Origin of the sequence: Lacrimispora sp., from assembly GCF_046972725.1 — a bacterium.
In the GTDB taxonomy this organism is placed as follows: Bacteria; Bacillota; Clostridia; order Lachnospirales; family Lachnospiraceae; genus Lacrimispora.
The window spans coordinates 979535-1037205 of sequence record NZ_JBKVXF010000001.1 but is presented as its reverse complement, the minus strand read 5'-3'; the positions used below and the strand labels follow the sequence as shown (position 1 = coordinate 1037205).

Genomic DNA, 57671 nt, shown 5'->3' with positions numbered 1-57671 from the left:
GCACATCCGGTCACTGCACCAAAAAGAAGGCCAAACAGCACCTCTTTGCTAAAAATAATGCCTATGGAAGCCGCTGAAGCCTTTCCGCTCATAATTCCGAGAACAATGATGGTGAGCATATAAGAGACAGGATCATTGCTTCCGCTTTCCACTTCAAGAACAGAAGCCATACCATTCACCAGATTTAATTTTTTGACTCTCAATATGGAAAAAACGCTTGCGGCATCCGTGGAACTTAGAATGGAGCCGATGAGAAAGCCTTCAAGCAAAGATGTTTTTAAAACGTAATAACAAAATAAACCGGTGATAACTGCAGTAAGAATAACGCCTGCGCTGGATAAGATAATAGACTTGGCTGCCACTGGCCTGGCTTCGTGCCAATTGGTGCAGAATCCGCCGTAGAACATGATAAAAACCAAAGCAATGGAGCAGATGGTCTCAGAAAGAGCGTAATCAGAAAAATTAATCCGGAAAATACCATCCGTTCCAAACATCATGCCTAAAAGAATGAAAAGTAGCAGTGACGGAACGCCGATTCGGTAAGATAGGTTACTGGCTAAGATGCAAAGGATGCAGATAATAGCCGCTACAATTAGATATAGTTCCATAAATTTCCTCCTTGCTAACGATGTCAAAATAAGTATATCATAAAAATTAAAAAGTGGAAAAGAAGAAATTAAATTGAACAAAATATTAACCCGTGATATAGTAGTTATGTTTGTTTACTGGAGGAAAGGAAGTTTAAAATCATGAATATGAAAAAGATTACAACGGTACTGGCAGGCAATACGATCTATGCGCTGGCAGTTTCTCTCTTTATATTGCCGGGAGGCCTGATTACCGGAGGGACAACGGGGCTTGCGCTGGTGTTCCATCACCAGCTGGGCATTCCCATAGCGGCTTTTGTGGCAGTTTTCAATATTCTTATGTTTGCTGCAGGAGTCATGGTATTAGGAAAAGCATTTGCCTTTACCACACTGATCAGTACGTTTTATTATCCCGTTATTTTGGGAATATTTGAAAGGCTGTTTGGAAATGAGGGAATTACCGGCGACCGGATGCTGGCTACGGTATTTGCGGGACTTTTTATCGGAGTGGGAATCGGATTGGTGATCCGGGCCGGAGCGTCTACGGGTGGCATGGATATTCCGCCTCTGATTCTCAATAAGAAGAAAAATTTATCTGTATCAATAACCATGTCCGTATTTGACAGCATGATTCTGCTTTCCCAGATGATTTTTTCCAACAAAGAGCAGATTCTTTATGGAATCTTGCTGGTGCTTATCTATACGGTGGTACTTGATAAGGTACTTTTAATCGGAAGAAATCAGATGCAGGTAAAAGTCATCAGTGAAAAATATGAAGAAATCAATCAGTGCATCCAGGAAAAAATGGACCGGGGGACCACGCTGTTAGCCAGTGAAGGCGGCCATTTGAGACAGGCATCGTTTGCCGTCCTTACAGTAATATCGGGCAGGCAGCTATCTAAGCTCAACGAGCTGGTCATGGGGATCGATCCTCATGCATTTATGATCATCAATCAGGTAAATGAAGTCAGGGGAAGAGGGTTTACTCTCCATAAAGAATACAAATAACAAAAGAAAAAATAACAGATTCTTACAGAAAACAGTCTAAGGTTTACAGTTTTAGAAAGTCTATTGACTTACGATCTTTTCAGGTGCTATACTGTGGCCGAAGCAAAGAATGGACGCAGGGAGGAACCGGAAATGATGAGAAAAAAGTTCAGTTGCATATGTTTTGTCATGGTAATGGCGGCGCTTTTTTTGGCTGGATGTGGCAGAAAGGAAGCTTCGGATACCAGTGGAGCTCCTATAGAGACAACGGAATCGGAGACTGCGGCCAGCCGTATGGAAAAAGCTATGATACAGGAAGAAGCTTCTGAGACATCGGAAGAAGAGGAAGCAGAAGAAGTGGGCGAGGCAGGACCGGGAGCGATGGAAAGCAGCCAGAACCAGGACCCTGATACTAAAGTGGAAGCATTTGCAGAAAAAGTTCAGGAAGCAGTTTCAGACCGGAATCTGGAGGCATTGGCAGATTTGATTTTTTATCCGTGTGTTTTCATAACCGGGGATCAGGAAAAGATCATCCTTCAAAACAGGGAGGACTTGACAAAGCAGAATCCGGATATGGTGTTTGGCGATGATTTGATGGTAGCAGTAGCCAATGTTGATACCGGTACCCTTCAGGTAGCTCAAAAACGTGTTGTTCTTGGAGAAGGAGAATCCTATATCACGTTCCAAGTGAAGAACGATGGCACCATTGGTATCATTGAAATAAAGGAATAACGAATAAAAAAGAATTGCTATGTGAAAAGATAACAAAATTTAAAGACAAAAATATACATATCGACGGATATCTCGACACATTACGTCAGAATGCTTATTTTTGATGAGAGCGTAAACTTGTTAATTGTTGAAAATTAATAATTTTATGCTCTTTTTTTGCTAAAAACAGCTTGTAATTCGTCAAATTTAATTATACAATTATAATCGGCAGAAATTAGTGTTATTCTATGATTCTTCCGCCTTTTGAGGACAGAATTATATATTTATTACAAAATGGAGGATTGCAAAATGAGTAATTCAACACAAACATCAGCAAGTAATCGGATTCATACTTTGCTTGATGAGAACAGTTTTGTTGAAGTTGGCAGCTATGTAACTGCAAGGAGCACAGACTTTAACATATCAGCAAAGGAGACTCCGGCTGACGGTGTTGTTACTGGCTATGGTACGATTGAAGGCTGTCTTGTCTATGTGTACAGCCAGGATGCATCCGTTCTTGGCGGTTCTGTAGGGGAGATGCATGCAAAAAAGATCACAAAACTTTACAATATGGCTATGAAAACAGGAGCACCTGTCATCGGCTTAGTTGATTGTGCAGGATTAAGACTTCAAGAAGCAACCGATGCTTTGAATGGTTTTGGCGAAGTTTATTTAAGCCAGACTCTGGCTTCCGGTGTGATTCCCCAGATAACCGCAGTATTCGGGGCATGCGGCGGAGGTATGGCTGTTTCCGCAGCTATGGCAGATTTTACGTTTATGGAGAGCAAAAGCGGAAAGCTGTTTGTCAATGCTCCCAATGCCATTGCGGAAAATTATGTGGAAAAATGCAACACAGCTTCCGCTGATTTCCAGAGCAAAGAGGCTGGTATGGTAGATTTTACAGGAGAAGAAGAGGAGCTTTTATCAAAGATCCGGACTCTTATATCCATTCTTCCTGCAAACAACCAGGATGACCTGTCTTACAGCGAATGCAAAGATGATTTGAACCGTGTATGTTCTGACCTGGCTAATTATGTTGGGGATACGGCAATCGCCCTCACTCAGATTTCCGATGACCAGTTCTTTATGGAGACAAAGAAGGACTATGCTTCTTCCATGGTGACTGGATTTATCCGGTTAAACGGCGCAACCGTAGGCTGTGTTGCCAACAGAACGGAAGCGTATGATGAGAGCGGTGTTAAAACCGCCGGTTATGAGGCACTCTTAACCGCAGATGGATGTGAAAAAGCGGCAGAATTCGTGAATTTCTGTAATGCATTTGATATCCCTCTTTTGACACTTGTGAATGTCAGAGGCTATGAAGCGACAAAATCTGCTGAAAAGCGTATTGCAAAAGCATCTGCAAAATTAACTTATGCCTTTGCCAATGCAACGGTGCCGAAAGTAACCGTTGTGGTCGGAGAAGCATTTGGAACTGCGTACTTAACGATGAACAGCAAATCCATTGGTTCCGATGTGGTCTATGCCTGGGAAAACGCCTCCATCGGTATGATGGATGCTGCGGAGGCAGCAAAGATCATGTATGCAGATGAGATTGCAAAGGCAGAGGATGGAAAATCTCTTATAAATGAAAAAGCGGAAAGCTATAAGCTTCTTCAGTCCAGTGCTGTTGCTGCAGCAAAAAGAGGGTACGTTGATGATATCATTGATGCGAGTGAGACAAGAGCCAGAGTGGCAGCTGCATTTGAGATGTTATTTACAAAAAATGAGGATCGTCCCGCAAAGAAACATGGCACGATTTAGAATGAGGTGACAGGGATATGAAACTGAATTTGAAACGAGTAGCAATGGGACTTACTATGGCAGTCTGCCTCTTTTCATTCACTGTAAACAGTAAGGCTGAAACCGCACCCGCAGAGATCGATGCCAATGTTCAGACGCAGCTTGAGCAGCTGCCGGGTCCTTATCTGCAGATGTTTGTGAATTTAAAGGATGAGGACGTAGCTGCATTCAAAGCCGAATGGGAAAGTCAGGACCGGTTTGCGGCACTTTCAGAAGCTGCAGATTCCTGGCAGGACATAAAAGCAGATCTTGGAACTCTGGTATCCATTGGAGAAGATGTTACAGTAAAAGCTGCAGAGCAGGGATACAGTGCAACCGTAAATGCTGTATTTGAAAAACAAAGCCTGGATTTTACTGTCACAGTTGATCCCCAGATGACAAAAATCATAAGTGCAACGTTTGAGCCTGAAAAGGCTGCAAACAGCCGGGAAGACTTCTATGGCTGGCTGGCAGTGGGTGCTATCGTACTTGTAGTGGTGATCATTGCATGGCGAAAACACAACGGAGCTCCGGAAAGCAGTTCTGAAGAAGAAAATTCCGGTGCAGCTGCCTTTGTTCCGGCTGATACCGGAGGGAATGCCGTCAGCGAAGAAACGGTAAATCTTACAGACGATCTGGAGCTGGTGGCGGTCATTACTGCTGCAATTGCTGCAAGTACAGGAAGTTCACCAAGTGGCCTGGTAGTCCGCTCGATCAGACGTGCACCAGCCAGTAAATGGAAAAACGCTTAAATAATCAGGAGGATTTTCATCATGAAAAATTATACAATTACAGTTAATGGTAATGTTTATGACGTAACCGTAGAAGAGGGTACTTCTAAAGCAGGAGCGCCAAGAGCAGCAGCACCGGCTCCTAAAGCAGCAGCGCCTGCACCTGCAGCAGCACCGGCTCCGGCAGCAGCATCTGCACCAGCGCCCGCAGGCACACAGGGTTCTGTGAAGGTTTCTGCGCCAATGCCAGGAAAGATCCTGGGTGTCAAGGTCAGTGCAGGCCAGGCGGTGAAAAAAGGAGACGTATTGGTGATTCTTGAGGCCATGAAGATGGAAAATGAAATTGTATCACCTTCTGACGGAACTGTTGCAAGTATCAATGTAACCTCCGGTGAATCTGTAGATTCCGGTGCAACATTAGCAACTTTAAATTAAGGAAAAATGACCAGGAGGTAAGACAATGGCAGATATAGAGAAAAAGCCGGTCAAGATTGTAGAGACAGCCCTTCGTGATGCTCATCAGTCTTTGATTGCTACAAGAATGACGACCGAACAGATGCTTCCGATTGTGGAGAAGATGGATCAGGTCGGCTATCATGCAGTAGAATGCTGGGGCGGTGCTACCTTTGATGCATGCCTTCGCTTTTTAAAGGAAGATCCCTGGATGAGACTTAGAAAATTAAGGGATGGCTTTAAGAATACAAAGCTGCAGATGTTGTTCCGCGGACAGAACATCTTAGGCTACAATCACTATGCTGATGACGTGGTAGAGTACTTTGTTCAGAAGTCTCTGGCAAACGGAATTGACATCATCCGTATCTTTGACTGCTTGAATGATATGCGTAACTTACAGACTGCTGTAAGTGCATGTAATAAAGAAAAAGGCCATGCTCAGGTGGCTTTAAGCTATACACTGGGTGATGCATATACTCTGGATTACTGGAAGGATATTGCAAAAAGAATTGAAGATATGGGTGCTTCTTCTATCTGCATCAAGGATATGGCAGGTCTTTTGATTCCTTACAAAGCAGAAGAACTGGTAAGTGCGCTGAAAGAATCTACAAATCTTCCAATCGATGTTCATACGCACTATACTTCCGGTGTTGCTTCCATGACTTATTTAAAGGCAGTGGAAGCTGGTGCTGACATCATTGATACAGCAATGTCTCCACTGGCCCTTGGAACCAGCCAGCCGGCAACTGAGGTCATGGTTGAGACCTTCCGCGGAACTCCGTATGATACAGGCTTTGATCAGAACCTTTTAGCGGAAATCTGTGCTTATTTACAGCCAATCCGTGAAGAAGCATTAAAGAGCGGGCTTTTAAATCCAAAAGTACTTGGTGTTGATATTAAGACTCTGCAGTATCAGGTACCAGGCGGCATGCTTTCCAATCTGGTGAACCAGTTAAAGGAAGCCGGACAGGAAGACAAATATATGGAAGTTCTTCAGGAAATCCCAAGAGTCAGAAAAGATCTGGGGGAAGCACCTCTTGTTACCCCGTCATCCCAGATCGTTGGTACACAGGCAGTTTTAAATGTGATCAGCGGGGAACGTTATAAAATGGTTACGAAAGAAACGAAAAAGATGTTCTTAGGCGAATTCGGACAGACGGTAAAACCGTTCAATGCAGAAGTGCAGAAAAAGATTATTGGAGATGAAACTCCCATCACCTGCCGTCCGGCAGATAAAATCGAGCCTCAGCTTCCTAAATTCGAGAAGGAATGTGCACAGTGGAAGCAGCAGGATGAAGATGTATTATCCTATGCACTGTTCCCTGCTGTTGCAAAAGAATTCTTTGAATACCGTGCTGCACAGCAGACCGGTGTGGACCAGACGGTTGCAGACAAAGAAAGCAAAGCATACCCGGTATAACCGGACTTAAGCCTCCCTTATGGGGAGGCTTTTTTTAAACTTTAAAGATTTTCTTACAAATAATTCCAATTATCTGAACTTTAGCTGATTCAGTTGACACATGGTATGATTTGTCATTATAATAAAGAAATGGATAATTTACATATAATTGTTAGTTTTTAAAATACATAAGGGCATATTGGGAGAAACAGATGAAAAAGTATAAAAAAGCTCGTAAGATGGCCGCGATTCTGGCCAGTGTCCTGGTGCTGGACTCCAGTTTGGGAGTGGTTTCACCATACATAAATGCGTATGCGTACACAGAGAGGTCGGCCACGGTAAATGCTACTTCATTAAATGTGAGGAGCGGGCCGGGTACGACCTATTCTATCGTAACAAAATTGACCAACGGTGCTGCTGTTACAGTAACAGATGAACAGAACGCCTCAGACGGGGCTTTGTGGTATAAGATCCGTGTTTCCGGTTCCGGCGGACAGTCCGTCACCGGATACGTTTCCAAAAGTTTTCTTAAGTTTCCTGTAGCTTACACCCAGGATGGCAATTTTGAATCCATGCTTTCTGCAGAAGGATTTCCGGAAAGCTATAAGGTGCGTCTTCGTCAGCTGCACGCACAGCATCCCCAGTGGGTATTCCGTGCCCAAAAGACCAATCTGGATTGGAATACAGCTGTGAAAGAAGAGAGCCAGGTAGGAAAAACACTGGTACATACCAGCAGCATAAGCTCCTGGAAGTCTATGCTTAACGGTGCATATAACTGGGATACCAGTACCTGGGTCGGATTCGACGGGAGCAGCTGGGTGACTGCTTCCGAAGATATTGTTAAGTATTATATGGATCCGAGGAACTTTCTTGATGAGACGAATGTTTTTCAGTTTTTAAGCCATTCTTATGACAGTAACAGGCAAACCATGGATGGGCTTCAGACAATGATAAAGGGAACCTTTTTATCCGGTGGTTCCACAAGCGGAGGCAATACAACAGAAACTACAGATTCCTCTGGCAATGCAGGTGGACCCGGTCCGGGGGCTGCCATCTCTCCTTCCACAAAAGGAAGCACAGAAAGCTCCGGGAATGTAAGCCTTGAGGCACCGCATGCATCTGTCACACCAAAGAACCCTCAGGTTCTTATAAAATATGGCCCCGGTGCCAGTCTTACCGGGCCGTCATCTTCCAATACAGCCGGAACGGTGTCAGGAAGCGGTTCTTATGCCAATATGATCATGAATGCGGCTACCCAGTCGGGAGTAAATCCTTATGTTTTGGCAGCAATGATCATTCAGGAACAGGGATCTGCCGGAAACGGTAAAAGTGTTTCCGGTAACGAACCGGGGTACGAAGGATATTATAACTTTTTTAATATAGAGGCTTACCAGTCCGGCAATATGTCAGCCGTTCAGAGAGGCTTATGGTGGGCTTCTCAGGCAGGCAATTATGGAAGACCCTGGAATTCTCCTGAAAAATCTATTTTAGGGGGAGCACTATATTATGGTAATAACTATGTAAAAGTTGGGCAGGATACATTTTATCTGAAGAAATTCAATGTACAGGGGGCCAATCTGTATAAGCATCAGTATATGACCAATGTACAGGGAGCGGCATCTGAGGGAGCAGTTTTCTCAAAGGCTTATAATGCAGATATGAAGAAAACAGCCCTAGAGTTTAAGATACCTGTATACAATAATATGCCCGAGACTCCATGCAGTCAGCCAACCGGCAATGGCAATCCAAACAATATGCTTTCAGATTTAAGTGTGGAAGGCTTTGTCATGACACCTACGTTCCGCAGAGATACTCTGGAATACAATCTGATTGTTGATCCTGCCGTATCGAGCATCAAGGTGTCCGCATCGGCATTGAATTCAGCATCCTCTGTCAGCGGAACCGGTACGATCGCTCTGCAAAGCGGCAATAATGATATCAAGGTATCTGTGACAGCACAGAACGGGAATGTCAGGGAATATATTCTCCATGTAGTCCGCCAGAACAATGGACCTACTTATACTTCCGGTGCAGGAACAGGTAACAGCAGCGGTGGAAACAGCAGTTCAGGCTCTGGTTCTGGAAGCAGTTATGGTCCTGGAGTGAGCCGTCCGAAGGAGGAAGAGAATAAAGGAACGCCGGGCGGAAGCAATGTTACCATTGCTCCGGTTGGCGCTGGTAATATTTCCGTACAGACTTCTACCGGAGTCATTTCACAGGGACCGGGAGCGGGGGCGCAGGTGACGGAGCATGTGGCAGAGACTGTGAAACAGACGCAGGAAAGTACTGCCGTTCAGCAAAAATCCCTTTCCAGCGGAGATATTGATGGAGACGGAAAAGTCACCAGCCGGGATGTGTTGAAACTTCAGCGTTATATCCTTGGGCTGGAAAACTTATCGGATCATGAGAAAAAAGCAGCTGATTTAAATGGAGACGGCAAAGCTGATTCCAGGGACCTTCTGCTTTTAAAAAAGAAAATCCTGGGACTCTAAAGATTTGCAGAAATAGGAGATAATATGAATAAAAAACTAAAAAAACTGATAGTCAGTGTGATGGCTGTCTGTATGATAGCCGTGGTGGTGCCCTTTGGACAGATGGTGTCCTGGGCATCCAACACAAAAATCGCTTTTTCTGACCCTTCAGTCATGGTGGGGAATGAAGTGACCGTAACCATGAAAGTGACCAGTGACACGCCACTGGGAACAGCGGAAATCATGCTGGCTTATGACCCCGGAATCCTGGAGTTTGTTAGCGGCAGTAATGCCAACGGCGGTGCAGGAGCCATAAAGGTCTTAGGAACCATGGAGTCAGCGGATCAGAAGTCATTTAATTTTACGCTAAAATTTAAGACCCTGCAGGCTGGAAACGCTCAGATCAATGTGACCTCACAGGAGATCTATGATGTGAATTCCCAGCTGCTCCCTGTAAGCAGGCAGGGAAGCTCTACGGTAAAGGTGACTTCACCCGCCACCTATTCCAAGGATGCAACCTTAAAATCATTGAAAATATCTCCTGGAACACTGACCCCCGCATTTTCTGCCTCCGTGGATCAGTATACGGCTGAAGTAGATGCCAATACAACGGATCTGGTGGTCAATGCAGTGGCAGCCAATGCAGGTGCCCATGTAACGCTTCAGGGAGAAAAGGGATTAAAGGCCGGGGAGAACCAGGTGGTTGTAAAGGTTACTGCAGAGGATGGCCAGACGGTTAAAAATTACACCATAAAGGTGACAAAGCCGGAAGGCGGAGACACGGTTGCGCCTACCAATGAGAACGGGGAAACAAAGGAAGCAGAATTTGGAAGCACCAAGGTAACCGTCAACGGAACGGAATACAGCATTGCCACCTCTTTTGATGAATCCACGCTTCCGGAAGGCTTTGAGTCTTCCACGTATTCCTATAAGGGAACAGAGGTAATGGCAGGCAAGGGTCTGGAAAAAGACCTTCTGCTGCTTTATTTAAAAGATGCAGGAGGAAATGGAGGATTCTTCATTTACAATGAAGGGGCTGACTCCTGGTCCCAGTTCGTTCAGGTAGAGACAAGCTCCAAGGCAATCGTAGTAATTCCCATTGATTCCGATGCACAGATTCCACAAGGCTTTAAGGAACGCCAGGTGGATATTGACGGAGTGCGGGTGACCGGCTGGGTTGCAGAAACAGAAGCCGAACCGGAATACTGTGTATTTTATGCCATGAACTGGGATGGAGAGAAGGGCTTCTACCGCTACGATCTGAAAGAAAAAACGATTCAGAGATATTTTGCAACAGGAGTTTCCGGTGATGAGTATACAAAGCTTACCCAAACCTACAATTCACTGACAAAAGATTACCGCATACAGTTCTATCTTCTGATTGCAGTAAGTGTGGTGGCTTTGTTACTTCTTGTGGTCGTGATTCTTCTTTTGAGAAAAGGAAAAGGTTCCGGAAGAAATGGACTTCAGGCGGAAGATACTGGAGGTGAAGGAACGCCTGCATCAGAAGATCTTAAATACTACAGTGAGCCGGAAGAAGAACTGCCTTCCAGCAGAATAAAGAGGTACAGCCGGGAAGAGTTTGATAAGGTCTCTCCTGAGATCATGCCGGAATATAAGGAATCGGAACGAACCATGGACAGGCCGGAACCCTTATCGGCAGAAGAACCGGAAGATGATGATTTTATTGTGGAATCCAGTTTAGAAGACATAGAACGAAATCTGGCCTCTCATGTGGCAGAACGTCCGGCAGAGCCTTCCGGGGAAGAGGATGATTTTGAATTCATGGATCTGGATGACTGATTGAAAAAATTTGCAGCAGTCAGAACCTGTATATAAAAGTTTTTGAGCGAATAGAGTTGCTGTATGGGGACTGGAAAAAGGTTTTCATGCAGCAGCTCTTTTTCTGTAAAAAGAAGGAGAATGATTTTATGGACGGATCAAGGGATGTTTTTGATAAGATACAAAATCACTGGTAAAATATGGGAATGCACCTGAATAAAATGTAAAAAGGAATAAGGATAAATTTTATAATTAAAAAAGTTTGAAATCTGGCAAGGATATGAGTATTGAAAAAAAAAGTAATTTGTGCTAATATTCATATAACAGATATAACGAAAGATGGTGAAAGTATGTTTTTGCAAATTGATTTTAACAGTGACGAAGCGATTTACATTCAGCTCCGGAACCAGATAATCATAGGAATCGCCACAGAAAGTATAAGAGAAGGGGATCCCCTGCCTTCCGTACGTCAGATGGCCGACAACATAGGAATTAATATGCATACGGTAAATAAGGCGTACTCAGTGCTGAAACAGGAAGGATTTGTGAAGCTTGACCGCCGCAAAGGTGCCGTTGTATCTCTGGATGTGGATAAAATCCAGGTTCTTGACGAGATGCGCAAGGATCTAAGTGTTGTGTTGGCCAGAGGTGTCTGTAAAAATGTAACATGTGAAGAAGTACACCAGCTGGTCGATGAGATATTCCAGTCATTTATAAAAAGCCAGAGGGAAGAATAATTCACTGGATTGGAGGTTCATTATGTTATGCGAGAGATGTAAAATTCGCGAGGCAAATATTCAATATACAGAAGTGGTGAACGGAGTGAAGAAGGAGCACCACTTTTGCGCACAGTGTGCAAAAGAAATGGATTACGGAGTGTATGCAGCAATTTTTGACGGAGAGTTTCCTTTGGGGAAACTTCTTTCGGGGCTGCTGGGAATTGAAGAAACTGAAGAAGGTCCGGATAAACTTCACCAGATCGTTTGTCCTGCCTGCGGGACCAGTTATGATGCCTTTGTAAGGGACAGCAGATTCGGCTGTGCGGACTGTTACAGTGTATTCGGTCCTTTAATGGAAGATAGTTTAAAGCAGCTGCAAGGGAATCTGGTTCATACAGGAAAGGTTCCGGTCTATCAGAATTCAGATGCCGGTGCTTCCGATGGAGTACAGAAAAAAGAAAAATCTGTTACGGATGAAGCTTCTGTTCAGGAAAAGGAATTATATGAGCTGGACTCAAAATTAAAAGAAGCCCTCCGCTTTGAAGATTATGAAACTGCGGCTGTCTGCCGTGACAGGATCAGGGAGCTTAAGAAAGGAAATGAGACGAATGCATAGGTGGTTTGAGGAGACTGATGCTGGCCGTCCGGGCATAATCAGCAGCCGAATACGCCTGGCCAGAAATCTGCAGGAATATCTGTTTCCTGTAAAGCTTGATGAGAAAGAAAGCGGGGAGCTGGTTCACCGGCTGGAATTCGGTTTAAAAGACCTGGGGGAATCAGAAGGAAAGACATTTGAATTCTCCATGTTGGGAGACCTGGAAGAGCTTGATAAAGTGGCATTAAAAGAGCGGCGTGTTTTAAATTCGGCTGCTGTTGCAAAGAAAAAACCAGCCGGTATTCTCCTTTCCGAAGAAGAGGATACGGGAATTGTGCTAAACTGCGAGGATCATATCCGGATTCAGGTTTTAGGAACAGGATTGGCACTTGAAGAACTTTGGGAGAGAGCGGACCGGATCGATAATTACGTCAATGAACGTTTTCCGTATGCCTTTGATGACCGATACGGATACTTGACCACCTTTCCGACTAATGTTGGAACCGGTCTCAGAGCTTCCGTAGTGGTACATCTGCCCATGCTGTCCCAGGGAAGAAGATTTTCAAGCCTGATTGGAGATATGAGCCGCTTTGGAGCAGCCATCCGGGGGGCTTATGGAGAAGGAGAAGAAAATTTCGGCTCCCTTTTTGAAATCTCCAACCAGAAGACACTTGGACAGACGGAGAGAGAAATTATAGATACGGTTACAAAGGCTGCCATTCAGCTGACCAATCAGGAGATGCAGGTAAGAAAGTTATCGCTCCAGAGGAGGAAGATCGAGCGGGAGGATGAGGTTTACAAGTCTTACGGAGTCTTAAAATATGCCAGGAGACTTACTTCCAGAGACGCCATGATTTTTCTTTCCCAGTTATTAGCTGCACGGACGGACAATCTGATCCAGACCAAAGAAGATGTTTCGATCTACCGTCTGATGCTTGGAATACAGCCGGCAAACTTGCAGAAGATTTCTGACCGCCCTCTGAATAAAGAAGAACTGGATGTGGCCAGAGCAGAGTTTATACGCAGAGAGCTGCCGGAAATAAATTGACAGGAGGATTGGATTTATGATAGACAGATTTACGACAAAAGCCAGGACGGCAATTAATCTGGCTGTACAGGCGGCAGAACGTCTGGGTCACGGTTATGTAGGAACGGAACATTTGCTGATTGGACTTCTGGAAGAAGGAACCGGAGTTGCTGCCAAGGTTTTGGAGGAAAACGGAGTAAAGGAAGATAAGGTCTTAAACCTGATCAGCCAGTTGATTGCTCCTGATCAGGCAGTCCGCCTTCAGGAAGACGGCGGATATACGCCGGGTGCCAGAAGAGTGCTGGAGAACAGTTACCGGGAAGCTGTCCGTTTCAAAGCGAATTTGATCGGAACGGAGCATTTACTGATTTCTATTATCCGTGACAATGACTGTGTTGCTTCCAGGCTGTTGAATACCATTGGAATCAGCATTCAGAAGTTATACATTGATGTGCTTGCTGCTATGGGAGAAGATGCTCCTGCCAATAAAGAAGAACTGATGAAATCCCAGAAGGCCAAGGGAAACACACCGACCCTTGACAGTTACAGCAGAGATTTAACCGAGCTTGCGTCAAAGGGGAAGCTGGATCCGGTGATTGGAAGAGAATCCGAGATCAAGCGCCTTATACAGATATTAAGCCGGAGAACCAAGAACAATCCTTGTCTGATCGGAGAACCGGGAGTGGGAAAGACTGCCGTGGTGGAAGGTCTGGCACAGATGATTACAAGCGGAGACGTACCGGAAACCATTGCCGGAAAGCGGCTTTTAACTCTTGATCTGTCCGGTATGGTGGCTGGTTCCAAATACCGGGGAGAATTTGAGGAACGGATCAAAAAGGTGATTGCTGAGGTTATCGAGGATGGGGAAGTGCTTTTATTCATTGATGAGATTCATACCATTATCGGAGCCGGAGGTGCGGAAGGTGCTATTGATGCCTCCAATATTTTAAAGCCTTCCCTGGCAAGAGGAGAGTTGCAGCTAATCGGAGCGACTACCATTGAAGAGTACCGGAAATACATTGAAAAGGACTCTGCTCTCGAGAGGCGTTTCCAGCCGGTGACTGTAGAGGAGCCTGGCGAAGAGGCCGCCATCGGCATCTTAAGAGGGTTAAAAGGCCGTTATGAGGACCATCATAAGGTGACGATCACAGACGATGCTTTAAAGGCTGCGGTAAAATTATCTTCCCGGTACATCAACGACCGGTTCCTTCCGGATAAAGCCATTGATGTGATTGATGAAGCTTCTTCCAAGGTCCGGCTGACCACATATGTAGAACCGCCGGAAATCAAGGAACTGGAAGCAGAAATCGAACAGATGGAAGATCAGAAAGAGGCTGCAATCAAAGCAGAGGCTTATGAAAAAGCCGGAGTTATTAAAAAAAGGCAGGAAAAGAAACGGGAAAAAATAGAAAAGATCCGTGAAAAATGGCAAAAGGAAAAAGTAAATAAAAGCCTAATGGTTGATGAAGGCGAAATTGCTGATGTAATTTCAAGCTGGACCAAGATTCCTGTAAGAAAGCTGGAAGAAGAGGAAAGCGAGCGTTTAAGAAACTTAGAAGCTATCCTGCATGAAAGAGTCATTGGCCAGGAAGAGGCGGTAACAGCTGTGGCTAAGGCCATCCGAAGAGGCAGAGTCGGCTTAAAGGATCCGAAACGTCCCATTGGTTCCTTCTTATTCTTAGGGCCTACGGGAGTCGGTAAAACGGAATTGTCCAAAGCGCTTTCCGAGTCCATGTTTGGAACGGAAAATGCACTGATCCGGGTGGATATGTCTGAATACATGGAAAAGCACAGTGTTTCCAAGATGATCGGTTCCCCGCCAGGATATGTAGGCTATGATGAGGGCGGACAGTTAAGTGAAAAGGTAAGAAGAAATCCTTACTCCGTAATTCTTTTTGATGAGATCGAAAAGGCTCATCCGGATGTATTTAATATTTTACTGCAGGTATTAGATGACGGTCATATCACAGACGCCCAGGGACGAAAGATAGATTTTAAAAATACCATTATTATTATGACTTCCAATGCGGGAGCACAAAATATCATCTCTCCCAAACGATTGGGATTCGGTGCGGCTGCCGATGAAAAAGCGGATTATAAGCTGATGAAGGAACGTGTGATGGAGGAAGTGAAACGGCTCTTTAAGCCGGAGTTCATCAACCGTATTGATGAAATCATTGTATTTCACCCATTGAATAAGGATCATATGAAGGATATCGTTACCATTATGATGAAGGACATTATGAAGCGGACGTCCGAGCAGATGAGCATTACGTTACGTGTGGAAGAGGATGCGAAGGAATTTCTGATCCGGAAAGGGTATGATGAGAAGTACGGTGCAAGACCTTTAAGACGAACCATTCAAAATTGTCTGGAGGATAAGCTGGCAGAAGAAATCTTAAACGGTACTGTAAAAAGAGGCGATGAAGTAGTTGTGACAGCCGATACGGATGGACTTAAATTTTCTGTAAGAGAACTGGTAAAATAGCTGGTCATTTTACCTTGATTCGTGTATAATAGCTACAAGCGAAAGGATCTGTTCTTCGCAAAAAAAGGGATAAGTAAACAAAATACTAGGAGGGCAAACCGATGCCGGTAATTGAAGAGTTAATCCGCACTGAACAAGACGGAACAATCAGTTTTGGTAATTACAAATTAGGAGCAAAGTCAAAATTACAGGATTTTGAACACCAAGGTGATTTATATAAAGTCAAGACATATTATGAGATAACCAAGCTGGAACGTAACGGCATGTTTGTATACGAATCCGTACCGGGAACCGCGGTAGAGAAATTTTCCGTATCCAATGACGGAGTGGAATTTTTGGTAGAAGGTGACAAGGATGCACAGCTGACTGTTCAGCTTGCAGAAGATACTGAATATGAGGTATATGTGGAAGGAGAAGCAGCCGGAAGCATGAGGACCAACATGAGCGGTAAGCTTTCCGTAAGCGTAGAACTGAATGAGGAAACACCGGTATCTGTGAAGATCAATCGTAAATAACAAAAATCAAAGATGGGTTCGGCTCTTTTATCAGGAGCCGGACCTGCTTTTTTAAGGAGGAAGCCAGATGGCAAAGGCAAAAGCAACTGCATTTTTCTGCAAGGAATGCGGATACGAATCGGCAAAATGGCTGGGGCAGTGTCCGGGATGCAGGGAATGGAATACATTTGTGGAAGAACCGGTGGGGAAAAAGGAGCCTGCATCAAAGCGTGGAATAGGAGCTGACAGGGAAAACGGCGCTGCTTCCTTAAAGGCAAAGCCTTCCAGACTCTCAGAGATTCATTTGGATGAACAGGACCGCATGAAAACGGGGTATGAGGAACTGGACAGAGTCCTGGGGGGAGGTGTGGTAAAGGGTTCTCTGGTGCTGGTGGGCGGAGATCCTGGAATCGGAAAATCCACTTTGTTATTGCAGGTATGCCGTAATCTGGCTGCATCCGGACAAAAGGTACTTTACATATCCGGAGAAGAATCCTTAAAGCAGATTAAGCTTCGTGCCAACCGGATCGGAGAAGTGACCGGGGAACTGTTATTTCTCTGTGAGACAAGCCTGGAGCTGATTGAAGGAGCCATTAAGGAGGAGAAACCGGATGTGGTCATTATTGACTCCATTCAGACCATGTTCCGGGAAGAGATATCTTCTGCACCGGGAAGCGTGAGTCAGGTCCGGGAATCCACCAATATACTTTTACAGATAGCAAAGGGTTCCGGAATCGCCGTATTTATTGTCGGTCACGTGACAAAGGAAGGTGTGGTTGCAGGTCCGAGGGTCCTGGAACATATGGTGGATACGGTCCTTTACTTTGAAGGAGAAAGAAGTGCGTCTTACCGGATTATCCGTGGGGTAAAGAACCGGTTTGGATCCACCAACGAGATCGGAGTGTTTGAGATGGTCGAAAGCGGTCTTGCAGAAGTTTTAAATCCGTCGGAGTACATGTTAAGCGGAAGGCCGGAGGATGCTTCCGGGGCAGTGGTGGCCTGTTCCATGGAGGGGACAAGACCCATGCTTTTGGAGGTACAGGCCCTGATTACTCCAACTGCATTTGGTATGCCAAGGCGCACTGCAGCGGGTACGGATTATAACCGGGTGAATTTGCTGATGGCAGTTTTGGAGAAGAGGTGCCATTATGATCTGTCTCATTTTGATGCCTATGTGAATATTACCGGTGGCTTGCGGATGAATGAGCCGGCTCTTGATCTTGCGATTTTAATGGCCATTGTTTCAAGCATGAAGGACCGGGCCGTAGATTCAAAAACCATTATCTTTGGAGAGGTTGGTTTATCCGGAGAGGTACGTGCCGTTTCCATGGCCCAGCAGAGAGTGAATGAAGCGAAAAAACTGGGATTTAAAACCTGTATACTTCCAAAGATCTGTATGGAAAAGATGAATCGTATAGACGGGATTCGTCTGATTGGTGTGGGAAATGTAAGAGATGCGATTATAGGTCTGACGGAGTAAGGGAAACAAGTGTCTGTATCTCAGCCGTAATTCCATAGAATCAATATATAATGCCTGGAACTGTCCGGCAATGTTTTGCAGTGATGGAAACTGTAAAACTGTGCCAGATGGTTTCAGGCTTTTTTTTATATAGGGTACAAGGATAGAAGGGGGGACGGGCACTGTTGAATAATAAATTGAAATTAAAAAGATAACTTAATTATTAAGTTTTATATTTGAATTATATAAAGAGAGAATAAGCTAAAAATAAAAGTGATTAGATAAAATGCTTAAAAAATAATAATTAAATACAATAAAATATATAATATGACATTAGTTTTGTAAAAAAACCATTTTTTCATTGACATATTGCATAATCATATCTATAATAAAATACATAAAAGCAGTGCAAGGAAACTAAATTATTTAAGAAAATTCAATAAATAATAAACAGATGAGCATTGCTTGATGAAATGCGAAAAGGAGAAGGATTTTATGAAAATGAAAAAAGCAATGGCCCTGACCATGGCTGCTGCAATGATGCTGTCTGCCACCGCCTGCAGTTCCGGAAAGGAGGCTGCAAAGACAACGGCAGCTCCGCCTGCGGCAAGTGAAAGCAAGTCAGTGGAAACGACGGCAGCAAAGGAGGAGGAACCTCAGGAAACGGAAGAGACGAAAGAGGTGGTATTTCCGGATCAGTTAAACAATGGAGAACCATGTACCATCCGGTTCGGCTGGTGGGGGGGCCAGACGAGACATGAGAGAACGGAGGCAGTTGTAAAGCTGTTTATGGAAAAGTATCCCAATGTTACCATTGAGACGGAACCATCTGATTATAACGGATATTTCCAAAAACTTCCTACTCTGGTTGGGGCCCAGGACGTATGGGATGTATTTCAGTTGGGCAATAACTGGGCAGAGTACAGTTCTGTAGTCACCGATCTAAACCCTTATATAAAAGACGGCACCATCAATACGGATAATATCTCAGATAATTTCCTGGCAACCACCTATGATCTTGGAAAGCAGATGGAGATTTCTCTGGGAACCAATGCACATTGCATTATCTACAATGCGGATATGGTTGAAGAAGCAGGGCTTGCTGAGCCGGCGGAGAACTGGACCTGGAAGGATTATGAAGAGTATGCCGAAGCGCTTAAGGCAGTTACGGGTGAGTTTGGTTCTTCTTCTCTGGAAGAGTTTTACGGAGCCTGTACCGTGGGGGTGCCTCAGCATGAGGCAGGGCTGAATTTCTTCAAGAGTGATAACAGCGGATTGATGATCGAAAAACCGGATTATATGGTACCTTTCATTGAAATGATACAGAGAATGACTAAAAGCGGGGCTTATCCCGACCGTGGAGCCTTGAATGAAATGGGAACAGCTCCGGAGCAGAACTTTGTGGCAACCGGAGAAGCAGCTATGACCTGGGCATTATCCAATCAGGTGGTTGCAATGGCAAAAGCGGCTGAAGAAAATGGTGTGGGAACCTTAAGAATTGCGGCAATTCCGAGAAAAACTCCCGATGGCCCTCCCGGATATTCGGTGAAGTCTTCCCAGGGTCTTGCTGTTTACAGTGAGACAAAGTATCCGGAGGTATGTGCAGCGTTTATTAACTTTTTCATTAACAGCCCTGAAGCAAACCAGATCTTATTAGGCGAAAGAGGAGTTCCGATTTCCAGCGCCGTGCGCGCAGCCATCCGGCCGTCCTTAAGCGATCTGGAGAAAGATATCTATGCTTATGTGTCTGCCGTTGGTTCCTGGAAGGAGTCGAAAGACGTGTTCATCAATGAGCCTACTCAGCAGAATGCGATCAGGGATGAACTCAAGAATCAGATGGACAGGGTAAATGCAGGGGAAATCGATGCGCAGGAAGCCGCTGAGAATGTGTTTGACTTTGCTGAGAATTCATTTAAGAGATAATTTCCTGCAAAGAACCGGATGACCGTTGAAATGTGGGAAGAACTGGTCTGCTGTGTAAAGCAGCAGGCCATTTTTATGGGGATAAATTGAAAGGAGAAATAAAAATGAAAAATGGGGTGGAGGGGGTTCTGCGGGAGAAAAAGACCCTGAAACAGATCTTATGTACAGATCAGGCAGTGGGATATGTGTTTGCAGCACCATTTATCGTTGGATTTTGCTGTCTCACATTACTGCCGATGATGTTGTCACTTTATTATTCGCTGACCAATTATAATTTTGTGAAGTCGGATTTTATAGGGCTTGGTAACTATGTGCGTATGTTCAGTGAGGACACCAAATTCTGGTACTCGGTATGGAGAACCCTGGTTTATGTGGTCCTTGCAGTTCCGGCCAAACTGGTGTTTGCCCTTCTGGTTGCTTACTTTTTGACCAGAGAGACAAGAATGGCCAGTATTTACCGGGCGGTTTATTATCTTCCCTCTCTGGTAGGAGGGTCTGTGGCAGTGGCACTGGTCTGGAAGCAGATGTTTGCCCGTAAAGGAATGATTAACAGCATGATCATGTCCATGGGAATGGACCGGTTGAACTGGATGGGAGATAAGAACATGGTCATGCTGCCTCTTGCCCTTTTAACGGTGTGGCAGTTTGGCTCTTCCATGATTATCTTTGCTGCCGGGCTGAAGGAGATTCCAAGAACCTATTATGAAGCGGCGGAAATCGACGGTGCCAGTGGATACCAGCGCTTTTTAAGAATCACGCTTCCCTGTCTGTCTCCGGTGATTTTATATAATCTGGTCATGCAGACGATTACCGGCTTTATGGTATTTACACAGGCATTTATTATCACTCAGGGCGGACCTGCGGATGCAACCAATTTTATCGCATACTATATCTTTAAACAAGGCTTTACCTATCAGGATATGGGCTATGCCAGCGCGATTTCCTGGGTGCTGCTGGTTGTGATTTCTACTGTAACTCTGCTGATCTTTAGGACCTCCAAACGCTGGGTGTTCTATGAAGCAGGCAGCGACGATTAGGGGGGGAGCCAAATGGGAATGCATGGGAGAAAACAACTTGAAAAAATTCTGTACCACGTATTAATTGGTGGCTTTGGCCTTATTATGATCTATCCGGTTTTCTGGATGATGGTGGGAGCTTTTAAAAACAACAACGATATTCTGAACCATTCAGCTTCCTTATTGCCAACTATGGGCTGGCATATGGAAAACTGGAAAAATGGCTGGAAGGGCTACAGCGGAGTGACGTTCGGAACCTTTTTTGGCAACTCTCTGATAGTGGCGGCAGCTTCCACCTTTGGCACTGTGATCTCATCTTCTATGGTGGCCTATGCTCTGGCAAGAGTCAAGTTCAAAGGAAGAAAGATTTTGTTCTGGTGCATGCTGGGAACTCTTATGCTGCCGGGACAGGTCATTATGATCCCCCAGTACATGATCTACAATTTCCTTGGTGTAGTAGGGACGTATATTCCTCTGATCCTTCCCCATTTCTGCGGGCAGGCATTTTTCATCTATCAGATGATGCAGTTCTGTCAGGGAATTCCAAGAGAGCTTGATGAAGCTGCTTTTGTAGATGGCTGCAATAAGTATATGATCTATTTAAAGATCGTGCTCCCCCTTTTAAAACCGTCGATTGTGACAACGCTGATCATTCAGTTTTACTGGAAATGGGATGATTTTATGGGCCCGTTAATTTATTTGAGCAAGCCTGGGACCTGGACCGCATCCGTGGCATTAAAGAACTTTGCAGATGCTTCCGGGCAGTCGGATTATGGCGCTTTGTTCGCTATGTCCACCTTGTCCTTAATACCGGTATTTTTGATTTTTCTGATTTTTAACAGGCAGTTGGTGGATGGTGTGAGTTCCACCGGTTTAAAGGGCTGATGGCTAGAGCACGACAGGGAGGGAAAGATGGCTGAGATCAATCGCTATGAACTGGTTGCCAGACATAATCCCATATTGACAGAGATAAAGGAATGTTCGCCTCTGTCTGTTGGGAATGGGAATTTTGCCTATACCGCAGATATTACGGGAATGCAGACATTTTATGAGGAATATGAAAAGACTCTGCCGCTTTGTACCATGGCGCAGTGGGGCTGGCACACGAAGCCGGTGAGTCCGGAGTTGTATGGCTATGACCTTAAGGATGTTGAAATGACCGAATACCCCCATCATGGCCGTACAGTAAGGTATGCAGTGGAAAAGAAAAGGGGAAATGAAAGCGTTTATGATTGGGTTCGCCAAAACCCCCACAAATTAAATCTGGCCAGGATTGGTCTTGTTTTTAAGGGCAAGGCGGTTAAAAAGGACAGGATCACAGATATTTACCAGGAGCTTAAACTATATGAAGGAATAATAGACAGCCGGTTTCTTTTGAATGGAGAGAGCTGTCATGTGCTCACGGCATCTGACGGAGCTGAAGACACCGTGGCCTTTCGGGTAAAGTCTGAGGCACTGGAAGCTGGTTTGGCAGTGAATATCTGTTTTCCCTATGGAAGTCCTGGGATATCAGCCAGTGATTGGAATTGTGAGAGCGCTCACATCACGGAGATTATGGAAAAAGGTTCTCATTCTGTGGTGCTGAAACGAATTCTGGACCGGGATACTTATTATGTGAGAGTTACTTTGGATCACTGTGAAATGGAACGTCTGGGAGCCCACTGCTTCTGTATTGCTTCAACTGGAAATGGTCAGATGGCATTCACTGTCAGCTTCTTAAAGGACGGATATGGAAAAGAAACAGAGGCAGAGGAAATCTTTGAAAGAAGCCGTACTCATTGGAAACGGTTCTGGGAAAAGGGAGGTGTCATAGATCTGCATAAGAGCAGAGACAAACGGGCTCTTATGCTGGAACGGAGAATTGTTCGTTCCCAGTATCTGCTGGCCATTCAGTCTGCCGGAGATATGCCGCCTCAGGAAACGGGGCTGACATGCAACAGCTGGTACGGAAAGGCGCACCTGGAGATGTATCTCTGGCACGAGGCATATCTGCCGCTTTGGAACCATACGGAGATGCTGGAGCGGAGTCTTTCCTGGTATCTTAAGCATCTGCCTCAGGCACGGGAAAATGCGGCCCGCAATGGCTACCGGGGGGCCCGGTGGCCAAAGATGGTGGCCGGTGAAGGGGTGGACTGCCCCTCCCCCATCGCCACACTGCTGATCTGGCAGCAGCCCCATATCCTGTATATGCTGGAACTTGCATACCAAAACAGGGGCGGACGGGATTTTTTGGAACGGTATTATCCTCTGGTGGAGGAAACGGCGGAATTTATGGCTGATTTTGCAGTATATAATGAGGAGCGGGGCGTGTATGAGCTTTTGGGTCCGGTGATTCCGGTTCAGGAAATCCATGAGCCCATGGTGACAAGGAATCCTGCGTTTGAGGTGGAATACTGGCACTTTGCTTTAGGAATTGCGGCTGAATGGGCACACCGCTGTGAAAGGGAGATCCCGGCCAGGTGGAAGGAAGTAAAGGAGCGTATGGCGCCTATGGCCGTAAAGGATGGCTGTTATCTTGCACACGATAACTGCCCGGACACGTATGAGTCATTTGCAGCGGATCATCCTTCCATGCTCTGCGCTTATGGACTGATTGACAGTGGAAGAATTGATGAAAAGATCATGGAAAACTCTTTGAAAAAAGCGGTGGAGTGCTGGGATTATGCTTCCCTGTGGGGGTGGGATTTTGCCGTTATGGCTATGACAGCCGTCCGGCTTAAGAACCCGGAGTATGCCATTGATCTGCTTCTTATGGACACCTGGAAAAACCGTTATGTGACAAGCGGTAATAACTTCCAGGAGGGGCGGGAAGATCTGCCGTTATATCTGCCGGGAAATGGTTCGCTGCTGTTGGCGGCAGCCCTGATGACAGCCGGATATCCGGGAAGTGAAGAACTGCCTGGTTTTCCAAAGAATGGGCAATGGGAAGTGGAATATGAAGGAATTCAGCCATTTCCATATTGATAATTAAAATAACCGGAAAGGGATGGGTGTGACAAGATATGAAGCCATGGGATAAAGGTTTATTGAGGGTCAGCGATAATCAGAGGTATCTTTGCAATGGGGAGCAGCCCTTTTTCTGGCTGGCAGATACGGCCTGGCTCCTGTTTCAGCAGTGCAGCCTAAAAGAGGCGTATATATATTTGAGAAACCGCAGGGACAAGGGGTTTACCGTAATTCAGGCGGTCCTTATGCACGCCATGCCAGGCGCTGCAGCCAACAGCCTGGCAGAGGCAGAAGTGGATGTGATGGCGCCAGGCTTCTGGGAGCATTGCGACAAGGTGATAAAAATGGCGGAAGAACTGGGCCTTTATATGGGGCTGCTTCCGTCTTGGGGAGCCATGATAAAGGGCGGCGTGTTAAATAAGGATAACATCGAGGAGTATGCTGTATTTGTAGCAGACCGTTACAGGAACAGCCCGAATGTCATATGGATTCTGGGGGGAGATGTCCGTGGCAGCGATGGGGAAGAGGTACACCGGATGGAAGGAAAGTTATTTAAGAGCCTTACACCGGATAAACTCATCGGTTTCCATCCCTTTGGGCGCACGTCTTCCTCCCTCTGGTTTCATGAGGAGCAATGGCTGGATTTCAATATGTTCCAGTCCGGCCACAGGCGCTACGATCAGGCTTCTCTGGGAGCCTGGGATGATAACGCTGTAAAAGAAGACTTTTTTGGGGAAGATAATTGGAAATACGTGGACCGTGACCATGGTTACAGTCTCATGAAGCCTACGGTAGACGGAGAGCCTTCTTATGAATGGATTCTTCAGGGACTTCACGTATCAGACCAGCCCTATTGGAGGGAATGGGATGTGCGGCGTTATGCCTACTGGTCCGTGTTTGAGGGAGCGATGGGCCATACGTACGGAGATAATGCCATTCAGCAGTTTTATAAGGATGGGGCCAAACCTGGTGCTTATGGAGTGAGGCAGGTTTGGAAGGAATCCATGCACCACGTAGGATCGGAACATATGGGGCATCTAAGGCGTTTGATGGAGTCTGTGGATTACCAGAAAGGGCGCCCGGCAATGGAACGGTTGTTATCTGGTCAGAAAGAAAGGTACGGGAGGATCGCAGTGTTTGCAGGGCCGGGATATCTGTTGGCCTACGATTATCTGGGAGAGGCTTTTGCGGTGGATTTAAAAGGCTTTGAAGGAAAAAAGGTCCAGGCATGGTGGTTTGATCCGGTCAGCGGTGTCTACAGTTATTTTGCTGACTTTACCGGAAAGGAGCAGGCAGAGGTAAAGCCTGTGGCCCGGTTTACGCAGGATAATGACTGGGTACTGGTGGTACGGGCAGAGTGACAGGCCCGGCTGTATCTAAGACACCGGGGCAGAGCGGTGGTGTATCTTTAAAATATAAGGAGTAAGGAGACGTCCGATGAGGATATATGGGTTAAAGACGAACTATCAGGAGAATCCTCTGGGAATCGAGCTTTCCGGCATCACGTTTTCCTGGAAAGTGGAGGAGGCAGAAGGAAAGTTTCAGATATGGGCCAGGCTGGTAATTGGCAGGGACCGGGAGTTTGGGGAGCTTGTATATGACAGCGGCGAAGCGGAATTAAATTCCTGTGCCTGTACGCCGCAGGTGGTTCTGGAGCCTGCCACGCCCTATTATTGGAAGGTGACGGTAAGGGATGATGCAGGGGGAGAGGCAGTCAGCGAGACAGCAGTTTTTGAAGGCGGCCATCCCCGAAAGGAATGGGATGGAAGCTGGATTGAGGCTCCCTTTGTAAAAGAACTTCATCCGGTTTTTCAAAAGACATTTTTTCTGGAGGAAAAGGAATATGACGGCCTGATAACCGCCCGTCTTTATCTGTGTGGGTTAGGAGTCTATGAGGTTTTTTTAAACGGGGAAAAGGTAGGGGATGAATATTTAACGCCTTATTTTACGGATTACCGGTATTGGATTCAATATCAGACCTATGACGTACAGCCTTATCTAAAGCCGGGAAACAACCAGATCGATGTATACCTGGGGAATGGCTGGTACAAGGGACGTTTTGGTTATACGAATAAGGGACAGCTGAGAGAGTATTACGGTGACCGTTTTAAGCTCCTGGCAAATTTATATGTGACAGGCTGTGACGGAGGGCAAACGGTGATCGCAACAGATGACTCATGGCTGGCGCTTAAATCTCCGGTTGCCAGTTCCGGAATCTATGACGGAGAGGTGTATGATTCCCGCATGGAATCAGGACTTAAAACGGTCATTGAGCGTCAGAAGCTCTATGCGGTTTTAGCCAAACCTCCAGGGGGTGTTCTGAGCCCTATGACCGGAGTTGCGGTAAGAAAGAAAGAGGTACTGCCTGTAAAGGAAATCATTACCACTTCCATCGGGGAAACGGTCCTTGATTTTGGACAGGAGATCACCGGCTGGGTGGCATTCCAGGCAGAGGGGCCGGTGGGGAGGCGGATCACCCTCCAATATGGGGAGGTGCTGCAGGAAGGCAGGTTTTACCGGGAGAACTTAAGAACGGCACAGGCAGAATATACCTGGATCGCCAATGGGAAAAAGCAGTTTGCAAGGCCTCATTTCACCTTCTATGGCTTCCGTTACGTTAAGATCACCGGAATGGAAGTGAACCAGTCGAATGTGGAGGATTTTCAAGCGTGGGCGCTGTATTCGGATATTGAGGAAACCGGATTTATCGAGACCTCCAATGAAAAGGTGAACCAATTGATTTCCAACACGAAATGGAGTCAGAAGGGGAACTTTCTGGATATTCCCACCGATTGCCCCCAAAGAGATGAACGTCTGGGATGGACCGGGGATGCGCAGATTTTCAGCCGTGCGGCATCTTATCATATGCAGACTCCGTCATTTTTCAGAAAGTATATGAAGGATATGGGGCTTGAACAAAGGGAAAAAGGGGGTGCTGTTCCCTATGTGGTGCCCGATATACTGACTCTTGCCCGCCAGATGAACGGGGAACCGGAATTTGACGTGACAGAGGACGTATGGGGAGAAGCGGGAGCCAGTGTGTGGGGAGATGCCGCCACCATTATTCCCTGGAATCTGTATCTTCATTTTGGCAATATACGCTGGCTTTTGGAACAGTATGACAATATGAAGCAGTGGACGGATTTCATCATCCGCATGGATGAGGAATTCTGCGGCAAAACCCGTCTGTGGACCTGCGGTTTTCATTTTGGGGACTGGCTTTCTCTGGACAGCGAAGGAGACAGCCGGGAGGGAGGTACGGATAAATATTTTGTGGCTTCTGCCTTTTACATGCATTCCGCAGAATTGACGGCAAAGGCGGCAGGCGTCCTGGGAAAGAACAGCGAGGCGGATTATTATCAGCGTATTGCAGGAGAAGTGCGGGAGGCAATACGGAACAGATACATGTCGGAAAAAGGGAAGCTGACCATAAGAACCCAGACGGCATATGTGATTGGAATCTGGTTCCGCATATTTCATGAGTCTGAAATGGAGGTGTCAGGAGAAGAATTATGCCTTCTGCTGAGAGAGAATAAGAATCATCTGTCAACCGGCTTTGTGGGAACGGCATACTTATGTCAGGCCTTGACGGAAACCGGACACTTAAATGAGGCTTATGACCTTCTTTTCCATGAGGATTATCCGGGCTGGCTTTATGAGGTCAATTTAGGAGCCACTACCATTTGGGAACGCTGGAATTCCCTTCTTTCTGACGGCACCATCAGCAGTACCGGTATGAACAGCTTAAACCATTATGCCTACGGCGTCATTGCCGAGTGGATATACTGCTGCGTCTGCGGACTGCAGCATGTGGAAGAGGGAGCAGGAGGAAAACGGATGCGGTTCGCTCCAAGGCCAGACAAAAGGCTTTCCTTTGTCCGTGCCGTATACCGGTCGGCAGCGGGAGATTATGACTGTGGCTGGGAGTGGAAGGATGGCGGAATCTTGTTTTTTCTTACAGTGCCTTTTGATTGCTGTGCGGAGGTGGACATTCCGTCTGAACTTATCCGTAAGAAGGTACAGGTAAATGGCCTTTTGGTTGAATCAGAGGAATTACGCAAAAAGTGGTATGCAGGAAAGTATGAGATTGTGATTGAATAATGGTGCTTGTAGATATCTGGAGTGGGATTTTAAAAATCCCGCTCCTTTTTTGCGTCATAATTCCAGTCATTAAATTCCCAAAAGTATATATTTTTGTCATGATTATACATTTACATTGATACCCGGATATGCTAATATTCAATTACGGTTTGGGCGATATTACTATTTTTAAAAGATAATTATACATAATATTAGTGTATTTTACACAAAAATTACCTGAATTTTTCAAAGATTTAACATAAGATAATTTTATTGGGATGGGGGCAGGTGATTTTAAAAACCGAAAAGTATATATGCCGTTATCGCCTGATTGTACAGCAGAAAACAGAAGAAAGAATTGGAGGAATCTATGAAAAGAAAAATGTTTCCAATGAAAAAGGCGTTCACTTCAGCGCTGGCGTTGTCATTAATCATCGCGGCAGCTTCCGGATGCAGCAGGCAGGGAAGCTCTGCGGTCAGCCAGAATGGAGAATCATCTGCAGCGGCCGAAACATCATCCCAGCAGCAGGCTGCTGATGTTTCGGAAAAAGAAGCCCCTATGCTGAAAGCAAAGACCGATGCCGGAGAACTTCCGAAGCTGGAAGAACGTCTTCCGGATCAGGGCGATATTATGGTGGAACCGGATGTGGTTTCTCTGGGACAGTATGGCGGAAGTATCACACTTACCACCAATGACAGTGCAAGATGGACCTGGGGGCCTCTGACGGAGCAGAGCATGTTCCGTTTCAAACAGGATGGAAGCGGAGAAGTGGAACCGAATATCTGTAAGAATTTCTATTCCAATGAAGATGCGACGGTTTGGACCATTGAGATGCGTAAGGGCATGAAATGGTCGGACGGAGAGCCTTTTACGGCAGATGATGTTATTTTCTACTATGACCACATGTCCACTCCAGCTTTAAACCCGGACCGCTCTGCAGTCGCCGTTGATGATCCGGCCTATTATCCGGCCTATACCTCAAAGCCTTATAATTGTTATCAGGCAACGGTAGATGGAATCCGGTACTGGGCGGAATTTAAAAAGGTGGATGATTATAAATTCACCGTGGAATTTAAGGCACCAAAGCCTTCCTTTCCGGCTGACGTAGCGGTAGATAATAAATGGATGGCATTGCCAAAGCATTTTTATAAAAATTACGTTGCCCGTAAAGATAATGTGGCAGATGATTCCTCCTTCCCTCTTATTACAGAGGAGCAGGCAATCGCAAATGCAAACAGGGATTTCGGCAAGCAGTGGGATTCTTACAGCACCCTCGGTAAGGATATCGGGTATTACAACTGGGATTATGCCATTGTTCCCCAGCTTAGAAGCTTCATTGCCGTTAAAGATAACTGGGACAAGGTAGGCGAAACCTATGAACTGATAAGAAATCCTTATTTCTTTAAAACAGACAGTGAGGGAAGACAGCTTCCCTATTTAGACAGCATTAAGATTCAAATCATCAATGAAAAAGATCAGGTAGCTTTAAAAGCAGCGGCAGGTGAGTTTGACGCAGTCATTGCTTCCGGGGAAGATTTTTCTACCATCAGCACATCAACCCAGCAGACCCATGATGTAAAACAGTGGATATCCGCTGATTGGAGCAGTGAACACGCAATTCAGCTGAATCAGACGGTTAAGGATGAGGATAAAAGAAAGCTTTTTCAGGATCCGGCTTTCCGGGAAGCACTATCCATAAGCGTTGACAGAAACTTATTAAATGCAACACTGATGAACGGGCAGAGCCAGCCGGCACAGTCTTCGGTTCCCTATGGTTCCAATGGATACGATGAAACATGGGCAAACCGTTGGACGGAGTTTGATGTGTCTAAGGCCAATCAGCTCCTTGACGGAATTACGGAACCCTGGAACGGGACGGAGGGGACTTACCGTAAGATGAAGGGAACTAAAAAAGATCTTGAAATCATTGTATCCATATCCGACATGTCAAAAGAAGGGGATTTTTTATCTCTGCTGACATCTGCTTATAAAAAAATAGGAATTAAAATTTCCAGCAAGGTAGATGCGGATATTGCCAAATCCATTCTGGTCAATGACGTTGAGGCACAGTTAAAGAAAGTGAGCACCGTTACTCCTGCGATCCGGCCCGATGACATTGTTCCTATGAGAAATTATGCCTGCTGGTATGGTGCATATGGAAAATGGTATGAGGACGGAAAATCAGAAGCAAACGGAGGAATGGCTCCGTCAGGGGATATGCTGGAACTGATCAATGCCTATGAGGCCATTAAAAATGCAGCCGGTGCAGACAGAGAGACTGTTATTTCAGAAAATGTACAGAAAATTTATGACCTTCACAAAAAGAATCTTTGGGTCATTGGTTTTTTGAAACCCATGCCTGTAAACTGGATAGTAAATAAGAACCTGAAAAATTTCCCTGCAGATATCATGTACTCGGATGAGTTCAGAACAACAAATCTTGCAAGGCCGGAACAGTTCTATCTTGTAAAATAAGAATTAAAAACAGTACCTCTATGTGGTGGTGAATGATGCATAATATGTACCGCATCACTCACTGCCATGCATGGTATTGTGATTGGAGGTCTATGGAATTATCAAAATATATTGGAAAAAGACTGGTTCTTGCGGCGCTGACACTGTTTATGATCTCCTTTGTGGTGTTTTTTGTCATTCAGCTTCCACCCGGAGATTTCGTTGATCATATGGTGACCAATATGATCGCCCAGGGAGAAACGGTTACAGCAGCGGATATTGCCAACTTAAAAGAAATGTACGGCTTAAACCGGCCGTTCCTGGTTCAGTATTTTGACTGGCTGGGAGGGATTCTTACCGGTGACTGGGGAACTTCTCTTTATTTTAAACAAAGCGTACTCGTAAAGATCGGGGAAACATTTGGTGCTACAATTATGCTGTCCCTGATTACCATGGTGATAACCTACGCGATTTCCATTCCTATTGCGATTTACTCGGCGAAACACCAGTATTCATTGTTCGACTATGTGATTACCTTGATCGGCTTTGTGGGCATGGGGGTTCCTAACTTTTTGTTTGCCATTGTGCTGATGTATATTTCCTACAAATGGACGGGGACTCCTTTAATGGGATTGTTTCCGGAAGGGGGAATTACCTCTTGGGACAGCTTTGTTGAATTTTTAACAAGACTTATTATACCGGTTATTGTAATCAGTACATCCGGCACCTGCGGGCTTATCAGAAGGATCAGAAGCCAGTTATTGGATGAACAGGAAAAACCATACGTCCTCTGTACCCGTGCGAAAGGCGTCAGTGAAAGCACTCTTACCTACAAATATGAAATGAGAGCGGTATTAAATCCTATTGTCAGCGGGCTGGGAGGGATGATAGCAGACATATTCAACGGGACTACCATAACTGCCATTGTTTTAATGCTGCCTACCCAGGGGCCGGTTCTTTTAAAGGCACTTCAGTCCCAGGATGTATATCTGTCCGGAGGAATCCTGCTTATATCGGCAGCTATGGTAGTGCTTGGTACCCTTATATCTGATCTGCTTTTAACGGTTCTTGATCCCAGAATAAAATTTTTAGAGGAGAAAAAGGCATGATTTTTAATAGCAGGCTTACCCGTGAGGAAAAGGAACGGATCAGGCAGGAGCGGTATTATACGGCCTCCCAATGGGGACTTATGTGGAGAAAGCTAAAAAAACATAAGCTGGCCATGATCAGCGCTTTTATTTTGTTTGTCTTTTACGCAACAGCCCTTTTCGCCGATTTTATAGCACCTCAGGGGCTGGAGGATTATTCTGCGGTTTATTCCAATGCGCCGCCGACCAAAATACATATGTTCCATAACGGAGCATTTAAAGGCCCTTTTATTTACTCCATGGACCTTACGTACGATAAATTTCAGAATAAGATTTTTAAAGAAAATAAAGAAACCATATACCCGGTTGCATTTTTTGTCAAAGGCACTCCCTATAAGTTGTTTGGCCTGATTGAAAGTGATATTCATCTTTTTGGCATCGAAGAGCCGGAGGGAAAGGAAGGAATGGAAGCGCCGGTTCTTATGGTGTTTGGAGCTGACCAGCTGGGGCGGGATCTGTTCTCCAGGATTTTGATCGGCAGCAAGGTATCCATGACGGTACCGCTTCTGGGTGCCATTATTTCTTTTGTCCTTGCTATCGTAATCGGAGGAATCTCCGGTTTTTACGGAGGTCTGGCCGATACTGTGATTCAAAGACTGATTGAGGTCATCTCTTCCTTTCCGACGCTGCCGCTCTGGATGGCTCTTTCTGCCGCCATTCCGCCTGGAATATCAGTTACCAGAGTATTTGTTTTTATAACCATAATCATGTCGGCGTTAAGCTGGCCGGGGCTGGCACGAATTGTACGGAGTAAATTTCTGGCTCTGAAAAATGAAGATTATGTCATTGCGGCAAAAGTCGGGGGAGTGGGAGATGGAACGATTATTTTAAAGCATCTGGTTCCTGGTTTTATGAGCTACTTAATTGTCAGTCTGACACTCAGCATACCGGGAATGATCCTTGGGGAGACCTCTATGAGCTTTCTGGGACTTGGAATGCGTGCTCCTGCCACAAGCTGGGGGGTTTTGCTCCAGGAATGCCAGAGTATCAGCAATATTGCCAATTGCCCGTGGAAGCTGATTCCTGTAATTTTTGTAATTATGGCAGTTCTTGCATTTAATTTTCTGGGTGACGGACTGCGGGATGCGTCAGATCCATATAAGTAGGGAGGTGCATGATGGACAATGAAAATCCGATCGTATCGGTCAGGGATTTAGATATTAAAATACGGCTTAGGGAAGGTATCTTAAATCCGGTAAGGGGAATTAATTTCTCGGTAAATAAAAATGAGACATTGGGTCTGGTTGGGGAATCGGGATGCGGAAAAAGCCTTACATGCAAGGCGGTTTTAGGAATCAACGGTAAAAAATGCATAAGCAGCGGAGAAGTGAACTTTCACAACGAAGATAAAATCCAGAACCTTTTAACGATGAAACCGGGAGGAGAAGCGATCCGGAAGATTCGGGGAAAACATATCTCCATGATCTTTCAGGAGCCCATGAGCGCATTTTCCCCGCTGTTTTCCATTGGCGGACAGATTTCTGAAGTTGTGCGCCTTCATATAACAAAAGATAAGAATCTGGCAAGGGAAATAGCATTGGAAGCCATGAAAAAGGTAGGAATCCCAAATGCAGAGAAGCGCTACAGGCAATATCCTCATGAATTTTCCGGAGGAATGCTTCAAAGGGCCCTTATTGCCATGGCACTGGTCTGTTCCCCCAGGCTTTTAATTGCTGATGAACCAACGACAGCCCTTGACGTTACCATACAGGCTCAGATTTTGGAACTTATGAAACAGATTCAGGCAGATACAGGAATGTCCATCTTGTTTATCACCCATGATCTTGGTGCGGTTGCAAAAATATGTGACCGGGTAGCTGTTATGTATCTTGGGAAAATTGCAGAGGTTGCATCTGTGAAGGAATTATTTGGCAATCCCCTGCATCCTTATACGGAAGGACTTTTAGCCTCGGTTCATAAGATCGGAAGCAAAAGCAGCCGCCTTTTCTCTATTGAAGGGACGGTTCCCCTTGCCATGAATCTTGAAAACCGGTGCGGATTTTATGAACGGTGCCTGAAAAGAAGTGAGAAATGCCGCCTTGGAGGAGAGCCTCCGTTAATGGAAAAAACAAAGGGGCACTATGCAGCCTGTTGGGAAATGGAATAAAGTATTCCTGGTCCGGTTGATTATGAAAGGAACGATATGTCTGATACGATATTAAAGTTAGATGGTCTTAGTAAAATATATGAATCAAAGTCGGTTCAGGTCCGGGCGCTCAATCATGTGGGATTTGAAGTCCGGGAAGGAGAAACCATCGGTATTGTGGGAGAATCCGGCTGTGGAAAAACCACTCTTGGCAGGTGTATTGTACGCGCAGTAAATGCAAGCTCCGGTTCTGTCCTTTATAGGGCAGCAGATGGGAATGAGTACGATATACAGAAGATTGATAAGAAAAAGATGAAGAAGATCCGCAGTGAGATACAAATGATCTTTCAGGATCCGTTTTCTTCTCTTGATCCCCGCATGACAGTTTTTGATATTATCTCTGAGCCTCTGAAAGCAAATGTAAAGCTTTCCAAAGAGGAATTAAGAAGCAGAGTGGCAGATATGGCAAAGCGGGTAGGCTTAAATCCAAGCTATCTTTCCCGCTATCCCCATGCTTTTTCCGGCGGCCAGAGACAGAGGATCGGAATTGCCAGGGCACTGGTGCTGTACCCGCGCCTGATCGTCTGTGATGAGCCGGTATCAGCTCTTGATGTGTCTGTGCAGGCTCAGGTTTTGAATCTTTTGAAAGATTTACAGTCAGAATTTAAGCTCACTTATCTGTTCATTGGACATGATTTATCTGTCATTGAGTATATTTCGGACAAGGTGGGAGTGATGTATCTAGGGAAAATGGTGGAGTTTGCTCCGGCAGGCATGTTGTATGAAAAACCTCTTCATCCGTACACCGAGGCCCTTTTATCCGCAGTTCCCCATGCGGACCCGGAAACGAAAGGGGACAGGATTGCCCTGGAAGGAGAAATTCCAAATCCTGCCAATCCACCCCGGGGGTGTTTTTTCCATACAAGATGCAGATATTGCATGGATAAATGCAGAACAGAAGAGGTAGAGCTTACGGAAAGAGAGTCGGGACATTTTGTGGCATGCCACAGGGCAGAGGAACTTTCCCTGCAGGGAATAGCGCCTTCAAAATAACAGATTTAAAATACATAATTGGAGAAAAACAGGATAATATGAAAGAATTGATTGTTTTTATAGACAGCGGCGATACACTGGTAGATGAATCAACAGAAGTTCGGGATGAAAATGGTACGGTACAGCACTGTCAGCTGTTTGACGGTGCAAAAGAAACGGTATTAAAATTGTTTGAAGCAGGATATACCATTGCTCTGGTGGCTGATGGGAAAAAAGAATCCTTTGATAATATATACAGACAGCATGGGCTGAGTCATTGTTTTGCCGTACGTGCTATTTCTGAAATCGTAGGTGTGGAAAAACCTTCAAAGTTAATTTTTGATGATGCAATGAGTCGTCTGTCTCTGACCGAAAGGGATTTCGGACGAATTGTAATGATTGGAAATAATATAAAAAAGGATATTGTGGGAGCCAACCGTCTGGGAATCATTTCCGTGCTGATGAGCCAAAGTCCCCGTTATAATATGCATCCAAAATCAACAGAGGAAACCCCGGATTATGTAGTTTCTGAGCCTGGAGAACTTTTTTCGCTGATTGAATTTCTTGAAATGCAGCTAAAAAATAAAAAACGGCTTGGGATGCTGCAATTTAATTCATAAGGAAATCAAATGATTCGTGAGAAGTTCTGTAAAAATAAAATCGTGCATATCAGCGACAGGTCACATTTAAACCTTACCCTTAATATACTGGAGACAGGGAACAGTGACATCCTTTCCGGTGGACAGCTGAAGTTTAAAAATATCGATACATACACCATGGTTTTTATAAATGAAGGAAAAGGAATGGCAAGAAGAACTGCCGTTGAAAGCCAGCTTTCAAAAGGGCATGGGTTCTTTCTTTTTCCTGGCATGGAACTGATAATTGAAAATCCGCAGGAGGAGAATCTAAATATCACCTGGGTAACGTTCATCGGATATCTGATAGACAATTATCTGGGAAGGGCAAACATTACTCAGGGCCGTCCTTTGTTCCAGGACAAAAAGGGAAGAATCGGGGAGAAAGTTAATTCCCTTTACTTGGCGTCCCATAAGCTTCCCAACAGGTATTGCCGGATGGCTTCTATGCTTTATGATATATTTGCCTGTCTGCTTGAAGAAAATCCTACAAAGACCACTATGGACAGTAAAGAGAACGCCGAGTTTTATACGATGAAGGCAATTGACTATATGGAAAGAAATTTAACAAAGAATCTGCTGGTGGAAGAGGTTGCAATGGTTCTTGGCATAAGCAGGAAGCACCTCTATCATGCTTTTTCTTATGTTTTAAATACATCTCCAAAAAAATATATGATTTGCCTTCGCATAGAAAAGGCGGCGAGACAATTGCGTTATTCTGAGCAGAGCATTTCGGAAATTGCAGAAATTGCAGGGTATCAGAATCAGTTTTATTTTTCCAAAGAATTCAAACGGCTCACAGGATTTACACCATCACAGTACAGAGTGTCTCCCGTGGACATCAGGCTCTGCGGCAATGTTTCGACCATCTAAAAGCCTTAATTCTTCATGCCTGGTGCGACCGCAGATTCTACATATGCAAGCATTTCGTTTTTGGACTTTATGGTATGAACGTGGTCAATGATCCGCTGTTTTGTTTCGGTTGGCAGAGAGAAAAAATAGTCCATGGCATTGTATTGTTCCAAAGCAAGACCAAAGCCTACAGGCAATTCTGCGCCGCTCGTATATTTATCCATAGGATACCTCATTCAAATTCATTATTTGCTGTCATCGTGTTAGGGAATGGTTGATAAATAGTCTAAGAATATTTATCAATCATTTGTTTTTTCTGTTCTTCAATCATTTGTTTAACCATGTAACCGTATTGGTTTGAAGTCATTTCACTGTAATTATTATTTTTTACAGGCATACCGGATTCATTTGCAATTTCCTTCTTTAACTGATCAAGAGCTGCCTGAGCTTCCGGAACCAGACTTTTTTTCGACATAGTAGCACCTCAATCCATTTTGTAAGATAATATATAGTATTTTGTTTTTTTAAAATAATATTCGGGATAATAAAATAAAACGGAAAGAGGGCAGGGATTAAAGATCTTTTGATGACAATAAAAAAGCTGCAAAATCCTGAAAATAAAAGGATCTTTGCAGCTTATCATGAACAGGGGAAGAGGGGCTCGAACCCCCATTTACGGTTTTGGAGACCGTTGCTCTACCATTGAACTATTCCCCTTTGGCAAAACTTATGTGCCCTTGCCCGAGCACCTAGAAAGTATAGCATAGAAGTTTTTAAATTGCAACTGTTTTTTGAAAAAAATAAAATATATATTCTACTGTTAAAGAGTGTCTAATTGTGGTAAAATTATGAAAAACAAGGACTGTCAGGAACCCGTGATTGCTGCATGCGATGATGGCGCCTGAGGGTAAAATTTAGGGTTTTTTTATGAAAAATTAAGGTAAATAAATAAGATTGGACCAGATAAAAAACATCATTAATAATGATTCCCCACATATAACGAATCTCAGCAAAAAGATGTATAGGTAATTTGGCTTGGCATCTCCTGAAACTGAAACATATGCACAAAAAAACAGCCATTACCGGATGGACAGCATAATTTGACAAAACGTGTCAATCATGATATAAGTATTTCATAACTTTTTCTTTATAATAAAGGAGTTTTGATTATGAAACAGTTTAAGATTATGCTGCCGACTGTTGCTGAGGCAAAAAAATTTGTTGCTGCTGCCGCAAAATGTGATTTCGACATAGACGTATATTACAATAGAGTAACCATTGACGCAAAGTCTATTTTAGGAGTTTTAAGTCTGGATCTGACACATGTACTGACTGTGGAGCTTCATGGAGAAGATGCAGGTTTTGAAGCATTCCTTAAAGGATATGCTCCGGAGAACAATTCTGCAGCATAAACAAAGGGAACGAAAGAGAGGGAATTGTAAGCCGTATGGCGTACAGTTTCCTTTTTTCGTTGCATGGCCATTGCAAGAAATTGCAGAAGGAGGAATAGTCGGAATGGGAGACCCGGAAAAGAAAATCATAAAGATATCAGTAAGAAATCTGGTTGAGTTTGTACTGCGAACCGGCGATATCGATAACCGGAGGACTTCCGCAGCGGAAAAGACGGCCATGCAGGAAGGAAGCCGTGTACACAAAAAGATCCAGCGCCGTATGGGAGCAGATTACCGCCCGGAGGTATCTTTAAAACATATGGTATCAGAAGATCAGTTTCAGATCCTTATCGAGGGGCGGGCAGATGGCATCATCGACCGGCCATATGGGGTGACGGTTGATGAAATCAAGGGAATGTATATGGATTTATCGTATCTGGAGGAACCTGTTCCCGTCCATTTGGCCCAGGCAATGTGTTATGGATATTTTTACTGCTTTGATCATGGACTTTCCGGGGCTGTCATACAGATGACGTACTGTAACCTGGAAACTGAGGAGATCCGCCGGTTTCAGGTGGAAAAGACCTTTGAGGAGATGGAGGAATGGTTTCAGGGGCTGATTCATGAATATGTGAAATGGGCCAGGTATTTATACATTCACGGAGTACGGAGAGACGAATCTATCCGGGAACTGTCATTCCCCTATCCCTACCGGGCCGGTCAGAAGGAACTGGTAGTGTCGGTGTACCGCAGCATTTCGAGAAAAAAGAATCTGTTTATCCAGGCGCCCACCGGTGTTGGAAAAACCCTTTCCACCATCTATCCGGCAGTAAGAGCTATGGGCGAAGGGCTGGGAGACAAGCTGTTTTATCTGACGGCAAAGACCATAACAAGAAGTGTTGCGGAAGAATCCTTTTCGATTTTGAGAGAGCAGGGGCTTTATTTAAATACTGTGACCATAACTGCCAAGGAAAAACTCTGCTTTTTGGATGGGCCGGAATGCAATCCGGATGCCTGTCCCTATGCAAAAGGCCACTTTGACCGGGTGGGAGATGCGGTTTATGACATTATTCACAAGGAGGCGGCCATCAACAGAGAAGTGGTGCTTCAATATGCGGAAATGTTTCACGTGTGCCCATTTGAGTTTTGTCTGGATATCAGCAACTGGGTGGATTCTATCATCTGTGATTATAATTATGTGTTCGATCCCAATATCCGGCTGAAACGGTATTTTTCCGAAGGGGTTACCGGAGAGTATTTATTTCTTGTAGATGAGGCTCATAATCTGGTGCCAAGAGCCAGAGAAATGTACAGTGCTGCAGTTTATAAAGAGGACTTTCTTCTTATTAAAAGGATTATCAAGCCCATGGACCATAAGATCGCCAGACTGCTTGACCGGTGCAACAAAGAACTTCTGGAAATGAAACGGGAATGTGAAAGCTTTCGGGTATTGGAGGATATCCGGTTCTTTATGAACCACATCATGTCATTGTTTGGGGAGATGGAGAAATTTATGGAGGTGCATCAGGAATTCGGGGATCGGGACATGGTTCTGGATTTCTACTTCTCTCTCCGTGATTTCATCAATAGCTATGATCGTCTGGATGAAAACTACCGGATCTATACGGAACTTTTCCGCGACGGACGCTTTATGCTCCGGCTGTTCTGCGTCAATCCGTCCAGGAATTTAAAGGAGTGTCTGAATAAGGGAAACAGTACGGTATTCTTTTCAGCCACACTTCTTCCGGTTTCCTATTATAAGGAATTGTTAAGCGGGGACCCTGATGAATATGCTGTTTATGCCAGGTCTCCGTTTGACCAGGGAAAAAGGCTTCTTATGGTAGCGGCGGATGTGAGCAGCCGCTACACCAGAAGAAACCGGAGAGAATACCAGAAGGTGGTGGATTATCTGCGGGCCATCGTTTCGGCCCGTAAGGGGAACTATATGGTTTTTCTTCCGTCTTATCAGTATCTGAAAGAAGTAGAAGCATTACTTGCCGAGTCAAAGGGGCAAAAGGGGGAGTTCGCTTACTTGTCCCAGGCTTCCCGTATGAACGAGCAGGAGAGAGATCAGTTCCTTTTGGAGTTCTCCGGGGAGAGAAAAGATTCGTTTGTGGCGCTCTGCGTTATGGGCGGTGTGTTTTCGGAAGGCATCGATCTAAAGGCGGAGCGGCTGATTGGCGCAGTCATCGTCGGCACCGGACTTCCCATGGTTTGTACGGAGCAGGATATCTTAAAGGATTATTTTGATGAAAAGGAACAGAAAGGTTTTGATTATGCCTATCAGTATCCGGGCATGAATAAGGTAATGCAGGCAGCCGGAAGGGTTATACGAACGGTTCAGGATGAAGGAATCATTGCCCTGCTTGATGAACGGTTTTTAAAGCCGGATTATCAGGCCCTGTTTCCCAGAGAATGGGAAGGATATTATGAAGTACGGTTAAATAGTGTGGGGGAAGTGTTGAAAAACTTCTGGTCTGGCCGGGAAAAGAAAGGAGAACAGGAATATGACGGAGACATTGAGGATACGCCCCTGTAAAAAAGGGGATGGGAAATATGTGATGCGATGGCTGACCAGTGAGCGTATGATGCGCATGTGGTGCAGGGACAGCTTTTCATTCCCTCTGACAGAGGAGCAGATGAATGGATATTATGAGAAATTTGAGGAGGATCCATACTCCTGGGGATTTACTGCGCTGAATGAATCGGGGACTCCGGTGGGAAGTTTTCAGATGTCACGTGCAGATTATGAGGCGGGCAGCATCCATCTTGGATATATTGTACTGGACCCCGGGCAGCGGGGAAAAGGGATCGGGCACCAGATGGTGACCATGGCCGTCCGCTATGCCGAGGAGATTCTTGGCATGAGGCGGATTACCTTGAATGTGTTTGAATCCAATCCAGGTGCCATACGGTGCTATGAGAAGGCCGGATTTGTGGTGGAAAAAAGAGGAGACGATGATTTCCCGTTCCAGAATGAGGTATGGGCATATTCCGTAATGGTGTATACAGTCACAAATTAAAACAACCTGTCATTCCATGTAAGGAAGACAGGTTTCTGCTGAGGCTTTGTTAAAGCATATCCATGAATTGTCTTGTGGCCTGAGAAACGGGAATACTTTCATTATAAGCAACGATCATCTGGCGGACAGGAAGGGTTTCTGTCAGCTTTACCTGAAACAGGTCCCTGTCATTTTCCGGAATACAGAAATCCGGGACGAATGCAATGCCTAAGCCAATGCGGGCTAAGTCAATCAAAAGATCGTTGCTGCTTAATTCGATTTCAGGAACCAGGTCCAGCTGTTCCTTCTGGAACATATGATGGAGAAATTCGCTGGTAGTGCTTTTCCGGTCCAGCATCAGGATGGGATAGGTCTGAAGCTTTTGAAGGCTTACGCTTTCTCCCTTTAACGGGAAATATTCTTCGTTTGCTACGAAAACATCGGAGAATTCGTTGATGACCCGTACGTTTTGAGAACTGGAAAGGCCGGAGTTGGGATAATTGGTTATGATAAAATCCACCTGTCCGTTCTCCAGTAAGTGTGCACATTCAATGGAGGTCTGGTTGGTGACCTTAATATGAACGTTTGGAAATTCCTTGTGGAACTTATTTAAATAGGGGACCAGATAATAGCGGCAGATCGTGTCGCTGGCACCGATCCGGAGCTGGCCGCCATTTAGGGTATTGGCTTCCAGCAGCTGGTTTTCTCCTTTTTGAATCAGGTTGATGGCCGGCTCTATATGCTTTAAAAGGATTTCTCCTTCCGGAGTAAGTTGGACTTTTTTTGTGCTTCGGATAAACAGAGTCTGATTCAGCTTTTTTTCCAGTACCTTGATGGACTGGCTGACTGCGGACTGGGAAATGAATAGCTGCTTGGAGGCTTCTGAGAAACTTAGAGTAGCAGCAACGTGATAAAAGACCTTATACAATTCAAAATTAATATCCATTATTAGTCCTCCTTATAAATATAAGGACATTCTATCACGTATTTCATGGGTTTGTAAAGGGATTTGACAAATTTCCTGAGGTGCGGTATAGTTACGGGCACGGGTATTTGGGGAAGAATAAAAAAGGAGTGAAAAAACATATGCATGATGATTTTTATCAGATGTATTTAGAAGAGATGGAAGATATAGTTCCCTGTGAGGAAGAGGAAACCAGAGAGCTCTTAAAAGCGGTAAAAGAAGGCAGGGAAGAAGCCAAAAAGCGTCTTGTAGAAGGAAACCTTCAGACAGCACTTTCCTTTGCAAAGGAATTTGAAGGAAAGGGAGTTCTCCTTACGGATCTGGTCCAGGAAGCGAACATGGCTTTGATTATGGCTGTTGACCAGTATAGCGGTATGGAGGATAAAGCAGAGTTTGACGGTTTCGCAGGAGACAGGATTAAGGAAGCTCTCTTTGCCGCAGTAAAAGAGGAAGAATCTGCGGAACAGACCGGGGAAGAACTGGCTGCCAGAGTGAATGTACTCCAGCAGATCGCTCAGGGACTTGCAGAGGAACTGGGGCGGGAAGCGACTGTGGAGGAACTGGCACATAAGATGAAAATGACTGTAGGTGAAATACAGGGAATCATGAAAATGGCAATGGATGCCGTAAGCTTAAATGCTGAGAATATGGATCTTGAAGATCTGGCAGATGTAGAAGGAATAGAGCTTATTAAAGATGATGCTGAGGAAGACGCAGATGATGAAAGATAAGAGACTTGGAGTGATAAGATGAAGATATATCTCATACGTCATGGGCAGACGGATTGGAACGTAGCGGGCAGGATTCAGGGAATTCACGATATACCGTTAAATGAGACCGGTATCCGGCAGGCAGAGCAGTTGGCGGAAGCAATGGATATGCGCCCGGTTGCCAGAATCTTTTCCAGTACGCTCATCCGTGCAAAGGAAACGGCGGAAAAGATCGGAAAGAGACAGCAGGTGGAAGTTGTTTTGATGGAACAGCTGGTGGAAGTGGAATTTGGTAAATGGGAAGGGCTTACGTGGGATGAGATCCAGAACGAATATCCAAAGGAATATGGATACTGGTCCGTCAATCCGGCAGAAGCGACGCCTCCTGGCGGAGAACCGTACGAAACCATCACGGACCGCTGCATACAGGCATGGAACAGGATACTGAAAATTACAAATGGGCGGGAGGACGCAGCCATTGTTTCCCATGGTGCCACACTTGCCCATTTGTTTTCTTATATGATGCGCAATGCGCCGCAGGAGGAACATGTGATTGTAGGAAATGCAAGCATTACCTCCGTGGAGTATCATCCGCTGACAAAGGATTTTGTGCTTCTAGACCGGAACGACAGTACCCATCTGAAAGGATGAGCTTATTTAATTCTTAATCAAACAGCGTTTCCACCAGAAGTTTTAACATGGATGGGGTAGTGCGGATATACAGCTTGTTTTTTTCGCCGCACCGGAGAGTCGTCTGCATCAGCAGCTCTTTGGAAACCGAAGTGTCAAAGATACTGATCATGTTGGCACAGGATTCCACAATGGAATTAAGCTGTCCGGCTTTTTCAATGAACGTATCGATGTGATCCTCACGCAGCTCCAGGCACACCTCCAGGTTGGGGCTCAGTTCATCTGTTTTGAAGTGGGTGCTTTCAAATGAATATTTCTGGCATAAGTCTTTTAATTGTTGATTAAGATCCATATTTAATTGCGCTCCTTTGTAAAAAAATCCTTTATTACTATATTGTAAAACTTTTAAACTTTCAAGTGTTTTTGAAAAAAATATCGAATAATGTCGAAATAGGCTGAACTGATAAATAAGCCTTATTACAAAGAGATTTTATATTAATATAACTGATTAATACCATAAGATATATTAATTTCACTTATTGATACATCTTATGGTATGATGGTAATATGAATGACCATATGGATTCTTTACAAGGAGGAAATTATGAGTGTAAGAAGAGTATACGTGGAGAAGAAACCAGCCTACGCCGTGAAAGCCAGGGAATTAAAAGAGGAGATCAAAAGCTATCTCGGGATATTGAACGTAGAAAATGTGCGGGTGCTGATCCGTTATGATATGGAAAATTTATCTGATGATATCTACGGTTTGGCTCTTACAACCATTTTTTCCGAGCCTCCGGTGGATGAATATTATCTGGAGACATTTCCGGTAAATCAAGAGGATGTGGTTTTTTCCGTAGAATACCTGCCGGGGCAGTTTGACCAGAGGGCGGATTCCGCAGAGCAGTGTATCAAGCTGTTAAAGGAAGACGAAGAGCCGGTGATCAAGTCTGCTGTGACCTATGTGATTACAGGCGCATTTACGGAAAACCAGATTTCAGAAATCAAAACTTTCTGCATCAATCCGGTGGATTCCAGAGAAGCGGATGAGACGAAGCCGGAGACGCTTGTTACGGTTTTTGAAACGCCTGACGACGTAATTGTGTTTGACGGATTTAAGGATTTTAATGAGACGGAATTAAAGGATTTATATGGTTCCTTGAATCTGGCCATGACATTCCAGGACTTTCTTCATATCCAGAATTATTATAAAGAGGAAGAGCACAGAGATCCAACCATGACAGAGATCCGGGTGTTGGATACTTACTGGTCAGACCACTGCCGCCACACCACCTTCCAGACAGAATTAAAGGAGGTGACGTTTACCGATGGGGACTACAGAAAGCCCATCGAGGAGACGTATCACCAGTACCTTGCAGACAGGGAAGAGGTCTTAAAGGGAAAGAGCGGAAGATATGTCTGTCTGATGGACCTGGCTCTTATGGCCATGAAAAAACTCCGCATGGAAGGAAAGCTGGAAGATCTGGAGGTGTCTGATGAAATCAATGCCTGCAGTATCGTGGTTCCTGTCTTAAATGATGGGGTAGAAGAGGAATGGCTGGTGAACTTTAAGAATGAAACCCACAACCATCCCACGGAAATCGAACCTTTCGGAGGAGCAGCTACCTGTCTGGGCGGAGCCATCCGCGATCCTCTTTCCGGGCGCACCTATGTCTATCAGGCCATGCGTGTAACAGGAGCCGCAGATCCAAGAAGACCCTTAAGTGAGACTCTCAAAGGAAAGCTTCCTCAGAGAAAGATCGTGACCGGAGCGGCAAAGGGATACAGCTCCTACGGAAACCAGATCGGCCTTGCGACCGGATATGTAAAAGAGATCTATCACCCGGATTACGTAGCAAAAAGAATGGAAATCGGAGCTGTCATGGGAGCAGCCAAAAGAGCAAATGTCATTCGTGAGACATCTGATCCGGGAGATATTATTATCCTTCTCGGCGGACGGACAGGCCGTGACGGCTGCGGAGGAGCTACAGGGTCATCAAAGGTCCATACCGAGGCTTCTATTGAGACCTGCGGGGCAGAGGTTCAGAAAGGAAATGCACCTACGGAACGGAAGATCCAGCGGCTGTTCCGAAGAGAAGAAGTAAGTAAGATCATTAAAAAGTGCAACGATTTTGGGGCAGGCGGCGTGTCCGTTGCCATCGGTGAACTGGCGGACGGCCTAAAGATTGATTTAGACAAGGTTCCCAAAAAGTATGCAGGGCTTGACGGTACGGAAATCGCCATTTCCGAATCCCAGGAACGTATGGCAGTGGTGATCGATCCAAAGGATGGGGACAAGTTTCTTGCTTTTGCAGCAGAAGAGAATTTAGAGGCAGTTATCGTAGCTGTAGTAACGGAAGAAAAACGTCTTGTCATGAACTGGAGAGGAAAGACCATTGTTGATATCAGCCGTGCCTTTCTTGATACCAACGGTGCCCACCAGGAGGCTTCTGTCATTTTAGAGGTTCCGGGCAGAGAAGGGAATGCTTTTGAGAAGAAAGAGATTACAGATGTGAAAAAGGCATGGTCAGACGTGCTTTCTGATTTGAATGTCTGTTCTCAGAAAGGCCTTGTGGAGATGTTTGACGGTTCCATCGGAGCCGGCAGCGTATTCATGCCTTATGGCGGAAAATATCAGCTGACAGAGACCCAGTCCATGGTTGCAAAGCTTCCCATACTGCAGGGAAGAACAGATACCGTTACTATGATGAGTTATGGATTTGATCCATATCTTTCCAGCTGGAGCCCTTACCATGGGGCTATTTATGCGGTGCTGTCTTCCGTTGCCAAGATTGCGGCAGCAGGCGGGGACTTTAAAAAGATCCGTTTTACCTTCCAGGAATATTTCCGCCGGATGACAGAGGATGGGACGCGCTGGGGTCAGCCTTTTGCAGCACTTCTCGGTGCCTATCATGCGCAGATGGGATTTGGTCTTCCTTCCATCGGAGGAAAGGACAGCATGTCCGGAACTTTTCAGGATATTGATGTGCCGCCTACCCTTGTTTCTTTTGCTGTGGATATTGCAAGCCAGAATCATATAATTTCACCGGAGTTTAAAAAGGCCGGGAACAAGATCGTTCTGTTCCAGATTCAAAGGGATGCTTATGATCTGCCGGTATACAGCCAGATCATGGAAGGATATGAAGCTGTATTTGCAGATATCTGTGCAGGGCGGGTTGTTTCCGCATACGCAGTGGAAGGACATGGAATCTGTGAGGCGGTCAGCAAGATGGCCTTTGGCAACAAGCTGGGCATGAAGATCGAAGCCCATGTAGAACCGGAAGACTTTTTTGCTGCCGGTTGGGGCAATCTTGTTTGTGAAGTTCCGGCGGAAATGGTTTCAGAGCTTGGCTTTTCCCATACAGTTCTGGGGGAAGTAACGGATCAGGGAGTGTTTGCCTATGGAGATGTGGCAATTCCTGTGGAAGAGGCACTGAAAGCATGGCTGGAACCTCTTGATGACGTATTCCCTACACAATCAGGTGCAGAGATTACTCCGGTCCGTGAAGAACTTTACCATGCCAGAGATATCTATGTATGCAAGAACAAAGTGGCGAAGCCCAATGTATTTATCCCTGTTTTTCCGGGAACCAACTGCGAATACGACAGCGCAAAGGCATTTGTACGTGCAGGTGCCAATGTGACCACCAGGGTCTTTAAGAACTTAAGTGCAGACGATATCCGGGAATCCGTAAAGCTTTACCGCAGGGATATAGAAAAAGCCCAGATCGTCATGTTCCCCGGCGGGTTTTCCGCTGGTGATGAACCCGATGGATCAGCCAAGTTCTTTGCAGCAGTTTTCAGAAACGAATTTATCAAGGAAGAGATCAGCAGGCTGTTAAATGAAAGAGACGGCCTGATGCTTGGAATCTGCAATGGCTTCCAGGCACTGATTAAGCTGGGACTGGTTCCGGAAGGAACCATTGTGGAGCAGAGAGAGGATTCTCCGACTCTGGCTATGAATACCATTGGACGCCATATCTCCAAGATGGTCTACACAAAGGTTGTGACTAATAAATCTCCATGGCTTACCGGTGCGGAATTAGGCAGTGTGTACTGCAATCCTGCTTCTCATGGAGAAGGCCGTTTTGTAGCCAATGGAGAGTGGCTTGATAAGCTGTTTAAAAATGGCCAGGTAGCGACTCAGTATGTGGATGACAAAGGCTGTCCCACCATGGATGAGTTCTGGAATCCCAATGGTTCATATATGGCGATTGAAGGTATCACAAGCCCTGACGGCCGCGTCCTTGGTAAGATGGCTCATTCCGAGCGAAGAGGAGAAGGGGTTGCCATCAATATCTATGGGGAACAGGATATGAAGATCTTTGAATCAGGCGTAAATTACTTCAGATAATTAAAAAGCAATGCCCTGCATGTTCTTTTGTGCAGGGGGTTGCTTTTATATTGCCGTTATGGTTTTGATTTTTACATTTTTCATGGACTTGTTTGAAAATCAGTACTTGACAATAGGGAAAATTAAGCCTATGATGGTTCATCGGTGATGTTAATTCACAGAAAAATGGCTATACTTATTTTAAACAGGAATTATACCAGAGAGGGATTTATTTATGTATTCAAAGAGAAAGCTTAAACATATATTGTTGGGCAATGCTTTAAAAAGCAATGATTTGGAAGGAGAAAAGCTGGGACCGTTTTGGGGCGTGCCGATTATGGCAAGCGATGCGGTATCTTCTGTGGCGTATGCCATTGAAGAAATGCTTCTTGTACTGGTGCCGATTCTTGGATTGTCAGCGGTTAATTATCTTGGTTTTGTTACCTCACCGATCATTTTACTGTTTCTGGTGCTTGCGTTTTCTTATTCACAGATTATTTCCTGCTATCCAAATGGAGGCGGCGCTTATGTGGTATCTGCGGAGAACATTGGAAAGACGGCATCGCTGGTGGCTGCTTCGGCTTTGATGATTGGATATATCATGACGGTGGCAGTAAGTTTATCGGCAGCGACTGCGGCCCTTGTATCCGCATTTCCCGGATTCAGCCATTACCGTCTCATATTTGCACTGTTATTTCTCTGTATTATTACTCTGTTGAATTTAAGAGGAATGAGAGAGTCCTCAAAGCTTTTTGGAATACCGACTTATGCATTTATTCTTATTATGCTGGCACTGATTGTTACCGGATTTGTCAAACTTTTTACAGGGAATCTGCCGCCGGTACATGATCCGGAGGCCATAAAGCCGGTGACCGGAGGTTTGGGAACGGTTTCCCTGTTTCTTCTGCTTCGGGCATTTTCTTCCGGATGTTCCGCACTTACCGGTGTGGAAGTGGTCAGCAATGCCGTACCGAGCTTTCGGGAACCGTCCCAGCGTAATGCAAAAAATGTGCTTTTTATTCTGGTAGGGATCATTATTGTTATTTTCGGCGGGTCTGTAATTTTGGTTACATCTCTGCACATCATACCGTTAGAAGGAAAAACTGTCATTTCCCAAATGGGATCAGCCATATTCGGTCAGGGAATCATGTTTTATGTGCTCCAGTTTGCAACCTCATTGATCCTTTTGCTGGCAGCCAATACGGCTTATAACGGCCTTCCCACCCTGCTTGCGATTCTCGCAGACGACGGATATGTGCCCCGTCAGTTTATGCACCGCGGAACAAGACTTAGTTTCTCCAATGGTATATTATTCATCTTTTTCCTTGCAGCTTTGCTGCTCATCGTTTTTCGTGCGGAAACCCATTATCTGATTCCTCTTTATGCGATCGGAGTGTTCTTATCTTTTACACTGTCCCAGACCGGTATGGTGCTTCGGTGGATTCGGGTAAAAGGAAAGGGATACCGGTATAAAATGCTGATCAATGGATTGGGGGCGTTAATGACCGGAACAGGAACTGTCATTGTATTTGTGACAAGATTTCCCCAGGGGTCCTGGATGCTGGCAATCGTTATCCCGATTATCGTATGTGTCATGTACCGGATCAAAAGGCACTATGAGTTTGTTGGCCGCCAGTTAAAGGTCAATGATTTTATGGCTCATTATCATAAGAGCGTCAGTCAGGACACCAACCTCTGTGTCGTATTAGTAGGAGGAATCAACCGTTCGGTGCTCAAAGCGCTGAATTACGCCAATTTAATTACCTCCAATGTGGTTGCGCTTCATATCTCCACTGATGAGGAACAAAGTGAACGGCTTCAAAAACGATGGGTGGAGACTGGAATTGATGTTCCTTTGGAGGTTGTCATGTCTCCTTACCGGGAGCTGATTGAGCCGGTGGAAGATTACATCAGCAAAAAAGAAGAGAATCTGAAACCAGGGGATATGATTACCATTGTAATGTCCCGGTTCATGGAGGAAAGTTTATTTGCCAATATCTTGCACAACCAGACGACATATTTTATTATGCAGAAGCTGAGAAGGCACAGAAATGTGGCGACCGTCCTAGTTCCGTATATTTACAGTTCGGCATTCCTGCCTGCATCTGAAAATGAAGCCGGCAGCAAAGCAAAGGAAAAATAATATCAGGTTCTTCTCCTCCGGAGAATTGGTGATCAAATAATTTCCACATAATTCCCAAGCATCAGTTTGCATTTCTTTTTCAGTTGGGAGATATGGTTTGAAAAGTCGCTGATTCTCCGGTAGGTATTTGTTCTGTTTGATATCCCGGCAATGGAAAGGCTTGCAATAGGAAAGTTTTCCGTAACACCATGTCTGTTTTTTGATACGATATAGCCGCTTGTTACATCCTGTTCATGGTAGAGGGAGAGAACGCCTGCAGCGAACTTGTCCAACACCTTATTGCAGTAATTTTCGCCTTCGTGGTAATCACAGATCACAATAAAGTCATCACCGCCGATATGTCCGATAAATTCATTATTGTCTGCACAATCCCGCAGGATATCTGCCACAAGAGCCAGCATTTTGTCTCCGTTATTAAAGCCGTAGGCGTCATTATAGGCTTTAAAATTGTCGATGTCGTAGTATGTGATGCAATAGGGATCATCTCCCACGATGCGGCTTAATATTTCTTTTTCAATCAGTAAATTTCCTGGTAAGCCTGTCAGGGGATTGGAATGCATGGCGCGGTCTATTTCTACTTGTGTACACGCATTTAACAGGTCTTTGATGGTTACAACACCTAAATATTTGTTGTCTTTTTCCACTACGATAGGATTATAAAGCTGATCAAGTGTCCTCTGCATTGCAAGTCTTGAAACCTGATCCACCGTCATGTTATAATTTACTCTCATAAAATCCGATTTTATCAGATCTTTAATGGCTTTTCTTGAATAGAGGCTATGTCCGTATCTTCCTCCGAACATTTCGTAAATGTCGGCCCGCACCATAAAGCCTTCCGCAATCTCATTTTTAATAATCGCAAATTCTGTTATAGCCGGGTTATGTCTCAGTGTTTCATAGATGCTGCCCGCCTTTTCTTCGGGAGAAAAGGTGTATCCGGGCCTTGCAAGGTGCCCGATGATGGGATAAACCGAGCTTTTGGCATTTTCATAGTATTGCCTGGTATGGTATTTTTTAATGAGTTCTACCTTGTCAGGAGCTATTTTTTCCAGGATTTCCTGAGGGAGGCCCAGAAAATATCCCTGTCCATAATCCACCTTCAGCCTTATTAATGTTTTTAATTCCTCATCGGTTTCAATTCCTTCGGCAATCAATTGTATGCCTGCACTTTTCCCGAAACTGACCATTGTTTTGCACAGAAGCTGTTTGATTTCATCTTTGTCAATGTCCCGCACCAGGTTCATATCCAGCTTTATAAGATTCGGCTTGACGCTGGCAATGATATTCAGGCCCGAATATCCTGCCCCAAAGTCATCGATTGCTATTCCATAACTTTGACTTTTGTAATGGTTGATGGAGCCTGAAAATGCATTGCTGTCCAGTATGGCAACCCGTTCGGTGATTTCAAATATGATTTTGCTGGCATCAAGGCCATAGGTTTCCAGGCGTTTTTTGGTGAATCCCTTTTTAAAGGCTTCATCATGAATAATATTGGAATTCACATTGAGGAACAAATTCTTATCTAAACCCTGAGCAGATGCATGTTCCAGTGCTTTTGTCCGGCACAGAGCTTCTAACTCCCATGACTTATTCACCCGGTCCGCAAGTCTGAACATTTGCTCTATATTCATTTGCAATTCTTCTTTGGATATGCGGCTGAGGGCCTCATATCCATAAATCGTACCGTCTGTTAATGATACAATCGGCTGATAGACCGGCTTAATACATTCTCCTTTTAAAATCTGATCAAGAATACATGTACTGGTTTGATCTAACTTATCTTTCGTCTCTGTTGGGGCGCTCATGATTTTACCTCTGTTAATTTATTTTTCAGTGATAGTCTATCAATATTAAGAGCGGAATACAAGCAGGCTGTTGTAAGGCTGATGTAAAAAGTTATGTCCCGGCAGCTCAATGAAATAAAAGGCGCTGGAAAGAATTTCCGTGCAGAAATGTCAAGTATAAAATGCTGGAGGTCGATTATGGCCTCCAGCATTCCGGAATGGTTTTTATGAGAGTATTTTACGGGCAATCACAGCAAGTCGTCCGTTGACAGTAGAATATTCACAGGTGGAGAGTATGAGCAGCTTGTCACTGAAACGGGCTGTCTTCCCAGTCGGATAAAGAGCAAGCTGTTTGATCTCCTCCATATAGGAATCGAAGCCTTCCGGGGTCTGTAAGTTATCAAGCTGATAGTATCGGAAGTCATTATCCGTTTTTTCATACACTTTGGAAAGAATAACAGCAATGATTTCATAATCCTCTTTTTCGTATAGTGTGTGAAAACGAATCTGTGGATGATCCTTATAAAAACTTTCTTTTTTGTAATTCATTAATTCTCCGAATATTAACCCTGTTTTCATGTTATGTCCGTGGATCATAAGTGCCTTTGAGTCTCTGATATCGCATTTGCTGTCTAAAAAAGGAAGACCATGAATGCTGGGCTCTTTTTGAAAATCATGTTCCAGGTAATAATCGGATCCGTCGGGGTCCTGCATAACTGGATAATTCACGCCGGTATTGTCAATGGACAGCCAGCCGATGAAATCAGAGTTTTGTTCGTAAAGGTATCTGAATTCTGACTGTATGGGGGCATTGGTGGGATTCTTATTTTCCTCTGAAACGTCAGCCTCCGTCTCAGCCAAATCAGGAGAAAGCTTTGTTCTGGTCTGAATTAACTGTTCTAAGTTTCTGATTTCATCTTTGGTATGGAAAATGTCATTAAGGTAATACAAAAGTCCGGCCAGGGAATAACAAAATATCAGAACCACAAAGAGAATGGGAAGAGAACCCCGCTTCATTGCTCGTTGTTTCGGCGGAAAAGTAAAACAGGCAGCAATAGGAGAGAGAGAAAGGCGCTAGTCCCATACCGCAAAATGTCTAAGCCTCCTGTCTTGGGCATGGAATCCAGTTTGTTGCTGCTTATCATATTTGCTTCAGGTACAGGAGTATTTTCGCTTATAGAAACGTACTGTTCCTCCAAATCGATGGAATCTTCCTCGCTGGTCTGGGGCTTTGTCGGGGTTGGGCCGCCCTTCTTTTTACTGCTGCTGGAGGAACTTCCACTGCTGCCTTTTTGAGGTGTTTCATTTTCGTTGCCATTTGGGGTTACGTTGCCGTTATCATTGCCGTTTACGTTGCCGTTTACGTTGCCGTTCTCGTTGCCGTTATCATTGCCGCTTACGTTGCCGTTCTCATTGCCATTACCGTTTTCGTTATTATTACCGTTAGACTCAGTTTCCTTATCTTCATTCCAGGCGGCCCACAACGTTATGTTATGAGAAACTGTATCAGTGTCAAAATTCCAGAAAACAGGGTTATTATTTTCATCTAAATAGCTGTACCAGCCAAGAAAACGGTAGCCCTTTCGTTTGGGAGTATTTGGTTTTGAAGTGATAAAACCGCCGACAGGTACCGTGGTTTTAAAGAAGTCTTCGTAGCCGGTAATGCCGTCATTCGGATCAAAAGTGGCCAGACAGGCTTCCTCCCAAAAGGCCCAGAGGGTGGTGTTTTCTACGACTGTGTCAGTATTGAAGTTCCAGAAAACCGGTTTTCCCGTACTGTCTAGATAACTGTACCATCCTTTAAAAATATAACCCTCCCGTTTGGGCGTGTCTGGTTTTGCTGTGACCAGGCTGCCGGCAGGTACCATTACTTTATAGAAATCGTTATAGGCGGTGACGCCGTCGTCTGGATCGAATGCAACCAGGCAGGCTTTTTCCCAACAGGCCCAAAGGGTCGTATTTTCCTCTATGATGTCAGTGTTAAAATCCCATAAGACAGGGTTATTATTTTCATCTAAATAACTGTACCATCCTTTAAAAATATAACCCTCCCGTTTGGGTGTGTCTGGCTTTGCTGTGACCAAGCTGCCGGCAGGTACCATTACTTTATAGAAATCGTTATAGGCGGTGACACCGTCGTCCGGATTGAATGCAACCAGGCAGGCTTTTTCCCAACAGGCCCAAAGGGTCGTATTTTCCTCTATGATGTCAGTGTTAAAATTCCATAAGACAGGTTTATAATTTTCATCTAAATAGCCATACCATCCTTTAAAAATATAACCGTCCCGTTTTGGAGTATCTGGTTTCGTGGAAATCAGACTTCCTTCAGAGACTTTTATTTTAAAGAAGTCTTCGTAAGAAGTCACACCGTCATCTGGATGAAAGACAACAGTAAATGTGTGTAAAGATTCCTGAACCAGGTTTTTATTAACCGCTTCACTGGAAGTAGCTAAAGAAAGTTCTGAGTGATTTGATACATTCTCTGTGGCGTAAACACTGAAATATGTATTAAATGAGAAAAATACCAAAATCAGAAAAGCAGGAATTATCTTCCTCTTTTTTTCCATTTTAATTACCTCATATTCATATTTTTTAATCAACATAGTTCGCATATTTTTTTGCTTTTTAGTGAATGAATCAGGTTATGCTCTACCGATTCAAAAAAATGATGTACCGGACAAAAATGCCCCTCATTGCCATACATACTGCAAAATCCGTGCTTCTCCAAACAACGGTTTATATAGATGCTGCCTTCTAATAATTCAATAATATCGTAAAGCGAAAGTTCTGATACGTGTTCGGCTAAGCGATAACCTCCTCCAGGGCCTTGTACGGATTCTATAAGTCCTGCGTGTCTTAAACTAACGGCCACTTTGTTAAAATAATGATAAGAAATTTTAATATGTTCTGCAATATCTTTAGCAGAACATAATGGGACCTTGGTTTTTGCAAGGTAAATGAGGACCCGAATCCCATAGTCAGTAGTAATTTTAAAGCGCATAGAAACCATCCTTTCTATAGTATGTATTCTAAAATATCAATGAGTTGTCTGGTGTATATGTTTTGGCTTAATAAGTATAAAGGTATGATATATGACTCCTCCTTTCTGGTATTGCTGCATCTATATTATCCTTTACAGGTTAAGTATAGTAACAGGAAGATTATTATGTTGTTTCTTGTAACGAATGAGCAATCTCATGTAATGAATTTTGCCTTTTATGGTTTTATCAGAGCTAACTAAGTTGGATTCAAATAATCAGTTACAGTATTTGCAATGCTCTTATCCATTGTTGTATGCAAATAAAATACAGGGCACAGCCGAAGCAATGCCCTGTTATACTTTTTTATTCTATTGTAATGTTTTTACTTGAAATCAATTAAGTGCGATCATTCCGGGGCGGATATGGACGGATTTAAAAACTTCGGTTTGACATCGGTGTCAGGGATAAAATGGTAAAATATTTAGTTTATGGGCCACATTGATTAAACGTTATGATTGCATTTGAGATTATGGAAAATGGACGGTGTTTAACATTACATCGTATAATGCCAGCTTATAATTGACTTTCTCCAAGTGTTTAAGAGTTTGTGATAATTGCTCCTGCACCTTGGCCCTGTGCTCCACCATCATCTGTTTGCGTTCTGGAATCGTGCAGTCTCCCTGCTTAAATAGCTCTACGTATCGTTTTATCTCAGAAAGCGGCATTCCTGTTTCGCGTAAAGCCGTTATGAATTCGATTCACTCAAGATTTTGCTCATCATACACCCGATTTCCGCTATCGTTTCGACTAACAAAAGGCAGTACGCCCTCTTTTTCATAAAAGCGCAAAGTATATTCGGAAATACCGGTTTTTTCTGAAAATTGCTTTATAGACAAAAGCATTGGTTATGCCTCCTATATTCTTAGAGTAACTATAAGTGAATAGTAGCATATCATTGTGCTGATAGCAAGTTATAATGCAATAAATGAATAGAATTTTAAAATAATTAGTAAATACAAGGGATTAATCGCAATAAATATCGAAAATTTTTTGTTTCAAATACTGCTTGACTTAGAGTTTAGTATAAGATTTATACTGGTTATACAAAACGCAAGGAGGTTATTTCATGTTTAATTTTGATTTTTACAATCCGACCCGAATTTTGTTCGGTAAGGACAGGCTGGAGAGTATTAATAAGTTTGTTTCTGACGAAGCCAATGTTTTAATAACGTATGGAGGTTCAAGCGCAAAAAGGAGCGGCCTTATCGATAAGGTAAAAACTGTGCTTGGAAACAGGAAGATACATGAATTTGGCGGTATAGAGTCAAATCCCCATTTTGAAACCCTGGTAAAAGCAGTCGAAGTTGTACGCAATGAGCACATTGATTTTATAATTGCCATTGGCGGTGGTTCTGTCATTGATGGGACAAAATTTATAACACTTGCTTCATCTTATGACGGTGATTTACACGACCTGCTGAAATATGGCTTTACTCCCATCCCGTTAGATACTATAGGAAAATCGGTTCCATTTGGCACAGTGCTTACTTTGCCCGCTACCGGTTCAGAAATGAATAACGGTGCGGTGATCAGTTATGCGCAAGGCAAATACTCCGTCTTCAGCGAGTTAGCTTTTCCGGTATTTTCAATCTTAGATCCAACCCTGACTTACACACTTCCCAAAACTCAGGTTGCTAATGGTGTAATCGATGCATTCGTGCATACGATAGAGCAGTATCTTACTTATCCTGTGGATGGAAGGGTGCAGGACCGTATATCGGAGGGGATTCTGCAGACTCTGATTGAAATTGGCGAAACTGCAGTTTTGGAATCGGATAATTACGATGTGAGGGCAAATCTGATGTGGAGTGCTACACTGGCACTGAATGGACTAATATGTGCAGGTGTGCCGCAGGATTGGGCCGCTCATATGATTGGTCATGAACTGACTGCCTTATATAATATTGATCATGGACAATCACTGGCGATTATTTTACCGGCATTGCTCGATATACGCCGTGAGCAAAAGCGTGCGAAGCTCCTGCAATATGCGGAACGTGTTTGGCATATTGGGAAAGGTAGTGAAGATGAAAAGATCGACTTGGCGATCTGTAGGACCAAAGCGTTTTTTGAAAGCCTCGGTGTAAAAACCAATTTATCCGGCTATGGCATCGGAGCGGATAAAATACCGGTTATTATCAAACAGTTAGAAGCGCATGGAATGACCACACTTTCCGAAACACGGGATATTACATTAGAAATAAGCCAAAAAATTCTTGAAAGAGCGTTGTAGTTTTTTTCTAAGATTGCCATATGACTACCATTGATTCGTGGGAAAGCTGCTCATTGGCTTTCGATATTATTCAATCCTTTGTAACGTTCATAACAAATTTCTGATGCATGAATGGGATAATCTTAAATACTTGTCAGATCATCATATTACTATGGGGGGGCACAGATGGTTGGCTGATACAATCTGCATTTCTATGTATATGCTAAAAAATCGACAAATAATGTAACAAAATAATGTAAGAGTCAAACCGTTCAGATATAAAATTATGTGTTTTCTTTGGAGCGGTTTGCGGTCTGAGATTATTTTTGTCCGAAGTTTGAGGTAAGCTGCCAGTTTCATGGCAGCTTACCTCTTTTAGAGTAAATGTTAAGTTATTTCCCAATATTGTTATATTCTCTTGAGTTAAAAAGGTTATAGTTTTTGTTTACAGTAACTATGGTCAAAATAAGAAGTTTATATTTTGAATTACTGTTTATCTGTACTGTAATCAATTCAAATCAGGTTACCCGCAGAACAACTATGCCTGCTGTCTGCCCCGGTTGTGGAGAAGAAAATGATGCATCCGGCTCCGCAGACATTAGAAGGCTTAACTGGTCTCCAGCCGCTAAATCTAATATATTGGAGAAAGAGAAAGTATTAAGTTCGAGCAAATTGAATTCCAGCGATTGCGTCGTATTTGCCTGTATTGTGTTGTTGACAGCAAGTGAAAGAGTCACTGATGCCGTAGATGCTGTAGGTATTGATCTTCCTGCCATGGTAATAAGTACCAGATAGGTACCCGCTTCATTAATAGTTATAGTATTTGGTGTGATATAACTAACGTTGCTGGACGCCTCTGATTGCAAATCAAGAGGTACGGTAATTGGCGTTGCAGTAAGCTCCAATGAGCCAAAACTGGTAATATAATACCCACCGTATGCGCTGGCAAGACCGCCGGTAGGGCCAGTAGGTCCGGTGTCACCAGTAGGTCCGGTAGGCCCGGTGTCGCCAGTAGGGCCGGTGTCACCGGTAGGTCCAGTATCACCGGTAGGTCCAGTATCACCGGTAGGCCCAGTAGGTCCGGTGTCGCCAGTAGGCCCGGTATCGCCAGTAGGTCCGGTGTCACCAGTAGGGCCAGTAGGGCCAGTGTCACCAGTAGGGCCAGTGTCACCGGTAGGTCCAGTATCACCGGTAGGTCCAGTATCACCGGTAGGCCCAGTAGGTCCGGTGTCGCCAGTAGGGCCAGTAGGCCCGGTATTGCCAGTAGGTCCGGTGTCACCAGTATTGCCAGTAGGCCCTGTATCACCAGTAGGTCCGGTGTCACCGGTAGGTCCAGTATCGCCGGTAGGCCCAGTAGGTCCGGTGTCACCGGTAGGTCCGGTGTCGCCAGTAGGGCCAGTGTCGCCAGTAGGACCGGTATCGCCAATAGGACCGGTATCACCAGTAGGTCCGGTGTCGCCGGTAGGGCCAGTGTCGCCAGTAGGTCCGGTGTCGCCAGTAGGTCCAGTAGGTCCAGTATCGCCAATAGGTCCGGTATCACCAGTAGGTCCGGTGTCGCCAGTAGGCCCGGTGTCGCCGGTAGGCCCAGTAGGTCCGGTATCGC

At 44.7% G+C, this 57671-nt stretch carries 47 protein-coding genes and 1 tRNA gene (1 of these 48 cut by a window edge); 35 read left to right on the top strand and 13 right to left on the bottom strand.

What is annotated here, in order from left to right; all coding sequences use genetic code 11:
* On the bottom strand, positions 1 to 608 hold the 5' end (the start) of the coding sequence (locus tag ACLTWA_RS05060; RefSeq protein ID WP_412326480.1) for a potassium/proton antiporter. It extends 982 nt beyond the left edge of the window; the window shows 608 of its 1590 coding nt (coding positions 1–608); its start codon is at positions 606 to 608; the stop codon falls past the left edge of the window.
* Between the two features lie 141 nt (positions 609 to 749).
* Here ACLTWA_RS05060 and ACLTWA_RS05055 point away from each other — a divergent pair, with 141 nt between their 5' ends.
* The 27 genes from ACLTWA_RS05055 to ACLTWA_RS04925 all read left to right on the top strand — a co-directional run bounded on the left by ACLTWA_RS05055 (position 750) and on the right by ACLTWA_RS04925 (position 35879).
* Positions 750 to 1595 (top strand): YitT family protein, encoded by an 846-nt coding sequence (locus ACLTWA_RS05055; RefSeq protein ID WP_412326479.1) that lies wholly within the window; start codon positions 750 to 752, stop codon positions 1593 to 1595.
* A 132-nt stretch (positions 1596 to 1727) separates the two neighbouring features.
* Positions 1728 to 2306 carry a lipoprotein gene (locus ACLTWA_RS05050; RefSeq protein WP_412326477.1) on the top strand — a complete coding sequence of 193 codons (579 nt, stop codon included), beginning with the start codon at positions 1728 to 1730 and terminating at the stop codon, positions 2304 to 2306.
* A gap of 288 nt (positions 2307 to 2594) precedes the next feature.
* On the top strand, positions 2595 to 4049 hold the full coding sequence (locus tag ACLTWA_RS05045; RefSeq protein ID WP_412326476.1) for an acyl-CoA carboxylase subunit beta: 1455 nt from the start codon (positions 2595 to 2597) through the stop codon (positions 4047 to 4049).
* 17 nt (positions 4050 to 4066) lie between these two features.
* Complete coding sequence (locus tag ACLTWA_RS05040) at positions 4067 to 4819, top strand: OadG family transporter subunit (RefSeq protein WP_412326475.1); 753 nt, start codon at positions 4067 to 4069, stop codon at positions 4817 to 4819.
* Between the two features lie 21 nt (positions 4820 to 4840).
* Positions 4841 to 5233: a biotin/lipoyl-containing protein gene (locus ACLTWA_RS05035; protein WP_412326474.1), complete on the top strand. Its 393-nt coding sequence runs from the start codon at positions 4841 to 4843 to the stop codon at positions 5231 to 5233.
* Positions 5234 to 5258: 25 nt separating this feature from the next.
* Complete coding sequence (locus ACLTWA_RS05030) at positions 5259 to 6671, top strand: oxaloacetate decarboxylase subunit alpha (RefSeq protein WP_412326473.1); 1413 nt, start codon at positions 5259 to 5261, stop codon at positions 6669 to 6671.
* Between the two features lie 191 nt (positions 6672 to 6862).
* Positions 6863 to 9142: a dockerin type I domain-containing protein gene (locus ACLTWA_RS05025; RefSeq protein ID WP_412326472.1), complete on the top strand. Its 2280-nt coding sequence runs from the start codon at positions 6863 to 6865 to the stop codon at positions 9140 to 9142.
* 24 nt (positions 9143 to 9166) lie between these two features.
* Complete coding sequence (locus ACLTWA_RS05020; protein ID WP_412326471.1) at positions 9167 to 10924, top strand: cadherin-like beta sandwich domain-containing protein; 1758 nt, start codon at positions 9167 to 9169, stop codon at positions 10922 to 10924.
* 329 nt (positions 10925 to 11253) lie between these two features.
* Positions 11254 to 11640, top strand: a complete 387-nt coding sequence (locus ACLTWA_RS05015) for a GntR family transcriptional regulator (protein ID WP_412326470.1) — start codon at positions 11254 to 11256, stop codon at positions 11638 to 11640.
* Between the two features lie 22 nt (positions 11641 to 11662).
* Positions 11663 to 12238 (top strand): UvrB/UvrC motif-containing protein, encoded by a 576-nt coding sequence (locus ACLTWA_RS05010; protein ID WP_412326469.1) that lies wholly within the window; start codon positions 11663 to 11665, stop codon positions 12236 to 12238.
* On the top strand, positions 12231 to 13265 hold the full coding sequence (locus ACLTWA_RS05005) for an ATP--guanido phosphotransferase (RefSeq protein WP_412327182.1): 1035 nt from the start codon (positions 12231 to 12233) through the stop codon (positions 13263 to 13265). The genes ACLTWA_RS05010 and ACLTWA_RS05005 overlap by 8 nt, the downstream gene beginning before the upstream one ends.
* A gap of 16 nt (positions 13266 to 13281) precedes the next feature.
* Positions 13282 to 15732, top strand: coding sequence for an ATP-dependent Clp protease ATP-binding subunit (locus ACLTWA_RS05000; protein WP_412326468.1), 2451 nt, complete (start codon positions 13282 to 13284; stop codon positions 15730 to 15732).
* Between the two features lie 101 nt (positions 15733 to 15833).
* Complete coding sequence (locus ACLTWA_RS04995) at positions 15834 to 16247, top strand: endosialidase (protein WP_412326467.1); 414 nt, start codon at positions 15834 to 15836, stop codon at positions 16245 to 16247.
* Positions 16248 to 16314: 67 nt separating this feature from the next.
* The gene (gene radA, locus ACLTWA_RS04990; protein ID WP_412326465.1) at positions 16315 to 17706 is read left to right on the top strand and encodes a DNA repair protein RadA; all 1392 of its coding nucleotides are present in this window, start codon (positions 16315 to 16317) and stop codon (positions 17704 to 17706) included.
* A gap of 474 nt (positions 17707 to 18180) precedes the next feature.
* Positions 18181 to 19608 carry an ABC transporter substrate-binding protein gene (locus ACLTWA_RS04985; protein WP_412326464.1) on the top strand — a complete coding sequence of 476 codons (1428 nt, stop codon included), beginning with the start codon at positions 18181 to 18183 and terminating at the stop codon, positions 19606 to 19608.
* A 104-nt stretch (positions 19609 to 19712) separates the two neighbouring features.
* Positions 19713 to 20645, top strand: a complete 933-nt coding sequence (locus ACLTWA_RS04980) for a carbohydrate ABC transporter permease (protein WP_412326463.1) — start codon at positions 19713 to 19715, stop codon at positions 20643 to 20645.
* A gap of 18 nt (positions 20646 to 20663) precedes the next feature.
* Positions 20664 to 21509, top strand: a complete 846-nt coding sequence (locus ACLTWA_RS04975; protein WP_412327181.1) for a carbohydrate ABC transporter permease — start codon at positions 20664 to 20666, stop codon at positions 21507 to 21509.
* A 27-nt stretch (positions 21510 to 21536) separates the two neighbouring features.
* On the top strand, positions 21537 to 23588 hold the full coding sequence (locus tag ACLTWA_RS04970; RefSeq protein WP_412326462.1) for a hypothetical protein: 2052 nt from the start codon (positions 21537 to 21539) through the stop codon (positions 23586 to 23588).
* A 38-nt stretch (positions 23589 to 23626) separates the two neighbouring features.
* On the top strand, positions 23627 to 24931 hold the full coding sequence (locus tag ACLTWA_RS04965) for a DUF4038 domain-containing protein (RefSeq protein WP_412326461.1): 1305 nt from the start codon (positions 23627 to 23629) through the stop codon (positions 24929 to 24931).
* 76 nt (positions 24932 to 25007) lie between these two features.
* A complete protein-coding gene (locus ACLTWA_RS04960; protein ID WP_412326460.1) occupies positions 25008 to 27671 on the top strand; it encodes a family 78 glycoside hydrolase catalytic domain in 2664 nt (887 codons plus the stop codon).
* Positions 27672 to 28020: 349 nt separating this feature from the next.
* Positions 28021 to 30126, top strand: a complete 2106-nt coding sequence (locus tag ACLTWA_RS04955) for an ABC transporter substrate-binding protein (RefSeq protein WP_412326459.1) — start codon at positions 28021 to 28023, stop codon at positions 30124 to 30126.
* Positions 30127 to 30218: 92 nt separating this feature from the next.
* Positions 30219 to 31214 carry an ABC transporter permease gene (locus ACLTWA_RS04950; RefSeq protein ID WP_412326458.1) on the top strand — a complete coding sequence of 332 codons (996 nt, stop codon included), beginning with the start codon at positions 30219 to 30221 and terminating at the stop codon, positions 31212 to 31214.
* Positions 31211 to 32359, top strand: a complete 1149-nt coding sequence (locus ACLTWA_RS04945) for an ABC transporter permease (RefSeq protein WP_412326457.1) — start codon at positions 31211 to 31213, stop codon at positions 32357 to 32359. Before ACLTWA_RS04950 ends, ACLTWA_RS04945 begins: the two co-directional genes overlap by 4 nt.
* 8 nt (positions 32360 to 32367) lie before the next feature.
* Complete coding sequence (locus tag ACLTWA_RS04940; RefSeq protein ID WP_412326455.1) at positions 32368 to 33360, top strand: ABC transporter ATP-binding protein; 993 nt, start codon at positions 32368 to 32370, stop codon at positions 33358 to 33360.
* A 36-nt stretch (positions 33361 to 33396) separates the two neighbouring features.
* Complete coding sequence (locus ACLTWA_RS04935; RefSeq protein ID WP_412326454.1) at positions 33397 to 34392, top strand: ABC transporter ATP-binding protein; 996 nt, start codon at positions 33397 to 33399, stop codon at positions 34390 to 34392.
* Positions 34393 to 34430: 38 nt separating this feature from the next.
* Positions 34431 to 34991: an HAD family hydrolase gene (locus ACLTWA_RS04930; RefSeq protein ID WP_412326453.1), complete on the top strand. Its 561-nt coding sequence runs from the start codon at positions 34431 to 34433 to the stop codon at positions 34989 to 34991.
* 9 nt (positions 34992 to 35000) lie between these two features.
* Positions 35001 to 35879, top strand: coding sequence for a helix-turn-helix domain-containing protein (locus tag ACLTWA_RS04925; RefSeq protein WP_412326452.1), 879 nt, complete (start codon positions 35001 to 35003; stop codon positions 35877 to 35879).
* A gap of 5 nt (positions 35880 to 35884) precedes the next feature.
* Here ACLTWA_RS04925 and ACLTWA_RS04920 read toward each other — a convergent pair whose 3' ends face one another.
* The 3 genes from ACLTWA_RS04920 to ACLTWA_RS04910 form a co-directional block, all read right to left on the bottom strand.
* Positions 35885 to 36082: a hypothetical protein gene (locus ACLTWA_RS04920; RefSeq protein ID WP_412326450.1), complete on the bottom strand. Its 198-nt coding sequence runs from the start codon at positions 36080 to 36082 to the stop codon at positions 35885 to 35887.
* A gap of 62 nt (positions 36083 to 36144) precedes the next feature.
* On the bottom strand, positions 36145 to 36333 hold the full coding sequence (locus ACLTWA_RS04915) for a small, acid-soluble spore protein, alpha/beta type (protein ID WP_412326449.1): 189 nt from the start codon (positions 36331 to 36333) through the stop codon (positions 36145 to 36147).
* Positions 36334 to 36504: 171 nt separating this feature from the next.
* Positions 36505 to 36575: transfer RNA gene (locus ACLTWA_RS04910), tRNA-Trp, on the bottom strand.
* A 452-nt stretch (positions 36576 to 37027) separates the two neighbouring features.
* Between ACLTWA_RS04910 and ACLTWA_RS04905 the strand changes: the two genes are divergently transcribed.
* The 3 genes from ACLTWA_RS04905 to ACLTWA_RS04895 all read left to right on the top strand — a co-directional run bounded on the left by ACLTWA_RS04905 (position 37028) and on the right by ACLTWA_RS04895 (position 40272).
* Positions 37028 to 37270 (top strand): HPr family phosphocarrier protein, encoded by a 243-nt coding sequence (locus ACLTWA_RS04905; protein ID WP_412326448.1) that lies wholly within the window; start codon positions 37028 to 37030, stop codon positions 37268 to 37270.
* A gap of 103 nt (positions 37271 to 37373) precedes the next feature.
* Entirely contained in the window at positions 37374 to 39788 is a 2415-nt protein-coding gene (locus ACLTWA_RS04900; protein ID WP_412326447.1) for an ATP-dependent DNA helicase, read from the top strand.
* The gene (locus ACLTWA_RS04895; protein WP_412326446.1) at positions 39757 to 40272 is read left to right on the top strand and encodes a GNAT family N-acetyltransferase; all 516 of its coding nucleotides are present in this window, start codon (positions 39757 to 39759) and stop codon (positions 40270 to 40272) included. Before ACLTWA_RS04900 ends, ACLTWA_RS04895 begins: the two co-directional genes overlap by 32 nt.
* Before the next feature lie 49 nt (positions 40273 to 40321).
* Here the strand turns inward: ACLTWA_RS04895 and ACLTWA_RS04890 are convergent, their stop codons facing one another.
* Positions 40322 to 41197, bottom strand: a complete 876-nt coding sequence (locus ACLTWA_RS04890) for a LysR family transcriptional regulator (protein WP_412326445.1) — start codon at positions 41195 to 41197, stop codon at positions 40322 to 40324.
* 140 nt (positions 41198 to 41337) lie between these two features.
* On the opposite strand from ACLTWA_RS04890, the gene ACLTWA_RS04885 reads away from it, so the two are divergent.
* Complete coding sequence (locus ACLTWA_RS04885) at positions 41338 to 41946, top strand: sigma-70 domain-containing protein (RefSeq protein ID WP_412326444.1); 609 nt, start codon at positions 41338 to 41340, stop codon at positions 41944 to 41946.
* A gap of 18 nt (positions 41947 to 41964) precedes the next feature.
* Positions 41965 to 42576 carry a histidine phosphatase family protein gene (locus tag ACLTWA_RS04880; RefSeq protein WP_412326443.1) on the top strand — a complete coding sequence of 204 codons (612 nt, stop codon included), beginning with the start codon at positions 41965 to 41967 and terminating at the stop codon, positions 42574 to 42576.
* A gap of 13 nt (positions 42577 to 42589) precedes the next feature.
* On the opposite strand, the gene ACLTWA_RS04875 is transcribed toward ACLTWA_RS04880, so the two are convergent.
* Positions 42590 to 42907, bottom strand: coding sequence for a hypothetical protein (locus ACLTWA_RS04875; RefSeq protein ID WP_412326441.1), 318 nt, complete (start codon positions 42905 to 42907; stop codon positions 42590 to 42592).
* Between the two features lie 252 nt (positions 42908 to 43159).
* Here ACLTWA_RS04875 and ACLTWA_RS04870 point away from each other — a divergent pair, with 252 nt between their 5' ends.
* Complete coding sequence (locus ACLTWA_RS04870) at positions 43160 to 46909, top strand: phosphoribosylformylglycinamidine synthase (RefSeq protein ID WP_412326440.1); 3750 nt, start codon at positions 43160 to 43162, stop codon at positions 46907 to 46909.
* Between the two features lie 214 nt (positions 46910 to 47123).
* A complete protein-coding gene (locus ACLTWA_RS04865) occupies positions 47124 to 49031 on the top strand; it encodes an APC family permease (RefSeq protein WP_412326439.1) in 1908 nt (635 codons plus the stop codon).
* Positions 49032 to 49063: 32 nt separating this feature from the next.
* Here ACLTWA_RS04865 and ACLTWA_RS04860 read toward each other — a convergent pair whose 3' ends face one another.
* From ACLTWA_RS04860 to ACLTWA_RS04835, 6 genes are all read right to left on the bottom strand, one after another.
* Positions 49064 to 50836, bottom strand: a complete 1773-nt coding sequence (locus ACLTWA_RS04860) for a GGDEF domain-containing protein (RefSeq protein ID WP_412326438.1) — start codon at positions 50834 to 50836, stop codon at positions 49064 to 49066.
* Between the two features lie 204 nt (positions 50837 to 51040).
* Positions 51041 to 51832, bottom strand: coding sequence for a class B sortase (locus ACLTWA_RS04855; protein ID WP_412326437.1), 792 nt, complete (start codon positions 51830 to 51832; stop codon positions 51041 to 51043).
* Entirely contained in the window at positions 51829 to 53382 is a 1554-nt protein-coding gene (locus ACLTWA_RS04850) for an InlB B-repeat-containing protein (protein ID WP_412326436.1), read from the bottom strand. The genes ACLTWA_RS04855 and ACLTWA_RS04850 overlap by 4 nt, the downstream gene beginning before the upstream one ends.
* A gap of 29 nt (positions 53383 to 53411) precedes the next feature.
* Complete coding sequence (locus tag ACLTWA_RS04845; protein WP_412326435.1) at positions 53412 to 53816, bottom strand: RrF2 family transcriptional regulator; 405 nt, start codon at positions 53814 to 53816, stop codon at positions 53412 to 53414.
* Between the two features lie 507 nt (positions 53817 to 54323).
* The gene (locus tag ACLTWA_RS04840; protein ID WP_412327180.1) at positions 54324 to 54545 is read right to left on the bottom strand and encodes a MerR family DNA-binding protein; all 222 of its coding nucleotides are present in this window, start codon (positions 54543 to 54545) and stop codon (positions 54324 to 54326) included.
* Positions 54546 to 54554: 9 nt separating this feature from the next.
* Positions 54555 to 54698, bottom strand: a complete 144-nt coding sequence (locus ACLTWA_RS04835; RefSeq protein ID WP_412326434.1) for a MerR family DNA-binding transcriptional regulator — start codon at positions 54696 to 54698, stop codon at positions 54555 to 54557.
* A gap of 224 nt (positions 54699 to 54922) precedes the next feature.
* Between ACLTWA_RS04835 and ACLTWA_RS04830 the strand changes: the two genes are divergently transcribed.
* Positions 54923 to 56089 carry an iron-containing alcohol dehydrogenase gene (locus tag ACLTWA_RS04830; RefSeq protein WP_412326433.1) on the top strand — a complete coding sequence of 389 codons (1167 nt, stop codon included), beginning with the start codon at positions 54923 to 54925 and terminating at the stop codon, positions 56087 to 56089.
* A gap of 793 nt (positions 56090 to 56882) precedes the next feature.
* Here ACLTWA_RS04830 and ACLTWA_RS04825 read toward each other — a convergent pair.
* Positions 56883 to 57671, bottom strand: a 789-nt coding sequence (locus tag ACLTWA_RS04825; protein ID WP_412326432.1) for a hypothetical protein, incomplete at its 5' end; no start/stop codon positions are given.

Bases quoted from the DNA above. Each gene is read 5' to 3' on its own strand.
- ACLTWA_RS05055 (WP_412326479.1), top strand. From the start codon at position 750: ATGAATATGAAAAAGATTACAACGGTACTGGCAGGCAATACGATCTAT.
- ACLTWA_RS04925 (WP_412326452.1), top strand. From the start codon at position 35,001: ATGATTCGTGAGAAGTTCTGTAAAAATAAAATCGTGCATATCAGCGAC.
- ACLTWA_RS04905 (WP_412326448.1), top strand. From the start codon at position 37,028: ATGAAACAGTTTAAGATTATGCTGCCGACTGTTGCTGAGGCAAAAAAA.
- ACLTWA_RS04935 (WP_412326454.1), top strand. From the start codon at position 33,397: ATGTCTGATACGATATTAAAGTTAGATGGTCTTAGTAAAATATATGAA.
- ACLTWA_RS04985 (WP_412326464.1), top strand. From the start codon at position 18,181: ATGAAAATGAAAAAAGCAATGGCCCTGACCATGGCTGCTGCAATGATG.
- ACLTWA_RS04880 (WP_412326443.1), top strand. From the start codon at position 41,965: ATGAAGATATATCTCATACGTCATGGGCAGACGGATTGGAACGTAGCG.
- ACLTWA_RS04860 (WP_412326438.1), bottom strand. From the start codon at position 50,836: ATGAGCGCCCCAACAGAGACGAAAGATAAGTTAGATCAAACCAGTACA.
- ACLTWA_RS04855 (WP_412326437.1), bottom strand. From the start codon at position 51,832: ATGAAGCGGGGTTCTCTTCCCATTCTCTTTGTGGTTCTGATATTTTGT.
- radA (WP_412326465.1), top strand. From the start codon at position 16,315: ATGGCAAAGGCAAAAGCAACTGCATTTTTCTGCAAGGAATGCGGATAC.
- ACLTWA_RS05045 (WP_412326476.1), top strand. From the start codon at position 2,595: ATGAGTAATTCAACACAAACATCAGCAAGTAATCGGATTCATACTTTG.
- ACLTWA_RS04845 (WP_412326435.1), bottom strand. From the start codon at position 53,816: ATGCGCTTTAAAATTACTACTGACTATGGGATTCGGGTCCTCATTTAC.
- ACLTWA_RS04920 (WP_412326450.1), bottom strand. From the start codon at position 36,082: ATGGATAAATATACGAGCGGCGCAGAATTGCCTGTAGGCTTTGGTCTT.
- ACLTWA_RS04830 (WP_412326433.1), top strand. From the start codon at position 54,923: ATGTTTAATTTTGATTTTTACAATCCGACCCGAATTTTGTTCGGTAAG.
- ACLTWA_RS04960 (WP_412326460.1), top strand. From the start codon at position 25,008: ATGAGGATATATGGGTTAAAGACGAACTATCAGGAGAATCCTCTGGGA.
- ACLTWA_RS05020 (WP_412326471.1), top strand. From the start codon at position 9,167: ATGAATAAAAAACTAAAAAAACTGATAGTCAGTGTGATGGCTGTCTGT.
- ACLTWA_RS05030 (WP_412326473.1), top strand. From the start codon at position 5,259: ATGGCAGATATAGAGAAAAAGCCGGTCAAGATTGTAGAGACAGCCCTT.
- ACLTWA_RS04835 (WP_412326434.1), bottom strand. From the start codon at position 54,698: ATGCTTTTGTCTATAAAGCAATTTTCAGAAAAAACCGGTATTTCCGAA.
- ACLTWA_RS04875 (WP_412326441.1), bottom strand. From the start codon at position 42,907: ATGGATCTTAATCAACAATTAAAAGACTTATGCCAGAAATATTCATTT.
- ACLTWA_RS04850 (WP_412326436.1), bottom strand. From the start codon at position 53,382: ATGGAAAAAAAGAGGAAGATAATTCCTGCTTTTCTGATTTTGGTATTT.
- ACLTWA_RS05005 (WP_412327182.1), top strand. From the start codon at position 12,231: ATGCATAGGTGGTTTGAGGAGACTGATGCTGGCCGTCCGGGCATAATC.
- ACLTWA_RS04955 (WP_412326459.1), top strand. From the start codon at position 28,021: ATGAAAAGAAAAATGTTTCCAATGAAAAAGGCGTTCACTTCAGCGCTG.
- ACLTWA_RS04995 (WP_412326467.1), top strand. From the start codon at position 15,834: ATGCCGGTAATTGAAGAGTTAATCCGCACTGAACAAGACGGAACAATC.
- ACLTWA_RS04940 (WP_412326455.1), top strand. From the start codon at position 32,368: ATGATGGACAATGAAAATCCGATCGTATCGGTCAGGGATTTAGATATT.
- ACLTWA_RS04980 (WP_412326463.1), top strand. From the start codon at position 19,713: ATGAAAAATGGGGTGGAGGGGGTTCTGCGGGAGAAAAAGACCCTGAAA.
- ACLTWA_RS04895 (WP_412326446.1), top strand. From the start codon at position 39,757: ATGACGGAGACATTGAGGATACGCCCCTGTAAAAAAGGGGATGGGAAA.
- ACLTWA_RS04870 (WP_412326440.1), top strand. From the start codon at position 43,160: ATGAGTGTAAGAAGAGTATACGTGGAGAAGAAACCAGCCTACGCCGTG.
- ACLTWA_RS05040 (WP_412326475.1), top strand. From the start codon at position 4,067: ATGAAACTGAATTTGAAACGAGTAGCAATGGGACTTACTATGGCAGTC.
- ACLTWA_RS05035 (WP_412326474.1), top strand. From the start codon at position 4,841: ATGAAAAATTATACAATTACAGTTAATGGTAATGTTTATGACGTAACC.
- ACLTWA_RS05050 (WP_412326477.1), top strand. From the start codon at position 1,728: ATGATGAGAAAAAAGTTCAGTTGCATATGTTTTGTCATGGTAATGGCG.
- ACLTWA_RS04970 (WP_412326462.1), top strand. From the start codon at position 21,537: ATGGCTGAGATCAATCGCTATGAACTGGTTGCCAGACATAATCCCATA.
- ACLTWA_RS04885 (WP_412326444.1), top strand. From the start codon at position 41,338: ATGCATGATGATTTTTATCAGATGTATTTAGAAGAGATGGAAGATATA.
- ACLTWA_RS05010 (WP_412326469.1), top strand. From the start codon at position 11,663: ATGTTATGCGAGAGATGTAAAATTCGCGAGGCAAATATTCAATATACA.
- ACLTWA_RS05000 (WP_412326468.1), top strand. From the start codon at position 13,282: ATGATAGACAGATTTACGACAAAAGCCAGGACGGCAATTAATCTGGCT.
- ACLTWA_RS04930 (WP_412326453.1), top strand. From the start codon at position 34,431: ATGAAAGAATTGATTGTTTTTATAGACAGCGGCGATACACTGGTAGAT.
- ACLTWA_RS04900 (WP_412326447.1), top strand. From the start codon at position 37,374: ATGGGAGACCCGGAAAAGAAAATCATAAAGATATCAGTAAGAAATCTG.
- ACLTWA_RS04890 (WP_412326445.1), bottom strand. From the start codon at position 41,197: ATGGATATTAATTTTGAATTGTATAAGGTCTTTTATCACGTTGCTGCT.
- ACLTWA_RS04950 (WP_412326458.1), top strand. From the start codon at position 30,219: ATGGAATTATCAAAATATATTGGAAAAAGACTGGTTCTTGCGGCGCTG.
- ACLTWA_RS05015 (WP_412326470.1), top strand. From the start codon at position 11,254: ATGTTTTTGCAAATTGATTTTAACAGTGACGAAGCGATTTACATTCAG.
- ACLTWA_RS04945 (WP_412326457.1), top strand. From the start codon at position 31,211: ATGATTTTTAATAGCAGGCTTACCCGTGAGGAAAAGGAACGGATCAGG.
- ACLTWA_RS04865 (WP_412326439.1), top strand. From the start codon at position 47,124: ATGTATTCAAAGAGAAAGCTTAAACATATATTGTTGGGCAATGCTTTA.
- ACLTWA_RS04915 (WP_412326449.1), bottom strand. From the start codon at position 36,333: ATGTCGAAAAAAAGTCTGGTTCCGGAAGCTCAGGCAGCTCTTGATCAG.
- ACLTWA_RS04975 (WP_412327181.1), top strand. From the start codon at position 20,664: ATGCATGGGAGAAAACAACTTGAAAAAATTCTGTACCACGTATTAATT.
- ACLTWA_RS04965 (WP_412326461.1), top strand. From the start codon at position 23,627: ATGAAGCCATGGGATAAAGGTTTATTGAGGGTCAGCGATAATCAGAGG.
- ACLTWA_RS05025 (WP_412326472.1), top strand. From the start codon at position 6,863: ATGAAAAAGTATAAAAAAGCTCGTAAGATGGCCGCGATTCTGGCCAGT.